Source organism: Kineosporia sp. R_H_3 (assembly GCF_002198675.1).
GTDB lineage: Bacteria > Actinomycetota > Actinomycetes > Actinomycetales > Kineosporiaceae > R-H-3.
Map to the genome: position 1 here is coordinate 1 of NZ_MWLL01000249.1, position 57671 is coordinate 57671.

General features: G+C 74.6%; 50 protein-coding genes and 1 pseudogene (1 of these 51 running past the window's edge). 36 read left to right on the forward strand and 15 right to left on the reverse strand.

Annotated elements, in window-relative coordinates; translation table 11 throughout:
• Positions 1 to 1309: pseudogene (locus ECOMGDLI_RS31605) on the reverse strand (hypothetical protein); the annotation flags it as partial.
• 55 nt (positions 1310 to 1364) lie between these two features.
• Positions 1365 to 1709: a hypothetical protein gene (locus ECOMGDLI_RS36180; protein ID WP_233153713.1), complete on the reverse strand. Its 345-nt coding sequence runs from the start codon at positions 1707 to 1709 to the stop codon at positions 1365 to 1367.
• Positions 1710 to 1943: 234 nt separating this feature from the next.
• On the opposite strand from ECOMGDLI_RS36180, the gene ECOMGDLI_RS31610 reads away from it, so the two are divergent.
• The 4 genes from ECOMGDLI_RS31610 (at position 1944) to ECOMGDLI_RS31625 (ending at position 7562) form a co-directional block, all read left to right on the forward strand.
• Complete coding sequence (locus ECOMGDLI_RS31610; RefSeq protein ID WP_088320847.1) at positions 1944 to 3551, forward strand: peptide chain release factor 3; 1608 nt, start codon at positions 1944 to 1946, stop codon at positions 3549 to 3551.
• Positions 3552 to 3631: 80 nt separating this feature from the next.
• Positions 3632 to 5314: an ABC-F family ATP-binding cassette domain-containing protein gene (locus tag ECOMGDLI_RS31615; protein ID WP_088320848.1), complete on the forward strand. Its 1683-nt coding sequence runs from the start codon at positions 3632 to 3634 to the stop codon at positions 5312 to 5314.
• Positions 5315 to 5421: 107 nt separating this feature from the next.
• The gene (locus ECOMGDLI_RS31620) at positions 5422 to 6315 is read left to right on the forward strand and encodes a homocysteine S-methyltransferase family protein (RefSeq protein ID WP_088320797.1); all 894 of its coding nucleotides are present in this window, start codon (positions 5422 to 5424) and stop codon (positions 6313 to 6315) included.
• Entirely contained in the window at positions 6312 to 7562 is a 1251-nt protein-coding gene (locus tag ECOMGDLI_RS31625) for a serpin family protein (RefSeq protein WP_088320798.1), read from the forward strand. The genes ECOMGDLI_RS31620 and ECOMGDLI_RS31625 overlap by 4 nt, the downstream gene beginning before the upstream one ends.
• Positions 7563 to 7661: 99 nt before the next feature.
• Here ECOMGDLI_RS31625 and ECOMGDLI_RS36505 read toward each other — a convergent pair whose 3' ends face one another.
• The 5 genes from ECOMGDLI_RS36505 to sthA (ECOMGDLI_RS31650) all read right to left on the reverse strand — a co-directional run bounded on the left by ECOMGDLI_RS36505 (position 7662) and on the right by sthA (ECOMGDLI_RS31650) (position 13442).
• On the reverse strand, positions 7662 to 8645 hold the full coding sequence (locus ECOMGDLI_RS36505; RefSeq protein ID WP_304441423.1) for a glycoside hydrolase family 11 protein: 984 nt from the start codon (positions 8643 to 8645) through the stop codon (positions 7662 to 7664).
• Positions 8646 to 8739: 94 nt separating this feature from the next.
• A complete protein-coding gene (locus tag ECOMGDLI_RS31635; RefSeq protein WP_088320800.1) occupies positions 8740 to 8979 on the reverse strand; it encodes a hypothetical protein in 240 nt (79 codons plus the stop codon).
• A gap of 37 nt (positions 8980 to 9016) precedes the next feature.
• Entirely contained in the window at positions 9017 to 10441 is a 1425-nt protein-coding gene (gene sthA / locus ECOMGDLI_RS31640) for a Si-specific NAD(P)(+) transhydrogenase (protein WP_088320801.1), read from the reverse strand.
• Between the two features lie 49 nt (positions 10442 to 10490).
• Entirely contained in the window at positions 10491 to 11777 is a 1287-nt protein-coding gene (locus ECOMGDLI_RS31645) for a DUF2252 domain-containing protein (RefSeq protein WP_088320849.1), read from the reverse strand.
• A gap of 96 nt (positions 11778 to 11873) precedes the next feature.
• Entirely contained in the window at positions 11874 to 13442 is a 1569-nt protein-coding gene (gene sthA / locus ECOMGDLI_RS31650; protein WP_198955362.1) for a Si-specific NAD(P)(+) transhydrogenase, read from the reverse strand.
• 325 nt (positions 13443 to 13767) lie between these two features.
• On the opposite strand from sthA (ECOMGDLI_RS31650), the gene pulA reads away from it, so the two are divergent.
• The 4 genes from pulA to glmM all read left to right on the forward strand — a co-directional run bounded on the left by pulA (position 13768) and on the right by glmM (position 22547).
• Positions 13768 to 19671: a pullulanase-type alpha-1,6-glucosidase gene (gene pulA / locus ECOMGDLI_RS31655; protein WP_088320802.1), complete on the forward strand. Its 5904-nt coding sequence runs from the start codon at positions 13768 to 13770 to the stop codon at positions 19669 to 19671.
• A 295-nt stretch (positions 19672 to 19966) separates the two neighbouring features.
• Positions 19967 to 20410, forward strand: coding sequence for a 50S ribosomal protein L13 (gene rplM / locus ECOMGDLI_RS31660; RefSeq protein ID WP_088289678.1), 444 nt, complete (start codon positions 19967 to 19969; stop codon positions 20408 to 20410).
• Positions 20411 to 20452: 42 nt separating this feature from the next.
• Complete coding sequence (gene rpsI / locus ECOMGDLI_RS31665) at positions 20453 to 20950, forward strand: 30S ribosomal protein S9 (protein WP_088320803.1); 498 nt, start codon at positions 20453 to 20455, stop codon at positions 20948 to 20950.
• Between the two features lie 250 nt (positions 20951 to 21200).
• Positions 21201 to 22547: a phosphoglucosamine mutase gene (gene glmM, locus ECOMGDLI_RS31670; RefSeq protein WP_088289680.1), complete on the forward strand. Its 1347-nt coding sequence runs from the start codon at positions 21201 to 21203 to the stop codon at positions 22545 to 22547.
• On the opposite strand, the gene ECOMGDLI_RS31675 is transcribed toward glmM, so the two are convergent.
• The 3 genes from ECOMGDLI_RS31675 to ECOMGDLI_RS31685 are packed head-to-tail and all read right to left on the reverse strand — an operon-like array spanning position 22525 to position 24770.
• Positions 22525 to 23481, reverse strand: coding sequence for a DUF389 domain-containing protein (locus ECOMGDLI_RS31675; RefSeq protein ID WP_198955364.1), 957 nt, complete (start codon positions 23479 to 23481; stop codon positions 22525 to 22527). The genes glmM and ECOMGDLI_RS31675 overlap by 23 nt on opposite strands.
• A gap of 19 nt (positions 23482 to 23500) precedes the next feature.
• The gene (coaA, locus tag ECOMGDLI_RS31680) at positions 23501 to 24532 is read right to left on the reverse strand and encodes a type I pantothenate kinase (RefSeq protein ID WP_233153704.1); all 1032 of its coding nucleotides are present in this window, start codon (positions 24530 to 24532) and stop codon (positions 23501 to 23503) included.
• Between the two features lie 55 nt (positions 24533 to 24587).
• Positions 24588 to 24770, reverse strand: a complete 183-nt coding sequence (locus ECOMGDLI_RS31685) for a hypothetical protein (RefSeq protein ID WP_088320804.1) — start codon at positions 24768 to 24770, stop codon at positions 24588 to 24590.
• A 127-nt stretch (positions 24771 to 24897) separates the two neighbouring features.
• Between ECOMGDLI_RS31685 and glmS the strand changes: the two genes are divergently transcribed.
• From glmS to ECOMGDLI_RS31745, 12 genes are all read left to right on the forward strand, one after another.
• Positions 24898 to 26757, forward strand: coding sequence for a glutamine--fructose-6-phosphate transaminase (isomerizing) (gene glmS, locus ECOMGDLI_RS31690; RefSeq protein ID WP_088320805.1), 1860 nt, complete (start codon positions 24898 to 24900; stop codon positions 26755 to 26757).
• A gap of 18 nt (positions 26758 to 26775) precedes the next feature.
• Positions 26776 to 27132, forward strand: a complete 357-nt coding sequence (locus ECOMGDLI_RS31695) for a holo-ACP synthase (protein WP_088320806.1) — start codon at positions 26776 to 26778, stop codon at positions 27130 to 27132.
• A gap of 1 nt (position 27133) precedes the next feature.
• Entirely contained in the window at positions 27134 to 28624 is a 1491-nt protein-coding gene (locus ECOMGDLI_RS31700) for a bifunctional ADP-dependent NAD(P)H-hydrate dehydratase/NAD(P)H-hydrate epimerase (RefSeq protein WP_088320807.1), read from the forward strand.
• Between the two features lie 169 nt (positions 28625 to 28793).
• Positions 28794 to 29987 (forward strand): alanine racemase, encoded by a 1194-nt coding sequence (alr, locus tag ECOMGDLI_RS31705; RefSeq protein ID WP_088320852.1) that lies wholly within the window; start codon positions 28794 to 28796, stop codon positions 29985 to 29987.
• The gene (locus ECOMGDLI_RS31710) at positions 29987 to 31255 is read left to right on the forward strand and encodes an alpha/beta fold hydrolase (protein WP_088320808.1); all 1269 of its coding nucleotides are present in this window, start codon (positions 29987 to 29989) and stop codon (positions 31253 to 31255) included. Before alr ends, ECOMGDLI_RS31710 begins: the two co-directional genes overlap by 1 nt.
• 77 nt (positions 31256 to 31332) lie before the next feature.
• On the forward strand, positions 31333 to 31914 hold the full coding sequence (tsaE, locus tag ECOMGDLI_RS31715) for a tRNA (adenosine(37)-N6)-threonylcarbamoyltransferase complex ATPase subunit type 1 TsaE (protein ID WP_233153706.1): 582 nt from the start codon (positions 31333 to 31335) through the stop codon (positions 31912 to 31914).
• A 6-nt stretch (positions 31915 to 31920) separates the two neighbouring features.
• On the forward strand, positions 31921 to 32643 hold the full coding sequence (gene tsaB / locus ECOMGDLI_RS31720; protein WP_088320809.1) for a tRNA (adenosine(37)-N6)-threonylcarbamoyltransferase complex dimerization subunit type 1 TsaB: 723 nt from the start codon (positions 31921 to 31923) through the stop codon (positions 32641 to 32643).
• Positions 32640 to 33110 (forward strand): ribosomal protein S18-alanine N-acetyltransferase, encoded by a 471-nt coding sequence (gene rimI, locus ECOMGDLI_RS31725; protein ID WP_088320810.1) that lies wholly within the window; start codon positions 32640 to 32642, stop codon positions 33108 to 33110. The genes tsaB and rimI overlap by 4 nt, the downstream gene beginning before the upstream one ends.
• Before the next feature lie 166 nt (positions 33111 to 33276).
• Complete coding sequence (locus tag ECOMGDLI_RS31730) at positions 33277 to 34263, forward strand: DUF4328 domain-containing protein (RefSeq protein WP_233153707.1); 987 nt, start codon at positions 33277 to 33279, stop codon at positions 34261 to 34263.
• Positions 34264 to 34307: 44 nt separating this feature from the next.
• The gene (locus tag ECOMGDLI_RS31735; RefSeq protein WP_088320812.1) at positions 34308 to 35138 is read left to right on the forward strand and encodes a DUF4328 domain-containing protein; all 831 of its coding nucleotides are present in this window, start codon (positions 34308 to 34310) and stop codon (positions 35136 to 35138) included.
• Positions 35139 to 35169: 31 nt separating this feature from the next.
• A complete protein-coding gene (tsaD, locus tag ECOMGDLI_RS31740; protein ID WP_088320813.1) occupies positions 35170 to 36225 on the forward strand; it encodes a tRNA (adenosine(37)-N6)-threonylcarbamoyltransferase complex transferase subunit TsaD in 1056 nt (351 codons plus the stop codon).
• A gap of 9 nt (positions 36226 to 36234) precedes the next feature.
• Positions 36235 to 37206, forward strand: coding sequence for a sodium:proton exchanger (locus tag ECOMGDLI_RS31745; RefSeq protein ID WP_088320814.1), 972 nt, complete (start codon positions 36235 to 36237; stop codon positions 37204 to 37206).
• Here the strand turns inward: ECOMGDLI_RS31745 and ECOMGDLI_RS31750 are convergent.
• On the reverse strand, positions 37193 to 37744 hold the full coding sequence (locus tag ECOMGDLI_RS31750; protein ID WP_198955365.1) for a GNAT family N-acetyltransferase: 552 nt from the start codon (positions 37742 to 37744) through the stop codon (positions 37193 to 37195). The two genes, ECOMGDLI_RS31745 and ECOMGDLI_RS31750, sit on opposite strands and share 14 nt — an antisense overlap.
• 220 nt (positions 37745 to 37964) lie before the next feature.
• Between ECOMGDLI_RS31750 and ECOMGDLI_RS31755 the strand changes: the two genes are divergently transcribed.
• Together ECOMGDLI_RS31755 and ECOMGDLI_RS31760 are read left to right on the forward strand one after the other, a co-directional pair.
• Entirely contained in the window at positions 37965 to 38153 is a 189-nt protein-coding gene (locus tag ECOMGDLI_RS31755) for a hypothetical protein (protein WP_088320816.1), read from the forward strand.
• Between the two features lie 24 nt (positions 38154 to 38177).
• A complete protein-coding gene (locus ECOMGDLI_RS31760; protein WP_088320817.1) occupies positions 38178 to 39197 on the forward strand; it encodes a nucleoside hydrolase in 1020 nt (339 codons plus the stop codon).
• Here ECOMGDLI_RS31760 and ECOMGDLI_RS36510 read toward each other — a convergent pair.
• The 3 genes from ECOMGDLI_RS36510 to ECOMGDLI_RS31775 all read right to left on the reverse strand — a co-directional run bounded on the left by ECOMGDLI_RS36510 (position 39154) and on the right by ECOMGDLI_RS31775 (position 42934).
• Positions 39154 to 40557, reverse strand: a complete 1404-nt coding sequence (locus ECOMGDLI_RS36510) for a hypothetical protein (protein ID WP_088320818.1) — start codon at positions 40555 to 40557, stop codon at positions 39154 to 39156. The genes ECOMGDLI_RS31760 and ECOMGDLI_RS36510 overlap by 44 nt on opposite strands.
• Positions 40558 to 40755: 198 nt before the next feature.
• Complete coding sequence (locus tag ECOMGDLI_RS31770; protein ID WP_088320819.1) at positions 40756 to 41643, reverse strand: polysaccharide deacetylase family protein; 888 nt, start codon at positions 41641 to 41643, stop codon at positions 40756 to 40758.
• Between the two features lie 76 nt (positions 41644 to 41719).
• Positions 41720 to 42934 carry a class I SAM-dependent methyltransferase gene (locus ECOMGDLI_RS31775; RefSeq protein WP_088320820.1) on the reverse strand — a complete coding sequence of 405 codons (1215 nt, stop codon included), beginning with the start codon at positions 42932 to 42934 and terminating at the stop codon, positions 41720 to 41722.
• A gap of 213 nt (positions 42935 to 43147) precedes the next feature.
• Between ECOMGDLI_RS31775 and groES the strand changes: the two genes are divergently transcribed.
• From groES to ECOMGDLI_RS31790, 3 genes are all read left to right on the forward strand, one after another.
• Entirely contained in the window at positions 43148 to 43447 is a 300-nt protein-coding gene (groES, locus tag ECOMGDLI_RS31780) for a co-chaperone GroES (protein WP_088320821.1), read from the forward strand.
• 117 nt (positions 43448 to 43564) lie between these two features.
• Positions 43565 to 45193: a chaperonin GroEL gene (gene groL, locus ECOMGDLI_RS31785; protein WP_088287434.1), complete on the forward strand. Its 1629-nt coding sequence runs from the start codon at positions 43565 to 43567 to the stop codon at positions 45191 to 45193.
• Positions 45194 to 45294: 101 nt separating this feature from the next.
• Positions 45295 to 45582 carry a Dabb family protein gene (locus tag ECOMGDLI_RS31790; RefSeq protein WP_088320822.1) on the forward strand — a complete coding sequence of 96 codons (288 nt, stop codon included), beginning with the start codon at positions 45295 to 45297 and terminating at the stop codon, positions 45580 to 45582.
• Between the two features lie 88 nt (positions 45583 to 45670).
• Here ECOMGDLI_RS31790 and ECOMGDLI_RS31795 read toward each other — a convergent pair whose 3' ends face one another.
• Positions 45671 to 45979, reverse strand: coding sequence for a WhiB family transcriptional regulator (locus ECOMGDLI_RS31795; protein ID WP_088320823.1), 309 nt, complete (start codon positions 45977 to 45979; stop codon positions 45671 to 45673).
• A 534-nt stretch (positions 45980 to 46513) separates the two neighbouring features.
• Between ECOMGDLI_RS31795 and ECOMGDLI_RS31800 the strand changes: the two genes are divergently transcribed.
• The 11 genes from ECOMGDLI_RS31800 to ECOMGDLI_RS31850 form a co-directional block, all read left to right on the forward strand.
• Complete coding sequence (locus ECOMGDLI_RS31800) at positions 46514 to 47605, forward strand: MerR family transcriptional regulator (RefSeq protein WP_088320824.1); 1092 nt, start codon at positions 46514 to 46516, stop codon at positions 47603 to 47605.
• 275 nt (positions 47606 to 47880) lie between these two features.
• Positions 47881 to 48495, forward strand: coding sequence for a response regulator transcription factor (locus tag ECOMGDLI_RS31805; RefSeq protein WP_088287459.1), 615 nt, complete (start codon positions 47881 to 47883; stop codon positions 48493 to 48495).
• 63 nt (positions 48496 to 48558) lie between these two features.
• Positions 48559 to 49146, forward strand: a complete 588-nt coding sequence (gene shbA / locus ECOMGDLI_RS31810) for an RNA polymerase sigma factor ShbA (RefSeq protein WP_088320825.1) — start codon at positions 48559 to 48561, stop codon at positions 49144 to 49146.
• Positions 49143 to 50342, forward strand: a complete 1200-nt coding sequence (locus ECOMGDLI_RS31815) for a hypothetical protein (protein ID WP_088320826.1) — start codon at positions 49143 to 49145, stop codon at positions 50340 to 50342. The genes shbA and ECOMGDLI_RS31815 overlap by 4 nt, the downstream gene beginning before the upstream one ends.
• 110 nt (positions 50343 to 50452) lie before the next feature.
• A complete protein-coding gene (guaB, locus tag ECOMGDLI_RS31820; RefSeq protein ID WP_088320854.1) occupies positions 50453 to 51928 on the forward strand; it encodes an IMP dehydrogenase in 1476 nt (491 codons plus the stop codon).
• A gap of 142 nt (positions 51929 to 52070) precedes the next feature.
• Positions 52071 to 52973: a hypothetical protein gene (locus ECOMGDLI_RS31825; RefSeq protein ID WP_088320827.1), complete on the forward strand. Its 903-nt coding sequence runs from the start codon at positions 52071 to 52073 to the stop codon at positions 52971 to 52973.
• Positions 52974 to 53033: 60 nt separating this feature from the next.
• On the forward strand, positions 53034 to 54155 hold the full coding sequence (locus tag ECOMGDLI_RS31830; RefSeq protein WP_088320828.1) for a GuaB3 family IMP dehydrogenase-related protein: 1122 nt from the start codon (positions 53034 to 53036) through the stop codon (positions 54153 to 54155).
• A 120-nt stretch (positions 54156 to 54275) separates the two neighbouring features.
• Positions 54276 to 54755, forward strand: coding sequence for a hypothetical protein (locus tag ECOMGDLI_RS31835; RefSeq protein ID WP_088320829.1), 480 nt, complete (start codon positions 54276 to 54278; stop codon positions 54753 to 54755).
• A gap of 339 nt (positions 54756 to 55094) precedes the next feature.
• On the forward strand, positions 55095 to 56753 hold the full coding sequence (locus ECOMGDLI_RS31840) for a glycerol-3-phosphate dehydrogenase/oxidase (protein ID WP_088320855.1): 1659 nt from the start codon (positions 55095 to 55097) through the stop codon (positions 56751 to 56753).
• A 95-nt stretch (positions 56754 to 56848) separates the two neighbouring features.
• Positions 56849 to 57226: a hypothetical protein gene (locus ECOMGDLI_RS31845; protein WP_088320830.1), complete on the forward strand. Its 378-nt coding sequence runs from the start codon at positions 56849 to 56851 to the stop codon at positions 57224 to 57226.
• 66 nt (positions 57227 to 57292) lie between these two features.
• A protein-coding gene (locus ECOMGDLI_RS31850) for a succinic semialdehyde dehydrogenase (protein ID WP_088320831.1) crosses the window boundary here: on the forward strand, positions 57293 to 57671 show its beginning. The gene runs 1223 nt beyond the window's last position; 379 of the gene's 1602 nt are visible here — the first part of the coding sequence; the start codon lies at positions 57293 to 57295; its stop codon lies off the right edge, out of view.

Genomic DNA, 57671 nt, shown 5'->3' on the forward strand with positions numbered 1-57671 from the left:
CGTTCGGCGGCGCGGGTGCCGGTCCGCCGCCGAACGAGGGTGCCGACGGCCAGGACGCCGCGGCGGGCGGCCCTCCTGCGGGCGCCGGCTGCCGGACCGGCGCTGGCGTTGCGACCGGTGCTACCGGCGCGACGGGAGGCGGCTGCGGGGGCAGCACGATCTCGGCCGGCGGCCGGGCGGCGAGCAGCCGGACCGCCTCCGCCCGGAAGTCGAAGCCGCACCGGCAGCCCTTGAGGGCGCCGTCCCGCTGCTGCGCGCCGCACGCCGGGCAGAAGGTCACGACGAACGCGTCGGCGCGCAGGCCCTGGCAGCGCGGGCAGACGAAGTCCGGCTGCATCCGGTTCAGCCGGAAGGCCTGCCGGAGCATCCCGGCCGGCGCGACGACGCTCACCCGGTTGACGATCTCGGTGAGGCGGCGCTGCTTCTCGGTGATCTGCCGGTACTCGTCGTTGACGAGCTTCTCCAGCCGGCAGTCGCGGCACACGAGCAGCCGCCGCTCGGGGAGGGTCTCGCGCAGCGCCGCCTGCTGCCGCAGGAAGAGCAGCGCCGGGGCGTCGGACTCCTCGAGCGTCAGCACAGGCAGCGGCAGCCCGCTGTCGAGCGCGCCCTCGACGGCCGCGGCGATCCGCTCGACGTGGGCGACGAGCGGCGGCGGCAGGTCGCCCGGCTGCGCGCCGAGCAGCGTCGCCACGTCGAGGACGCCGTCGATGTCCGTGCGGCCGAACCGTTCCGGCTCCGCGCCGGGCAGCCGGACCTCGAGGCCGACGACGCGCGCCCAGCGCTGCGGCCAGTCGTCCCGGACGCCGGAGAGCTTCCGGTCCGCGCTCGACAGCGCGGACCGCGCCCTCGCCGCGGCGGAGCCGCCGAACCGGTCGACGAGGGCCGGCGCCCCGGCACCCGGCGCCGCCGCGGCCGCCTGCGGCGCGGACCCGGCCGGGACGGCGGCCGGGCCGGACGTGCCGAGGGCCCGGTCGACGAGGGCCGTGAGCCGGCCGAAGAGGTCGGCGTACATCGCGTCGAGGCCGCGCACCTGGGCCGCGGCCGAGGGCCAGCGGTCCCAGAAGGCCACGTCGACCCGTGTGCCGTCGTCCACCGTCGCGAGCCGGACGGCGAGCCGCACCGGCAGCCGGTCGGCGGACATGGCCCCGCTCACGGTGCTCCCGCGCCCGGCCTCGACGAGCGTCGTCCGCTCGACGTCGACCGTGAACCCGTCGTCCGACACCGCGCGCAGCAGCGCCGTCCGGACCTGCCCGACGACCCCGGGAACGGTCCGGGACAGCTCGTGGCGGAAGGTCGCCCGCTCGTTCACGGGCAGGTGCCGGCGGCGGGCCGGTGCTCGGGCTTCGGCTCGGGCCGGGCCACCGTCAGCTCCAGTCGAGGTTGTTGAACGTGTCCCACTGCATCTGCGTCGCGGCGTACGCGGCGCCGTCCGCGACGATCTTGTCGTTCAGCTCGTCGCGCTCCTCGTCCGTCATCCCGTCGTCACCGTCGAGGACGTCGTCGACGAGGGTGCCGTCCGCGAGGCCGTCCCCGTCGTGGGCCGCCGCGACGACGGCCGCGGCGCCGACGGCAGCGGCCCCGGCGACCGCGGCGTCCGACGGGCGGCCGGCCTGGGTCCACTCCTGCCAGGCGTCGGCGACGCTGCGCCCGCGGGACGGCCTCGGCTCCTGCGGCGTCGGCCCCTGCGGTGGCGTGGCGGCTGCGGTCATGTCTGCTCCAACCCCCGGTGGCGGACACATCGAGGCCAGTATGCCAGCGGACGATCTAGGACGAACCGCCGATCCGGCGGGCGGGCCTCGCGGTCCGGGGACCACGTCGCGAGGTGCGGGTCGACGGCCGGGGCGGGGCGCCTCGCCCCGGTCCGGACGACCTACACTGGGGGTCCGGCCCGGGGCCCGTCGTCGCTCCCGTTCACGTCCGAGGAGCACCCCGTCGACACCGTCATCGCGCCCGACACCGTCCCCGCGCCCGGCGCCCGCGCCGTCCTCGACCAGGCGGCCCGGCGCCGCACGATCGCCGTCATCAGCCACCCGGACGCCGGCAAGTCCACGCTCACCGAGGCGCTCGCGCTGCACGCCGCCGTCATCGCGCGGGCCGGAGCGGTGCACGGCAAGGGCAGCCGGCACGGCACCGTCTCGGACTGGATGGAGATGGAGCGGGCCCGCGGCATCTCCATCACGTCGGCGGCGCTCCAGTTCGAGCACCACGGCTCGGTCGTCAACCTCGTCGACACCCCCGGTCACGCGGACTTCTCCGAGGACACCTACCGCGTGCTCGCCGCCGTCGACGCCGCGATCATGCTGCTCGACGCCGCGAAGGGCCTGGAGCCGCAGACGCTCAAGCTCTTCGAGGTCTGCCGGCACCGCAACCTGCCCGTGCTCACCGTCATCAACAAGTGGGACCGGCCGGGCCTCGACGCGCTCGCGCTCATGGACGAGATCGAGAGCACGATCGGGCTGCGGCCCACGCCGCTCACCTGGCCGGTGGGGATCGCGGGCGACTTCCGCGGGGTCCTCGACCGGCGCACCGGCGGGTACACCCGCTTCGACCGGACGGCGGGCGGCGCGACCGTCGCACCGGAGGATCACCTGACCCCCGAGCAGGCGCAGGCCCTCGAGGGCGAGGCCTGGACGACGGCGGTCGAGGAGAGCGACCTGCTCGCGGCGTCCGGCGCCGACCACGACCAGGAGACCTTCCTCGCGGCCCGGACGACGCCGGTGCTCTTCGCCTCGGCGGTGCAGAACTTCGGCGTCGGCCGGGTGCTCGACACCGTCGTCGAGGTGGGCCCGGCGCCGACGCCGCGCGAGCTCGTCACCGGCGGGGCGCGGCCGGTCGAGGCGCCGTTCAGCGCCGTCGTCTTCAAGGTGCAGGCCGGCATGGACGCCGCGCACCGCGACCGGCTCGCCTACGCCCGGGTCTGCTCCGGCGTCTTCGAGCGCGGCATGGTCGTCGTCCACGCGACGTCGGGGAGGCCGTTCCACACGAAGTACGCCCACGCCGTGTTCGGCCGCGAGCGGACGACGATCGAGACCGCCTACCCCGGGGACGTCGTGGGCCTGGTCAACGCCGGCAACCTGCGGCCCGGGGACACCCTGCACGTCGGGGCGAAGGTCGAGTTCCCGCCGATCCCCTCGTTCGCGCCGGAGCACTTCGCCGTCGTCCGGGCCCGGGACACCTCCCGGGCCAAGCAGTTCCGCCGCGGGATCGAGCAGCTCGACCAGGAGGGCGTGGTCCAGGTGCTGCGCTCGGACCTGCGCGGTGACCAGGCACCGGTGCTCGCCGCCGTCGGCCCCATGCAGTTCGAGGTCGCGACGTACCGGCTCGAGCACGAGTTCGGCGCGAAGGTCATGCTCGACCACCTCGACTACGGCCTCGCCCGGCGCACCGACGCGTCCGCCTCCGCGGCCCTGCGCGGGGTGCGCGGCGTCGAGGTGCTCACCCGCTCGGACGGCGAGGTGCTGGCCCTGTTCGTCGACCGCTGGCGGCTCGGCACGGTCGTCAAGGAGAACCCGGACCTGCTGCTCGAGCCGCTGGTCGGGGCGCGGGTCTGAGCCCCCGGCCGGCGCTGCCGTCGGCCCTCGGCGCGAAACCCCGGTGAGCCGACGGTGCCCCGGACGGCACAATGCCGGTCATGGGCCATGTCGACGTCAACGCGGTGTCCTTCACCCTCCCCGACGGCCGGCCCCTCCTGGACGAGGTGACGTTCCGGGTCGCGGACGGGACGACGACCGCGCTCATCGGGCCGAACGGCACGGGCAAGACCACGCTGCTGCGAATCGTCGCGGGTGACCTCGACGCGCACGGAGGTGCCGTGACCCGCAGCGGCGGCCTCGGCGTCATGCGCCAGTTCGTCGGCTCGGTGCGGGACTCGTCGACGGTGCGCGACCTGCTCGTGAGCGTGGCGCCGCCCCGGGTCCGCGGTGCCGCGGAGGCGCTCGACGCCGCCGAGCTCGCGATGATGGAGTCGGACGACGAGCCCACCCAGATGCGCTACGCCCAGACGCTGTCGGACTGGGCGGACGCGGGCGGCTACGAGATCGAGACCCTCTGGGACGTCGTGACGACGGCCGCGCTCGGCGTCCCGTTCGAGAGGGCGCAGTGGCGCGAGGTGCGGACCCTGTCGGGCGGCGAGCAGAAGCGGGTCGTCCTCGAGGCGCTGCTGCGCGGGCCGGACGAGGTGCTCCTGCTCGACGAGCCGGACAACTACCTCGACGTCCCCGGCAAGCGCTGGCTCGAGGAGCAGCTCGCCGCGACACCGAAGACCGTGCTGCTCGTCTCGCACGACCGCGAGCTCCTCAGCCGCGCGGCCGACCGGATCGTCACGCTCGAACCCGGTGCCGTCGGGGCGACCGCCTGGGTGCACGGGGGCGGCTTCGCGACCTACCACGACGCCCGCGCCGACCGGAACTCCCGGCTGGAGGAGCTGCGCCGCCGCTGGGACGAGGAGCACGTCAAGATCAAGACGCTCGTGCAGACGCTCAAGGTCAAGGCGAAGTACAACGACGGCATGTCCTCGCGGTACCAAGCGGCCCTGACCCGGCTGGCGAAGTTCGAGGAGGCCGGCCCGCCGCAGGAGACGCCGATCGAGCAGAAGGTGACGATGCGGCTGCGTGGCGGGCGCACCGGCAAGCGGGCCGTCGTCTGCGAGGGGCTCGAGCTCTCCGGGCTCATGAAGCCGTTCGACCTCGAGGTGTGGTTCGGCGAACGGGTCGGCGTGCTCGGCTCGAACGGGTCAGGCAAGTCGCACTTCCTCCGCCTGCTCGCGGCCGGTGGCTCCGACCCGGACATCGAGCACCGACCCGTCGACGAGCTGCCGGTGCCGCCCGTGAAGCACACCGGCCTGGCCCGGCTCGGGGCCCGGGTACGGCCGGGCTGGTTCGCCCAGACCCACGACCACCCCGAGCTCATGGGGCGGACCCTGCTGGAGATCCTGCACCGGGGCACCGACCACCGCGACGGTCTGCCCCGCGAGCCCGCGAGCCGGGCGCTCGACCGGTACGAGCTCGCGGCGGCCGCCGAGCAGACCTTCGACGTGCTCTCCGGCGGGCAGCAGGCGCGCTTCCAGATCCTCCTGCTGGAGCTGTCCGGGGCGACGATGCTGCTGCTCGACGAGCCGACGGACAACCTCGACCTGCACTCGGCCGAGGCGCTCGAGACCGGCCTGGCGGCCTTCGAGGGGACCGTGCTCGCGGTGACGCACGACCGGTGGTTCGCGCGGTCCTTCGACCGGTTCCTCGTGTTCGGCTCGGACGGGCGGGTCTACGAGAGCGACGGGCCGGTCTGGGACGAGACGCGCGTCGTCCGGGAGCGCTGACCGGGGTGACCGACCTGCCCGACGCCGGGCGGTCCGGGGGGCGGGTAGCGCATCTCACGCAGCGGACGGAACGACAACCCGCCGACCGGCCACCTACCGTTGATTGCATGGCGACCCTTGGTGACCTGCTGGCGGAGAACGGTGTGCTCGTCCTCGACGGGGCGATGGGCACCATGCTCCAGTCCGCGGGGCTCGACGACGGCGGTGCGCCGGAGCTGTGGAACGTCGAGCGGCCGGACGCCGTGCGCTCGATCCACGAGGCGTACCTCAAGGCCGGGGCCCGGGTCGTCACGACGAACACCTTCGGCGGCACCCGCCCGCGCCTGGACATGCACGGCCTCGGCGACCGCGTCGTCGAGCTCAACGCCGCCGCGGCCCGGCTCGCCCGCGAGGCCGCGGAGCCGTACGGGGCGCTCGTCGCCGGTGACCTCGGCCCGCTCGGCGAGCTCCTCGAGCCGCTCGGTGCCCTGAGCCCCGACGACGCGCAGGCCCTCTTCGCCGAGCAGGTCCGTGGGCTCGTCGAGGGCGGCATCGACCTCGTGCTCGTCGAGACGATGAGCGACCTCGGCGAGGTGGAGACCGCGGTGAAGGCGGCGCAGCAGGTCGCCGCGGAGACCGGCCGCGACCTGCCGGTCGTCGTCACGCTCTCGTTCGACACCAAGGGCCGCACCATGTTCGGGGTCACACCGGCCGCCGCGGTGACGACGCTCGCCGCGCTCGGGGTCACCGGCGTCGGCGGCAACTGCGGCCGCGGCCCGGAGGAGATGGAGGCGGTCGCGGAAGCGATGGCCGCCGTCCGGCCGGAAGGGCTGCTCCTCGTCGCCCAGTCGAACGCGGGCCTGCCGGTGCTCGTCGGCGACCGCTTCGAGTACACCGCGGGGCCCGAGGTCATGGCGGACCACGCCCTGCGGCTGCGCGCCCTCGGCATCGACCTCGTCGGTGCCTGCTGCGGTTCGACGCCCGACCACGTGCGCGCCATGAGCGAGGCGCTCCGCGCGTGACGACGGACGGGCCGCGCGCGGTGCGCGAGGCGGTCGCCCGGTACGCGGAGCGGTTCCACGCGGCGGCGCCGGCCGGGACGCACGTCGTCTCGCCGCTCGGCGCGTGGGTGCTCCTGGGGCTGCTCGCGCCGGCCGCCGAAGGCGTCGTCCGGGAACGGGTCGAGGACGCGCTGGGGCTCGACGCCCGCGCGGCGGCGGACGCCGTCCGGCGGCTGCTCGACCGGCCGCACCCCGCGGTCGCGTCGGCGCTCGGGCTCTGGACGGCGGCCGGGCTCGACCGGCCGCGGTACGAGCAGTGGGCGGCCGGGCTGCCCGCGGCGCTGACCCGCGGCCCGGTCCCGGAGCAGGCCGGGCTCGACGCCTGGGCCCGCGAGCACACGCTCGGGCTCGTCGAACGCTTCCCGGTCACGCTCGAGCCGGACACGGTGTCGGTGCTCGCGTCGGCGCTCGCGACGCGGGTGCGGTGGAGCAGCCCGTTCGACGTCGTGCCGTCCGAGCGGCTCGGCGGGCCGTGGGCGGGCGCCGTCGAGCGGGTGCTCAGCACACCGGGACACGGGCACCGGGTCGCCGTGGTCCGGGCCGCGCCCGGGCCCGTCGGCGCGCACGTCGCGGTGAGCGAGGACGGCAGCCTCGTCGTCCTCTCCGCCGTCGCGGACGCAGCGGTCCCGCGCGACGACGTCCTGCGGGTCGCGCACACGCTCGCCGTCCGTGCGGCGACGGCGGAGGCGGGTGACCTGCTGCCGGACGCCGTCGACGCGTTCGACCTGCCGCTCGGCGCGGGGCACTCGTGGACCGTCTCCGAGGGGCGCGAGCTCATCGTCGGCGGGGGAGACCGGACCGCCCGGACGACCGGGCTGCTGCCGGCCTGGGAGGCCTCGACCGAGCTCGACCTCACCGTCGACGAACGGCTCGGGATGCGTTCTGCCGCAGACACTCTCGTCGACCTGCTGCGCCCGCTGCCGGCGCCGTCGGTCGAGGCCCGGCAGGTCGCGGTCGCCCGGTGCACGGCGGCGGGCTTCGAGGCGGCGGCGGTGACGGCGATGGCCGTCGCGGCCGGGGCGATGATGCCGCGGGAGGGGCTGCTGCGCCGCGTCGAGGTGCGGTTCGCCCGGCCCTACGCGGTCGTCGCGGTCGCCCGGGACGTCGACGTCGCCGGCGCCGGTGCGTGGCACGGTGTCCCGGTGTTCAGCGCCTGGGTCGAGGAGCCCGCCGAGGCGTTCGCGCCGGAGCACGAGGCGTGGGGGTAGCGCCGGCCGCCCGAGCCCGCCGACCGGCACCGCGGTGGCCGGGACGCCCTGCTGCGACCAGCAGCGCGTCCCGGCCTCGAGGTGATGCCTGGACGTCGATCAGGCCGCCGCGCTGCAGCGGACGACGGCCGGCGCACCGGTCCCGGCGGTCAGCGTGAGGCCGACCTGACGGCTCGCGCCCGGTGCCAGAGGGCTGTCCGTCGACAGGCTGTACAGGCTGACCGTGCGCCCGCCGCCGGACCGGGTCGCGCCCGTGACGGCCGTGACCCACTGACCTCTGGGGACGGCGAGCCGCACCTTCCAGCGCGATGCCGGCACGGAGCCGGTGCTGGTCACGGTGACCGTGGCGGACGTGCTCGTCGCCGTCCGGCCGGTGACCGTGACCGTCGCAGTGCAGGCGGAGCGCTGCCCCGTGGGGGTGACGGTCGGCGTCGGTGTCACCGCCCCCTCGGACACCGTGAGGTCCGACGAGCCGCTGCTGTGGTAGCCCTCCGTCGCGAGCACCATGTAGTCGTGGGTGCCCAGGGGCATCCCCTTCGCAGCCCACGCGTCGAAGTGGTTGCCGACGGTGATCGTGCCGCCCACCCGCTTGGTCTGCCGCACGCTCCAGTACTGCGTGAAGGTCTTGGTGCCCTCGATCGACGGCGCGTTCGTGCGGATCGCGGTGTAGATGTCGTACGTGCCGCCGTCCGAGGTCACCGTGCCCTTGAAGGTGCCGGTCGGGCGGTAGGTGCCCCAGCTGTCGACGACGTAGTACTCCACCAGCGGGTTGTGGGCCCAGCCGTAGAGCGCGAGGTAGGCGTTCCCGTTGGGGGTGAAGGTGCCGGTGTACGACACGGTCCGGCGCGAGCCCGTCCGCCAGCCCTTGCCGCCGACCCAGTTGCCCTGGCCGCTCCAGGACGAGCTGTAGCGCCCGCCCTCGCCGAGCTCCATCGACGCCGGGCCGCCACCGTCGGTCCAGAACGTGTAGTAGAACCCGCCCTGCGTGCCGGTCGAGCTCGACGTGAGGGCAGCGTCCGCGTGGGACGTCCCGAGCAGGACCACAGGTACCGCGAGCAGCGGCAGGAGGAGGAGGCGTCGCAACCGTCGGAGCATGTCGGGTCCCTGCAGTCCGGGCGGGCCGGTCCCGCCGACAGTGCTGTGTGTCGCCCGGCGGCCCCGATGGTTGCCCGACCGGCTAGACGAGGTCGGCGAGAGCGGCGTCCGGGCCGAGCGTCTGCAGGCCGAGGTCGAGCTCCTCACGGACGTCGTCCACGGTGTCGTCGTGCCCGAGCACCTCGGGGACGTCGTTGCTCACCTCGAGCTGCTCGAGCAGGTCGTAGGCCTCGCCGAGCGTCGACGCGCCCAGGGACTGCGCCCAGCGCAACGTGTTGCGGGCGCTCGTCGACGGGTCGAACTCGTCCCAGGGATCGCTCACCCGGCCATCCAACCAGGGGCCCTGCCCCGCGGGGCGCTCAGAGCCCGAACCGTGCCACCGCGCGCATCTTGTTCACGGCGTCCAGCGCCGCGACCTTGTACGCCTCGGAGAGCGTCGGGTAGTTGAAGACGGTGTCGACGAGCTGGTCGACCGTCCCGTCGCAGGTCATGATCGCCTGGCCGAGGTGGACGAGCTCGGTGGCGTGCGAGCCGAAGACGTGGACGCCGAGCAGCCGCCGGGAGTTCGTCGAGACGAGCAGCTTGAGCATCCCGTAGGAGTCGCCGATGATCTGGCCGCGCGCGAGCTCGCGGTACCTCGAGATGCCGACCTCGTACGGCACCGACGTGCTCGTCAGCTCGTCCTCGGTCTGCCCGCAGTAGGAGATCTCGGGGATCGTGTAGATCCCGATCGGCTGCAGCGCCACCAAGGAGTTCGCCGGCTCCCCGCACGCGTGGTACGCCGCGAGCCGGCCCTGCTCCATCGACGTCGCGGCGAGCGCCGGGAAGCCGATGACGTCGCCGACGGCGTAGATGTGCGGCACCGAGGTCTGGAACGACGGGCCGACCTGGATCCGGCCGCGCTTGTCGGCCGTGAGCCCCGCCTTCTCCAGGTCGAGCTCGTCGGTGGCGCCCTGCCGGCCGGCCGAGTACATGACGGCGTCCGCGGGGATCCGCTTGCCGCTCGCCAGCGTCGTCACCGTGCCGCGGTCGTTGGCGACGACGCTCTCGACGGTCTCCCCGAACCGGAAGGTCACCGACAGGTCGCGCAGGTGGAACTTCAGCGCCTCCGTCACCTCGGAGTCGCAGAAGTCGAGCATCCGGTCCCGCTGCTCGACGACGGTGACCCGGCAGCCGAGGGCGGCGAACATCGACGCGTACTCGATGCCGATGACCCCCGCGCCGACGACGACGAGCGAGCGCGGGATCTCGTCGAGGTGGAGGATCCCGTCGCTGTCGAGGATCCGCCGGTCGTCGAACTGGATCGTCGGCGGGTGCGCCGGGCTCGTGCCGGTCGCGATGACGATCCGGTCGGCGCTCACGAGCCGCTCGCCGTCGTGCTCGGCGCGGACGGCGACCGTGTGCGGGTCGACGAAGCGGCCCGTGCCGTGCACGAGGTCGACCCCGTTGCGGAAGAGCTGGGACCGGACGACCTCGATCTCCCGGCCGATGACGTGCTGGGTGCGCGCCGTGAGGTCGCCGATCGCGATGTCGTCCTTGACCCGGTAGTTCTGCCCGTACATCTCCCGCTGGTTGAGGCCGGTGAGGTACAGCACCGCCTCGCGCAGGGTCTTGCTCGGGATCGTGCCCGTGTTGATGCAGACCCCGCCGACCATGGACCGGCGCTCGACGACCGCCGCCCGCCGTCCGAGCTTGGCGGCGGCGATGGCCGCCTTCTGCCCGCCGGGCCCGGACCCGAGCACGAGGAGGTCGTAGTCGTACGGGGACGAGGGCTGTGCTGGCATCGCGACTCCCCGGGCAGGCGTGACGGCTGCGCCGATCGTACGCGCGGGGTCAGCCGGCGGGCGGTGCGCTCGAGGTCGGCGTCACGGCGTCGAACGCCCCGCCGCGGAACGCGTCGACGAACAGGCGGTGGTCGCGCCGCGCCCGGTCCGCGTAGAGCCGGCCGAACTCGACGAGCTCGGCGACGAACGTGTCGCCGCGGTCGCCGACCCCTTCCGCGACGGCGTGCTCGACGCTGAAGTCGACGATCTCCGAGTCGCTGTCGACGTCCGAGACGCAGTGGATCTTCGCGGTCGCGCGGCCGAGCTGCTCGACGACGGCGGCCACCTCGTCGGGCTCGGTGATGTCGTCCCACGCGAGGTCCTGCTCGTAGGGGGAGTACTCGGAGACGACGAACCCGACCGGCCCGGCACCGCGGACGTCGAGCTCGGTCCACCCGAGGAAGCGGTCTGCGTGCGCCTGGAGCGCGCGCTGCGAGAGCGCCGTCCGGTGCCCGTGGTGGTGGAAGCGGTGGTCCTCCCGGGCGGCCTGCGGGACGGCGAGCACCGGGGCCGCGACGTTGCCCTGCTTCATCGTGAGGATCACGTCGTTGTCGAGCGCCTGGGTGAAGCCCTCGATGAGGAACGAGTACGCGGGCAGCCCCGCGCTGCCGATCCCGAGCCCGCTCTTGCCGACGACGTCGAGCACGTCGAAGACGACGTCGTCGCGGCGGCCGTGGTCGGGCAGCGTCGCGCGGTAGGCGTCGAAGGCCGCACAGGCCGCCTCGCGCTCGCCGTCCTCGAGCCGCCGCACCCCGCGGCGCTCGGTGAAGCGCCGCCGGTAGCCGTCGACGACGGTCTCGGCGTCGAGCAGGCCGACCCGGGTACGCAGCTTGGCCCGGTGCAGCGCGTCGAGGACGGCACCCTGCGCCGTGCCGAGGGTCAGCGCCCACTCGGTGTCGTCCTCGACCTGCGTGTAGTGCCGCACCTGGTCGAGGTAGCCGCGTGCGTACCGCGCCGTGAGGTCGGCGATCGCGTCGTCGGGGAGCGCCTTGCGCAGCCCGAGCAGGGCCAGGCTGGCGGCGAACCGCTGCAGGTCCCACGTCCAGTGCCCGAGGTAGGCCTCGTCGAAGTCGTTGACGTCGAAGACGAGCCGGCCCCCGGAGTCGAGGTAGGTCCCGAAGTTCTCCGCGTGCAGGTCGCCCTGGATCCAGACCCGCGCCCCCTGCTCGGTGACCCACGGGTCGTCGGTGTCTGCGAGGTCCGCGTAGAACACCGTCGCGCTGCCGCGGTAGAAGGCGAACGGGTCGGCCGCCATCTTGCGGAACTTCACCCGGAACGCGTCCGGGTCGGCGTGCATGAGGTCCTCGAAGGCCGTCGTGAGGACGGTGACGAGGTGCTCGGTCCGGCTGTCGTCGTCCGTGCTGGTTGCTGCGTCCGGGATCACCCGGTGACGTTAACCACGGACCTTGCGGGGTGCACGGGCGGACGGCGCGGTGCTCCTCGCCGAGCGGGGCGCGGGCACACGTGGCGTCGCGGCCACGGCGTCGGAGGGCGCGGCGGACGGTGCGGCGGACGGTGCGGCGGACGGTGCGACGGCCTTCGGTGTGACCGGCACGTCGAGCTGGGCGACGGCGCGCAGCTTGTTCACGGCGTCCAGCGCCGCGACCTTGTACGCCTCGGAGAGCGTCGGGTAGTTGAAGACGGTGTCGACGAGCTGGTCGACGGTGCCCCCGCAGGTCATGATCGCCTGCCCGAGGTGGACGAGCTCGGTGGCGTGCGAGCCGAAGACGTGGACGCCGAGCAGGTGCCGGGTGTGCGACGAGACGAGCAGCTTGAGCATGCCGTAGGAGTCGCCGATGATCTGGCCCCGGGCGAGCTCGCGGTACCGGGAGATGCCCACCTCGTAGGGCACGCGGCTGCCCGTGAGCTGCTCCTCGGTCTGCCCGCAGTAGGAGATCTCGGGGATCGTGTAGATCCCGATCGGCTGCAGCGCGACGAGCGAGTTCACCGGTTCGCCGCACGCGTGGTAGGCCGCGAGCCGGCCCTGCTCCATCGACGTCGACGCGAGCGCCGGGAAGCCGATGACGTCGCCGACGGCGTAGATGTGCGGCACCGAGGTCTGGTACGTCGGGCCGACCTCGATCCGGCCGCGCCGGTCGGCGGTGAGCCCGGCCTTCGCCAGATCGAGCGCCTCGGTCGCGCCCTGCCGGCCGGCCGAGTACATGACCGCCTCGGCGGGGATGCGCTTGCCGCTCGCCAGCGTCGTCACGGTGCCCCGCGGGCTCGCCTCGACGCTCTCGACGCTCTCGCCGAACCGGAAGGTCACCGACAGGTCGCGCAGGTGGAACTTCAGCGACTCGGTGACCTCGGAGTCGCAGAAGTCGAGCATCCGGTCCCGCTGCTCGACGACGGTCACCTTGGTGCCGAGCGCGGCGAACATCGACGCGTACTCGATGCCGATGACCCCGGCGCCGACGACGACCATCGACCGGGGGAGGACGTCGAGATGGAGGATCCCGTCGCTGTCGAGGATCCGCGGGTCGTCGAAGTCGATGTTCGCGGGCCGGGCGGGGCGGGTGCCGGTCGCGATGACGATGCGCTCGCCGCTCACCTGGCGGTGGGTGCCGTCGCCGGCGTCCACGAGCACGGTGTGCGGGTCGACGAACCGGGCGGAGCCGGGGACGAGGTCGACCCCGTTGCGGAAGAGCTGGGACCGGACGACCTCGATCTCGCGGCCGATGACGTGCTGCGTGCGGCCGAGCAGGTCGTCGACGGCGATGTCGTCCTTGACCCGGTAGTTCTGGCCGTAGAGCTCACGCATGTTGAGGCCCGTGAGGTAGAGCACCGCCTCGCGCAGGGTCTTGCTGGGGATCGTGCCGGTGTTGATGCACACCCCGCCGACCATGGAGCGGCGCTCGACGACGGCGGCCCGGCGGCCGAGCTTGGCCGCCGCGATGGCGGCCTTCTGCCCGCCCGGCCCGGAGCCGAGCACGAGCAGGTCGTAGTCGTGGTCGTGGTCCACGGTGCGGTTCCCTCCTGCGCCCGGGCGGGCGCCCGGTCCGTCCTTGTCATCGGCGCCCCGGTGGCCGGACCTGACCTCGGAGTGCCGTGTCGTCGCGGGACCGGGCCGGGATGCTGGAGAGGTCAACTACCTTGCATCGTTCTTGCGCGAAAAATTGCACTGCAAACGCTTCCGCTTGCTCACCCGTTCGGGCTAACGTCATCGCCACACTGGGTGTCGATGTCGGACACACCACTCAGATCAGACGATCAAGGGTGATCGGACTGTCGCTCCCGGTAATGGCCCTGCCGCCATAGTTCCGCCTCTGCGTACCGGGAGTCATCGCATGAGTGTGTTGTCACGCCATTTCTTGCGCGGCCGAGGCCGCCTCTCATTCATCGCCCTGGGGGTGTCGGCGGCGCTCGGCGTCACGCTGGCGCAGGCCGGGCCGGCGGCGGGACTGGGGAGCCCCGCCGCGGCGTCCGTGGCCGTCCCCCGCGCCGCCCTGGCCGCCGCCCCGACGAGCGTGACGCTCGTCGGCAGCCTCCAGAGCGAGCTCGGCTGCCCCGACGACTGGGCGCCGCCGTGCGAGGCGACGATGCTCGCCCCGGTCGCCGGCACGTCGACGTGGGAGCGGACCTTCACCGTCCCCGCCGGCACGTACGAGTACAAGGTCGCGATCAACGGCGGCTGGGACGAGAACTACGGCACCGGCGGGGTCTCGAACGGGCCGAACTACCCGTTCGTGCTCGCCGGGCCGACGAAGGTCCGGTTCCGCTACGACGCCGAGAGCCACCTCGTGACGCTCGCGCTGCCCGACCTGCCGGGCACGAGCGTCACCGCCGCCGACCGGGCGCTCGCCGGCCGCTCGCTGCGCGACGACCTCACCCGTGAGCGCTTCTACTTCGTCATGACCGACCGCTTCGCCAACGGCTCGACCGCCAACGACCTGGGCGGCTACCCGGACGCGAAGACCGCGGGCCTCGACCCGACGCACAAGGGCTACTACCACGGCGGCGACCTGGCCGGCCTGACGTCGAAGCTCGACTACATCAAGGGCCTCGGGACGACGTCCATCTGGCTCACGCCGTCCTTCAAGAACAAGCCCGTGCAGGACAACAACGGTTTCCCGAGCGCCGGCTACCACGGCTACTGGATCACCGACTTCACCCAGATCGACCCGCACATGGGGACGAACGCGGAGCTGAAGACGCTCATCGACCGGGCGCACGCCAAGGGGATGAAGGTCTTCTTCGACATCATCACCAACCACACCGCGGACGTCATCGACTACACCGAGAAGAAGTACGACTACGTCGACAAGGCGACCTCGCCGTACCAGGACGCGAGCGGGAAGGTGTTCGACGACAAGGCCTTCGCGGGCAAGGACACCTTCCCCGCGATGGACGCCGCGACGTCCTTCCCGTACACGCCGGTCTTCCCGACCGAGGCGGACAAGACCGTCAAGGTCCCGGCCTGGCTCAACGACCCGACGCTCTACCACAACCGCGGCAACAGCACCTTCGCCGGTGAGAGCAGCGAGTACGGCGACTTCTTCGGCCTCGACGACCTGTTCACCGAGAACCACACCGTCGTCAAGGGCATGGAGGACATCTACAACGCCTGGGTCGACTTCGGGGTCGACGGCTTCCGGATCGACACGACGAAGCACGTGAACATGGAGTTCTGGCAGGACTTCATCCCCTCGATCCGCAAGGAGGCCGCGAACGTCGGCAACCCCGACTTCTTCGCCTTCGGCGAGGTCTTCGACGCCGACCCGCGGTTCACGTCCCGGTACTCGACGCAGGGCACGCTCCAGGCGACCCTCGACTTCCCGTTCCAGGCCAAGGCACAGGCGTTCGCCACGGGCAAGGAGACGACCGGGCTGCGGGACGTCTTCGCGGCCGACGACTGGCACATCGACGCCGACGGCAACAACTACGCGGCGCCGACGTTCCTCGGCAACCACGACATGGGCCGGATCGGCAACTTCATCTCCACGGGCGTCCCCGGCATCACCGCCGACGAGACGCTGAAGCGGGACATGCTCGCGAACTCGCTCATGTTCACCAGCCGCGGCCAGCCCGTCGTCTACTACGGCGACGAGCAGGGCTTCGTCGGTGACGGCGGCGACCAGGACGCACGCCAGGACATGTTCCCGAGCAAGGTCGCCACGTACAACGACGACGACCTCATCGGCACCGACGCGACGACCGCGCAGGACAACTTCGACACCAGGCACCCGCTCTACCGCTGGATCTCGGGCCTGGCGAAGCTCCGGGCGCAGCACCCCGCGCTCGCCGACGGCGCGCAGATCCACCGGTACTCCTCGGACGCCGCGGGGGTCTACGCGTTCAGCCGCGTGGACCGGGCGACCGGCCGGGAGTACGTCGTCGCCCTCAACAGCGCGACGACGGCGAGGACGGCGTCCTTCGCGACGTACGGCAAGGGCGGCGCGCAGTTCGACGGTCTCTTCGGTGGCGCCAAGCGGCTCGTCGCCGACCGGGAGGGCCGGGTCACCGTGACCGTCCCGCCGCTCACCGCCCTGGTGTGGAAGGCCGAGGCCGGGCTGCCGCGGCGCGCCGCCGCGCCGTCCGCGACCTGGGTCAGCCCCGCCCCCGGCGGCACGCTGTCGCCGGCCCCCGCCGCGAACCCGGCCGCCGGCCGCGTCGAGCTGCGGGTCGCGGTGCCGGAGAACGCCTTCAGCGAGGTGACCTACGCCTGGCGGGTCGCCGGCACCCAGGACTGGACGAAGCTCGGCACGGACGACAACGCGCCGTACCGGGTCATGCCCGACGCGAGCGGTCTCGCCAAGGGCACGGTCGTCGAGACCCGGGCCGTCGTCCGGGACGCGAGCGGCAACCTCTCGGCGTCGTCCTCGTTCGGCGTCGTCGGCGAGCCGTCCGGTGGGAGCACCGGTGGCGGCGGGCCGATCGACCCGGTCGTGCAGCCGGCCAACGTCAGCGTGCCCGGTGACCACAACAGCGAGATGGGCTGCGCCGCCGACTGGGCGCCGGACTGCGACCAGGCCCAGCTGACCCGCGACCCCAAGGACGACGTCTGGAAGGGGACCTACACGATCCCCGCGGGCGCCTACGCCTACAAGGCCGCGGTGAACAAGTCCTGGGACGAGAACTACGGGGTCGGTGCCGTCCCGAACGGCGGCAACATCTCCTACACGAACCCCGGCACCGTGAGCTTCTACTACGACCACGGCACGCACTGGGTGACGAGCGACGCGCAGGGCCCGATCATCACCGCGCCCGGCTCGTTCCAGTCCGAGCTCGGCTGCCCGGCCGACTGGTCGCCGGACTGCATGCGCTCGTGGCTGCAGGACCCGGACGGCGACGGCACCTTCACCTTCCGGACCGACCGGATCCCGGCCGGCTCCTACGAGATGAAGGCCGCGCACGGCCTCGCGTGGACCGAGAACTACGGTGCCGGCGGGGTGAAGGACGGCGGGAACATCCCGTTCGCCGTCCCGGCCGACGGCACGATCATGACGTTCTCGTACGTGCTGTCGACGCACGTCCTCACCGTCACGGCCTCCAAGGCCGGCTCGGCGGCGGACCTGTCGAAGGCCAAGGCGCACTGGGTCGCCCGTGACCTCGTCGCGTGGCCGGCCGACCAGGTGCCGGACGTCGACCCGGGCACCCTCGGCTGGCGGCTGCACTGGTCGAAGGACGGCGGCCTCGGGCTCGACGCCGAGGCCGTCACCGGCGGCGAGTCCGCGGCGCTCACGTGGGACCCGAAGGGGCTGCCCGCGGCCGTCGTCGCGAAGTACCCGGCGCTCGAGGGGTACCTGGCGCTGCGGCTGCCCGACCGGGTCGCGCGGCAGGCGCCGTCGATCCTCACCGGGCAGGTCGCGGTCGGGCTCTACGACGACCTCGGCGCCCTGCTCGACGCGTCGGGCGTCCAGGTGCCCGGGGTGCTCGACGACCTCTACGCCGGCAGGGCGACCGGTCAGCGGCTCGGCGTGACCTTCGACGGGGCGGGGACGCCGTCCGCGGCCCCCACGTTCCGGCTGTGGGCGCCGACGGCGCAGGCCGCGACGCTCCTCGTCTGGCCCGCGGGCCGGGCGCTGAGCGCGGCACCGGTGCGGGTCCGGCCGGAGCTGTCGGCGGCCTCCGGCGTGTGGACCGCCGAGGGCGGGAAGGGCTGGCGCAACGCGCGGTACCTCTGGGAGGTCACCGTCTGGGCGCCGTCCGCGAAGAAGGTCGTGACGAACCGGGTCACCGACCCGTACTCGACGGGGCTGACGACCGGGTCGACGCACTCGGTCGCCGTCGACCTCGCGGACCCGGCCTTCCGGCCGGGGCCGTGGCGGACGGCGAAGGCACCGGCGCTGAAGCGGTCCGTGGACCAGACGATCTACGAGCTGCACGTGCGGGACTACTCGGTCGACGACGCGACGGTGCCGGCCGCGCACCGCGGCACGTACCTCGCGTTCGCCGACGAGGGCCTGGGCCGCAAGCACCTGCGCGAGCTCGCGAAGTCCGGGCTCACGACGGTGCACCTGCTCCCGACGTTCGACATCGCGACGATCGAGGAGGACCGCGCGAAGCAGGCCGCCCCGGACTGCGACCTGCCGTCGCTGCCCGCCGACTCCGACGCGCAGCAGGCCTGCGTGGGCGCCGTCGCCGGCAAGGACGGCTACAACTGGGGCTACGACCCGTACCACTGGTCGGTGCCCGAGGGCTCGTACGCGACCGACCCGGACGGCGGCGCCCGCGTCGCCGAGTTCCGCACCATGGTCGGCGCGCTGCACTCCGACGGGCTCCACGTCGTCCTCGACCAGGTGTTCAACCACACCGCCGAGGCCGGGCAGGGCGACCGCTCGGTCCTCGACAAGGTCGTGCCCGGCTACTACCACCGGCTCAACCCGAAGACCGGTGCGGTGGAGACCTCGACCTGCTGCCAGAACGTCGCGACCGAGCACGCCCTCGCGCAGAAGATGATGGTGGACTCCGTCGTCCGCTGGGCGCGGGACTACAAGGTCGACGGCTTCCGGTTCGACCTCATGGGTCACGCGTCGAAGGCGAACATGCTCGCCGTCCGCTCCGCGCTCGACGCCCTGACGCCGGCGAAGGACGGCGTCGACGGGCGGAAGGTCTACGTCTACGGCGAGGGCTGGAACTTCGGCGAGGTCGCGAACGACGCGCTCTTCGTCCAGGCCCGGCAGGGCAACCTCGGCGGGACCGGGATCGGGACCTTCTCCGACCGGCTGCGGGACGGCGTCCGCGGCGGCGGGCCCTTCGACGAGGACCCGCGCAAGCAGGGCTTCGGCTCGGGGCTGTTCACCGACCCGAACGCCTCGCCGGCGAACGGCACCGCCGACGAGCAGAAGGCGACGCTCCTGCACGACCAGGACCTCGTGAAGCTCGGGATGGCCGGCAACCTGCGGGCGTTCACCTTCACCGACGCGACCGGGAAGACCGTGCGCGGCGACCAGGTGGACTACAACGGCTCGCCGGCCGGGTACGCCGACCAGCCCGACGAGGTCGTCACGTACGTCGACGCGCACGACAACGAGACCCTCTGGGACGCGCTGACGTACAAGCTGCCGCCCGCGACGCCGATGGCCGACCGGGTGCGGATGAACACCGTGTCCATGGCGACCGTCGCGCTCGCCCAGACCCCGGCGTTCTTCCACGCGGGCTCGGACCTGCTCCGGAGCAAGTCGCTCGACCGGAACTCGTACGACTCGGGCGACTGGTTCAACCACCTCGGCTGGCCGGGCGGCGCGTCCGTCGACAACGGCTTCGGCCGCGGGCTGCCGCCCAAGGCGGACAACGAGTCGAAGTGGCCGTACGCGAAGCCGCTGCTCGGTGACCCGGCGCTGAAGCCGTCGGCGGCCGACGTCGCGACGGCGACGGCGGGTGCGCAGGACCTCCTGCGGCTGCGGTTCTCGAGCCCGCTGTTCCGGCTCGGGTCGGCGGACGAGATCACGAAGCGGGTGAGTTTCCCGCTCGGCGGCCCGGACCAGACCCCCGGCGTCGTCGTCATGCGGATCTCCGACACCGTGGGGACGGACCTCGACCCCACGGCGAAGAGCCTGCTCGTCGTCCTCAACGCCTCCCCGAAGGCGACGACCCAGACCGTGACCGACCTCGTGGGGGCGTCGCTGGCCCTCTCGCCGGTCCAGACGGCCGGGGCCGACCCGGTGGTCCGGACGACGTCCTGGGACGCCGCCGAGGGCGCGGTGACGGTGCCGGCCCGCACCGTCGCCGTCCTCGTCGAGCAGCAGTGACGGCGGCGGCGGGCAGGGTCCCGGCCGGAATGGTCAGGAGCACTGCAGTTCATCGGCGAGAATAGGTGCCGAACGGGTGCCGGGGTGCCGTCGGAGGGCGCGTTTTGACCCCCCGTCGGCGCCCCGGTAACCTCATAGGTCGTTGTGCTCCTGCGTGGACGCCCGCACTCGCGGTGCCGCCCGCTCGAGGGCCCTCGACCCGGCCACATGAACCCGGCAGGCCCCGTGAGAACGGGGTCCGCAGGCCTGTGACCGGCTCGTGAATGTCATCCGGATGAGGACGAAGGCTACGACTGTGCGCACGTACACCCCCAAGGCCGCCGACGTCGAGCGGCGCTGGCACGTCATCGACGCGACCGACGTCGTGCTCGGCCGTCTCGCCTCGCAGGTCGCGATCCTGCTGCGTGGCAAGCACAAGCCGACCTTCGCCGCTCACCTCGACACCGGTGACTTCGTCGTGATCATCAACGCGGACAAGGTCGCCCTGACGGGCAACAAGCGCGAGCAGAAGAAGGCGTACCGCCACTCGGGCTACCCGGGCGGCCTGCGGGCCACCGGCTACACCGAGCTGCTCGAGAAGAACCCGGAGCGCGCCGTCGAGAAGGCCGTCCGCGGCATGATCCCGAAGAACACCCTGGGTCGCGCTCAGCTGAGCAAGCTCAAGGTCTACCGCGGTTCCGAGCACCCCCACCAGGCGCAGAAGCCGCAGCCGTACGAGATCTCGCAGGTCGCGCAGTAAGCCACGCGCCCCGCACGTCGAACCACCGAATCAAGGAGAACCGTGGCTGAGACCACTGCCGAGATCGAGGACGTCGTCCTCGACGGCGAGGACGCACCGAGCAGCTACACCACCTCGACGCCGCAGACCCGTGGCGGCGGCTCGAGCATCACGGCCCCTGGCGCCGCCACCGGCCGCCGCAAGGAGGCCATCGCGCGCGTCCGCCTCGTGCCGGGCAGCGGGCAGTGGAAGATCAACGGGCGCACGCTCGAGGACTACTTCCCGAACAAGGTCCACCAGCAGCTCGTCAACGACCCCTTCAAGGTCACCGAGACCGAGGGTCGCTTCGACGTCATCGCGCGGATCCACGGCGGCGGCTCGTCCGGCCAGGCCGGCGCGCTGCGTCTCGGCGTGGCCCGTGCCCTCAACGGCATCGACCTCGAGGCGAACCGCCCGACGCTGAAGAAGTCCGGGTTCCTCACCCGCGACGCGCGGGTCAAGGAGCGCAAGAAGGCCGGTCTCAAGAAGGCCCGCAAGGCGCCTCAGTACAGCAAGCGCTGACCTGCGGCCACCCGCCGACGGTCCACGTGCGGCCCCGGAACGCCTCGTGCGGTCCGGGGCCGTCGTGCGTCCGCGTGCCGGGTGAACGACGGTGCGCCCGCGCCTGAACAGCGGACGGCCCTGCACGATGTGATGATCTGTACGACTCTGTCCGGATACGCAGCGCGATCCGGATCCGTAGTGTGTGCTGACCGGACGCGATGCTGCCCGTGGCAGCCGTGCCGATGGCGGCAGTGACAGGAGGACCGGCGTGGGACGACTCTTCGGGACCGACGGCGTCCGCGGGACGGCGAACCGTGACGTGACGGCCGAGCTCGCGCTCGACCTCGCCGTGGCGGCCGCGCACGTGCTCGCCGAGGTCGGGGAGTTCGCCGGGCACCGCCCGCGCGCCGTCGTCGGCCGCGACCCGCGCGCCTCCGGGGAGTTCCTCGCCGCCGCGACCGTCGCCGGGCTCGCCAGCGCGGGCGTCGACGTCGACGACGCGGGCGTGCTGCCGACCCCGGCCGTCGCCGGCCTCGTCGCGGACACCGGGGCCGACCTGGGCGTCGTCCTGTCGGCGTCGCACAACGCCATGCCGGACAACGGCATCAAGTTCTTCGCCCGGGGCGGGCACAAGCTGCCCGACGACGTCGAGGACGCCATCGAGAAGCGGCTCGGCGAGACCTGGGAGCGCCCCGTCGGCGCCGCCGTCGGCCGGGTCCGGGCGTTCCCGGACGCCGCGGACCGCTACGTCGAGCGGCTGCTCGCGACGCTGCCGAACCGGCTCGACGGGCTGCGCGTCGTCGTCGACTGCGCCCACGGGGCCGCGAGCGCCGTCGGCCCGCGGGCGCTGCGCGCGGCGGGTGCGCACGTCGTCGTCATCGGGGCCGAGCCCGACGGGCTCAACATCAACGACGGCTACGGCTCGACGCACCTCGACAAGCTCCGCGACGCCGTCGTCACGCACGACGCGCAGGCCGGCATCGCGTTCGACGGGGACGCCGACCGCTGCCTCGCGATCGACCACCTCGGCCGCGAGGTCGACGGCGACCAGATCATGGCCGTCCTCGCGCTCGCGTTCCGGGAGCGCGGCGCGCTCGCCGACGACACGCTCGTGACGACGGTCATGAGCAACCTCGGGCTGCTGCGCGCCATGGAGGCGGAGGGCGTCAAGACGATCCAGACCGGCGTCGGGGACCGCTACGTCCTCGAGGAGATGCGCCGCGGCGGGTACACCCTCGGCGGGGAGCAGTCCGGGCACGTCGTCATGCTCGAGCACTCGACGACCGGCGACGGCCTGCTCACCGGGCTGCACCTGCTCGCCCGGATGGCCCAGACCGGCCGCACGCTCGCCGACCTCGCCGGCGTCATGCAGCGCTTCCCGCAGGTGCTCGTCAACGTCAAGGGCGTCGACAAGGCCCGCGCCGCGACCGACGAGGGCGTCGTCGCCGCCGTCGCCGCGGCCGAGGCCCGGCTCGGCGCGAGCGGCCGCGTGCTGCTGCGCCCGTCGGGCACCGAACCGCTCGTCCGCGTCATGGTCGAGGCCGCCGAGGGCGACCAGGCCCGCTCCGTCGCCGACTCGCTCGCCGTCGTCGTCAGGGAGCGGCTCGCGCTGTAGCCGGCTGCGGGCGTGCCGCCGTCCGCCGGGTCAGTGCCCGCTGGACGGCGAGCAGCAGCGTCCCCGCGGCCGTGAGCCCGACGAGGTTCACCGCGAGCTGGAGCGCCGAGCCGCCGATCTCCTCGGGCACCCAGAGCGCGACCGCGAGCGCGAGGTTGCCCGCGGCGGGCACGGTCGTCACCGAGATGAAGACGCCGACGAGGGCGTTCGAGCGGCCCGCTGTCAGGGACAGGACGCCGGCGAACCCCGCGAGGAGCGCGACGACGACCGACCACTCGTCGGGCCGCCAGATGAAGGCCGTGAGCGGCCTGGGGGCGGCGAGGTCGGCGGGCTCGACCCAGCCGGCCGCCCGGACGACGAGCGCGGCGACCGCGGTGACGGCGATCGCGGCGGCGAACCCGAGGCCGAGGAGCGAGAGCGCGTCCCGGACGAGGCGGGCGCGGCGCATGACGATCCCGTACGCGAGGGCGACGACCGGCCCGAACTCCGGGCCGACGACCATCGCGCCGACGACGAGCACCGGGGAGTCGGTGACGACGGCCACCGAGGCGATCATCGTCGCGAGGCAGAGGAAGGCGTAGAACGACCAGGAGGAGCGGGCGTCGGCCTCGGCGCGCTCGGCGACGAGGTCCCAGACGATGCCGTCGTCCGGGGAGCCGGGCGCCGCGGCCTCGGCCGCGACCGCGTGCACCGACGGGGCGGCGTCCACCGTCTCCATCGCGACCGCGCCGCGGTCGTCGAGGCCGAGGTCGCGCAGGTGCTCCAGGACGTCCGTCACCGCCTCCCGGGCGACGTCGACGAGCACGAGGTCGCCGTCCGGCTGCACACCGGCGTCCGGGATGACGACGACATGGGTCACCCGCGGGTCGGCCCGCAGGAAGGCGACGACGGCGGCCCGGACGGCGCGGGGCACGATGAGCCTGAGGTGGATCACGGCCCTATCGAACCAGGCGTCAGAGCTTGCGCAGGCGGATCCGGCCGACGGCGTGGTCCGCCCCCTTGCGGAGCACGAGGGTGGCCCGGCCACGGGTCGGCAGGACGTTCTCGACGAGGTTGCGCTCGTTGATGTCGTGCCAGATCTGCTCGGCGCGGGCCACGGCCTGCTCGTCGGTGAGGGCCGCGTAGCGGTGGAAGTAGGACTCCGGGCGGCTGAACGCGGTCTGCCGCAGCCGCAGGAAGCGCTCGACGTACCAGCGCCGGACGTCCTCGGTCTTCGCGTCGACGTAGATGGAGAAGTCGAAGAAGTCGCTGATCGCGACGCCCTGGCGGCCGTCGGCGCGCGGCCGGGCGGGCTGCAGGACGTTGAGTCCCTCGACGATGAGGACGTCGGGGGAGCGGACGACGACCTCCTCGCCCGGGACGATGTCGTACGTGAGGTGGCTGTAGACCGGTGCCCTGACCTCGGGCATCCCGGACTTCACGTCGGTGACGAACCGGAGCAGCCGGCGCCGGTCGTAGGACTCCGGGAAGCCCTTGCGCTGCATGATCCCGCGCCGGGTCAGCTCGTCGTTCGGCAGCAGGAAGCCGTCCGTCGTCACGAGCTCGACGCGCGGCGTGCCCGGCCAGCGGGCGAGCAGCTCGCGCAGGATGCGGGCCGTCGTCGACTTGCCGACGGCGACCGAGCCGGCGACGCCGATGACGAACGGGGTGCGCTCGGGGGACTCCCCGAGGAAGGTCCGCGTCGCGGCGTGCAGGGCCTCGTTGCCCGCGACGTAGAGCGTGAGCAGCCGGGACAGCGGCAGGAAGACCTCCTCGACCTCCGCGAGGTCGATCCGGTCGCCGAGGCCTCGCAGGTCGCGCAGGTCCTGCTCGGTGAGGGTCAGCGGTGTCGAGGACCGCAGCTTCGACCAGGCCCGGCGGTCCAGCTCGACGAAGGGCGACCCGACGAGGCGGGCCGCGTGGTGCGCGCTGTGGCCCTCGCCGCGCGGGTCGCCGCGGCGGCGCCCGGGCGGGACGTCTCCGGAGGGCATCGTCGCGCTCGGCACCGTCGCATTGTGCCCGCCCCGTGCACCGGCCCGTCACCCGCGGGTGTCGTCCCGGTCACATCCGGACGGCGTTCGCGACCGCCGTCCGCAGCACGCCGGCCTCGTCGAGGGTGTCCGTGGAGGAGGCGAGCAGCCCCGCGCAGGCCATCGCGCCCAGCGCGCCGAGCACCCGCCGGGCGGCCGGGACGACGCGCGAGGCGCCGGGTGCCGGCCTCAGGTGGAACGTCGTCGTCGTCATGCCTCCAGCGTGCGCCGCCGCGGCCGTGAGGGCATCCGCCCGTGGCTGTGGATCGGCTGTGGACGCCGTCCGACCGTGGGGTGACGGCCCCACAGCGGGATCCCTCCCGCGGGCTACGCTGGCCGCCATGTGCGGAATCGTGGGGTACGCGGGCACGCCCGCCGCCGGGCTCGACGCCCTCGAGGTGGTCCTCGAAGGGCTCCGGCGGCTCGAGTACCGGGGGTACGACTCGGCCGGGGTTGCGCTGCAGTCCGACGGCGGCATCGTCATGGTCAAGCGCTCCGGCAAGCTCGCCCGGCTCGAGGAGGCGCTCGCCGAGCACCGCCCCCCGGTGACGACGACGGGCATCGGCCACACCCGCTGGGCGACGCACGGCGGGCCGACCGACGAGAACGCCCACCCGCACCTCGGCGGTTCGGGCCGGGTCGCGGTGATCCACAACGGGATCATCGAGAACTTCGCCGGACTCAAGGCCGCGCTCACCGCCGAGGGCGTCGAGTTCGCGAGCCAGACCGACACCGAGGTCGCCGCCCACCTGCTCGCCGCCGCCTACGACCGCACCGGCGACCTCACGGCCGCGATGCAGGACGTCGCCTGCCGGCTCGAGGGCGCCTTCACCCTGCTCGCCGTCGCCGCGGACGCCCCCGGCGTCGTCGTCGGCGCGCGCCGCAACTCCCCGCTCGTCGTCGGGGTCGGCGAGGGCGCCAACTACCTCGGCTCCGACGTCGCCGCGTTCATCGGGCACACCCGGGAGGCGATCGAGCTCGGCCAGGACGAGATCGTCACGATCACCGCGGACTCGGTGGCGATCACCGACTTCGCCGGCAACCCGGTGCAGGGGCGCCGGTTCAGCGTCGACTGGGACGCCGCCGCCGCCGAGAAGGCCGGCTACCCGTCGTTCATGGCCAAGGAGATCAACGAGCAGCCGCACGCGGTCGCCGACACCCTCCTCGGCCGCACCGACGCCGCGGGCCGGCTCACCCTCGACGAGCTCCACATCGACGAGGTCGTGCTGCGGCGCATCGACAAGATCGTCGTCGTCGCCTGCGGGACGGCCGCCTACGCCGGGCAGGTCGCGAAGTACGCGATCGAGCACTGGTGCCGGATCCCCGTCGAGGTCGAGCTCGCGCACGAGTTCCGCTACCGCGACCCGGTCGTCAACGAGAAGACCCTCGTCGTCGCGATCTCGCAGTCCGGCGAGACGATGGACACGATCATGGCCGTCCGGCACGCGCGCGAGCAGGGCGCCCGGGTCATCGCGGTCTGCAACACCCGCGGCTCGACGATCCCGCGCGAGTCCGACGCCGCGCTCTACACCCACGCCGGGCCGGAGATCGCGGTCGCCTCGACGAAGGCGTTCCTCGCCCAGATCACCGCCTGCTACCTGCTCGGGCTCTACCTCGCCCAGCTGCGCGGCAACAAGTTCGCCGACGAGATCGGCGAGATCCTCGGCCAGCTCAAGGCCATGCCCGACAAGATCGCCAAGGTTCTCGACAACCTCGACCAGGTGCGCCAGATGGCGCGCTGGATGGCGGACACCCGGTCGGTGCTCTTCCTCGGCCGGCACGTCGGCTACCCGGTCGCGATGGAGGGTGCGCTCAAGCTCAAGGAGCTCGCGTACATCCACGCCGAGGGCTTCGCGGCCGGTGAGCTCAAGCACGGCCCGATCGCGCTCATCGAGGCCGGGCAGCCGGTCTTCGTCATCGTGCCGTCGCCGCGCGGGCGGGACTCGCTGCACAGCAAGGTCGTCTCGAACATCCAGGAGATCAACGCCCGGGGGGCGCGCACGATCGTCATCGCCGAGGAGGGCGACGACGAGGTGCTCCAGTTCGCCTCCGAGGTGATCCGGGTGCCGCAGACGCCGACGCTGCTCGCGCCGCTCGTCACCGTCGTCCCGCTGCAGGTCTTCGCGTGCGAGCTCGCGACGGCCAAGGGCCTCGACGTCGACCAGCCGCGCAACCTCGCGAAGTCCGTCACGGTCGAGTGACGGCATACGGGTGAGCACGTGATCGTCGGCGTCGGCATCGACGTCGTGGACGTCGCCCGCTTCGGCCAGGAGCTCGAGCGCACGCCCCGGCTGCGCGAGCGGCTCTTCACGCCCGCCGAGCGCGGGCTGCCGCTGGCCAGCCTCGCGGCCCGGTTCGCGGCCAAGGAGGCGATCGCGAAGTCGCTCGGCGCCCCGCCCGGGATGAGCTGGCTCGACGCCTGGGTCGTCAAGGACCCGCACGGGGCGCCCGCGATGGAGGTGACCGGCACGGTCGCCGCCCGCGCGCAGGTGCTCGGGGTGACCCGGTTCCACGTGTCGATGTCGCACGACGCGGGCATCGCGAGCGCGGTCGTCGTCGCGGAGCGGGACGGCTGACGTGCTGCGGGCGTGGCGGGTCGCGGACGTCCGGGCGGCCGAGGCGGTGCGGCTGGACCAGGTGCCGGACGGCGCGCTCATGCAGCGGGCCGCGGCGGGGCTCGCCGCGGTCTGCGCCGGGGTGCTCCGGGACGCCGCGGGCGGGGTGAGCGGACGCCGGGTCGCGCTGCTCGTCGGCGCCGGCAACAACGGCGGCGACGCGCTGTGGGCGGGGGAGCGGCTCGCCCGGCGCGGGGCGCGGGTCGACGCCGTGCTCTGCGCCGAGGCCGTCCACGCCGAGGGGCTCGCGGCGCTGCGGGCCGCCGGCGGCACCGCGGTCGACGCGCGCGACCCCGCGACCCGGGCGGCCGCCGTCCGGCTGCTCGACCGGGCGCACCTCGTCGTCGACGGCCTCGTCGGGCTCGGCGGTTCGCCGGGCCTGCGGGAGCCGGCCGCCGGGCTCGTCGCCGGTCTGCGCCCGGTCGCGGACGGCGGCCCGGCCGTCGTCGCGGTCGACCTGCCGAGCGGCGTCGACCCGGACGGCGGCGGGACCCCCGCCCCGCACGTGCGCGCCGACGTCACGGTGACCTTCGGCGCCGCCAAGCCGTGCCTGCTCCTGCCGCCGGCGTCCCGGGCGGCGGGGCGGGTCGTCGAGGTCGACATCGGGCTCGGCCCGCTGCTGCCGCCGTCCGCGGCCGTCGAACGGCTCCACGGTGCGGACGCCGCGGCGCTCTGGCCGGTGCCCGGCGCCGGGACGGACAAGTACCGCCGCGGCGTCGTCGGCGTCGTCGCCGGGTCCGCCGCCTACACCGGTGCGGCGGTGCTCGCCGTCGCCGGGGCGCTGCGGGCCGGCGCGGGGATGGTCCGCTACGTCGGGCCCGAGCACGCCGCCGAGCACGTCCGGCTGCACCACCCGGAGGCCGTCGTCGGCGAGGGCCGGGTGCAGGCCTGGGTGCTCGGCCCGGGGGTGGACGCCGACGCGGGCGACGGCCAGCGGGCCGCCGCCGAGCTGGCCCTGGGATCGGGCGAGCCGTGCGTCGTCGACGCCGGTGCGCTCGCGCTCGTGCCCGCGATGCCCGGCGCCCTCGGGCCGCACGTGCTGCTCACCCCGCACGCCGGCGAGCTCGCCCGGCTGCTCGGAGCCCTCGGTGAGCCCGTGCCGAGCCGGGAGGACGTCGAGCAGCGGGCGGCCGCCCACGTCGTCCGGGCCGCCGCGCTGACCGGCGCGACGGTCCTGCTCAAGGGTTCGACGACCCTCGTAGCGACCCCGGAGGGCCGGCTGCGCAGCCAGGCCGACGCCCCGGGCTGGCTCGCGACGGCCGGCGCGGGCGACGTCCTCGCCGGGATCGCCGGGACCCTGCTCGCCGCCGGCCTCGACGCGTTCGACGCCGGCCCGGTCGCCGCCCTGGTCCACGGCCGGGCCGCCGCGCGCGCGGGCGGAGGGGGCCCGGTCACCGCCGGTGCGGTCGCCGAGGCGGTTCCCGCGACGGTCGCGGCGCTGCTCGACCGGTGAGGCCGGTCGCACCGGGGACGCCTGGCCCGTCGGGTGTCGGCTCCCGGTGAGAGACTGATCGGCGATGACGAGCACGCCTCTCGCGCCCGCCGCCGCGGCCACGGTCCCTGCGACCGGTCCCGGCGGGGCCTTCGCGACCGCCGACCCCGCCGACCTGCTGCCGGCGGGGATGCCCGCGTGCGCGGTCGTCGACCTCGACGCGATCGCCGCGAACGTCGCCGCGCTCGACGTCCGGGCGGGTGCCGCCGGGGTGATGGCGGTCGTCAAGGCCGACGCCTACGGCCACGGCCTCGTGCCCGCGGCCCGGGCCGCGGTCGCCGGCGGGGCCGCCTGGCTCGGGGTCGCCCAGCTCTCCGAGGGGCTCGCGCTGCGCGCGGCCGGGGTGACGGCACCGCTGCTCGCCTGGCTCACCGTGCCCGGGGACGCCTTCGCGGACGCCGTCCGGGCCGGCATCGACATCGGCGTCACCGCGGCCTGGGTGCTCGACGAGGTCGTCGCCGCCGCCCGTGCGACCGGCACGACGGCCCGGGTCCACCTCAAGGTCGACACCGGGCTGTCCCGCAACGGCGTCACCCCCGCCGACCTTCCCGACCTGCTCGACGCCGTGCTCCGCGCCGAGGCCGAGGGCGCCGTCCGGCTCGTCGGGCTCATGAGCCACTACGCCTGGGCCGACGCCCCCGAGCACCCGACGGTGCGCGCCCAGACCGAGATCTTCACCGACGCCGTCGCGCTCGCCGAGCGCCGCGGTGCCCGGCTCGAGGTGCGCCACCTCGCGAACTCCGCGGCGACCGTGACGAACCCGCAGGCCGCGTTCGACCTCGTGCGGCCGGGGGTGGCCGTCTACGGGCTGTCGCCGGTGCCCGACCTGGCCTCGCCCGCCGACCTCGGGCTGCGCCCCGCGATGGCCCTGCTCGGCCGGGTCGCGCTCGTCAAGGCGGTGCCGGCCGGCTCGGGGGTCTCCTACGGCCACGAGTACACGACGGACGCCGACACGACCGTCGCGCTCGTCCCGCTCGGGTACGCGGACGGCGTCCCGCGGCACGCCGGGTCCCGCGGGCCCGTGCTCCTGCGCGGCACCCGGCAGACGATCGCCGGCCGCGTCTGCATGGACCAGGTCGTCCTCGACCTGCACGACGCCGCGAACTCCGCGGGCGTCGCGCCCGGCGACGTCGCGGTGCTCTTCGGGGACCCCGCGCTCGGCGCCGCCCCGGGCGGCCCGGCCGCGCCGACCGCCCAGGACTGGGCGGACGCCGCGGGCACGATCTCGTACGAGATCATCACCCGGCTCGGGCCACGGGTGCCGAAGGTCCACATCGGCACCGCCGGCACGGTGGGGCCCGGCACGGCGGGAGCGCCGTCCTGATGGCCGAGGAGCCGCGGGCGGCCCGGGTCGGCCTGCTGTCGCTCGGGGTGGGCCTGGCCGCCGCCGGGGTCGGGGCCGCGCTGGGGCTGGCCGCCGAGCGGGTCGCCGTCGGCCGGCCGCTGCTGCCGCGCCGCGAGGACGACGACACCGAGGACTACGGCGGGCTGCACCACGGGGCCCGCGTCGTCCGGGCGAACGACGGGACAGCCCTGCACGTCGAGGTCGACGAGGTCGACGACTTCCGCCGTCCGGCCGCCGCCGACGACACCTCGCCGGCCGCCGCCAAGGCCGCCCGCCGGGGGCGGGACGACCGCACCGCCGCCGACGCGACCGGCCCGGGCGGCGGCGAGCCGCTCACCGTCGTGCTCAGCCACGGCTACGCTCTCTCGCTCGACTCCTGGCACTTCCAGCGCAAGGCGCTGCGCGGCCTGCACCGGCTCGTCCTGTGGGACCAGCGCGGCCACGGCCGCTCCGGCAGCGGTCCGGAGGGCTCCGCGACGATCGACCAGGTCGGGCGCGACCTCGAGGCGGTGCTCGAGGCGGTCGCGCCGACCGGGCCGCTCGTCCTCGTCGGGCACTCGATGGGCGGCATGACCGTCATGAGCCTCGCCGAGAAGCGGCCCGACCTCTTCCGCGACCGGGTGCTCGGCGTCGCCCTCGTCTCGACGAGCGCGGGCGGGCTCGGCGCGGTCGACTTCGGGCTGCCCGGCTTCGGCCGGCTCGTCCAGCGGGTCGCCCCCGGTGCGATCAAGACCCTGACCCGGACGCCGCGGCTCGTCGAGCGCGGCCGCCGGCTCGGCAGCGACCTCGAGGCCGTGCTCGTGCGGCGCTACTCCTACGCCTCACCGGTGAGCGACGCGCTCGTCCGGTTCACCGCGCACATGATCGCCTCGACCCGGCTCGAGGTCATCAGCGACTACCTGCCGACGTTCTCCACCCACGACAAGCGGACGGCGCTCGCGACCCTCGACGGGCTCGAGGTGCTCGTCATCGTCGGCGACTCCGACCTGCTCACACCCGCCGAGCACAGCGAGGAGATCGTGCGCCACGTCCCCGGCGCCGAGCACGTCGTCGTCAAGGACTCCGGCCACCTGCTCATGCTCGAGCACCCGCAGATCGTCAACGGGCACCTCGCCGAGCTCGTCGACCGGGCGCTGCGGGCGCACGCCGGGCTGCCCGGAAGGCGGTACGGTACGCGGGCGCGTCGCACGGTCATGCCGTTGCGCCGACGCCGCAGACGGCGGGACGCCGGGGGGCTCTCCGCGTGACCCGAGAGCCGACACCCGGGCAGGACGCGACGGCGCGTCCGCCCGGCGAGCAGTCCGTGACGCACGAGGGAGAAGCAGTGAGCGGCGCCCACCGGGCCGATACGTCCACCCGTGAGGAGACGGCCGTCGGCTCCTCCCGCGCCGAGGTGCCCTCCGCGGAGACGATGCGCGACCTGGGCCGCGCGCTCGCCGAGCTGCTGCGCCCGGGCGACCTCGTCGTCCTCTCCGGCGATCTCGGGGCGGGCAAGACGACGCTCACCCAGGGGATCGGCCGGGGGCTCAAGGTCCGCGGCGACGTCACGAGCCCGACGTTCGTCATCGCGCGCGTGCACCCCTCCCTCGTCGACGGCCCGTCGCTCGTGCACGTCGACGCCTACCGGCTCGCCTCGCTCGAGGAGGTCGACGACCTCGACCTCGACGCGACGCTCGGGGAGTCGGTCACCGTCGTCGAGTGGGGCGAGGGTCTCGTCGAGGAGCTCGCCGCCGACCGGCTCGAGGTGCGCCTGCTGCGCCGGCGCGGGGACGAGGCGGGCGGCCTCGCCGACGCCGACCCCGACCTCGCCGCCGACCGGGCGCCGTCCGACGGGGACGAGCCGCGGCTCGTCGAGATCGTCGGCCACGGCAGCCGCTGGCGCGACGTCGTCCTCCCGGCGGGCTGACCGCCCGTGCTCGTCCTCGCGCTCGACACGTCCGGCGCCGCGGTGACGGCGGCGGTGCACGACGGCACGGCCGTCCGGGCCGAGCGCTCCGAGCCCGGGGCCCGCGGGCACGCCGAGCACCTCGCCCCTCTCGTCGAGGCGGTGCTCGCCGACGCGGACGCCGACCGGCGTGACCTGACGACCGTCGCGGTCGGCGTCGGCCCCGGCCCGTTCACCGGCCTGCGGGTCGGGCTCGTCACCGCGCGGGTGCTCGGGCACGCGCTCGGCATCGACGTCGTCGGCGTCTGCTCGCTCGACGCGCTCGCGTTCGAGGCCGCGATGCTCGGCGACACGGAGGGCGGTCTGCTCGCCGTCACCGACGCCCGGCGGCGCGAGGTGCACTGGGCGGCCTACGACACGCAGCGCATCGACCGCGGGGCGGGGGCGCACACCTGGCAGGTCGTCCGGCTCGACGGGCCGCACGTCGGCCCCGCGACCGCCGTCGAGGTCGCCGGCCGCCGGGTCGTCGGTCGCGGTGCGGCGCTCTACCCCGACGCCCTGCCGGGCGGCACCGGGCCGCTCGACGTCGCGGCGGGTGCGCTCGCGACGCTCGCCGTCCGAGGGCTCGCGGCCGACGCCGACCCGGCCGACCGCGCCGTGCTCGTCGCTCCGGAGCCGCTCTACCTGCGCCGGCCGGACGCGGTCGCCCCCGGCGTCCGCAAGCGCGTGCTGCCGGCGGGCGGACGATGAGCGAGGACGTCCGGCTGCGGCCGATGCGCTGGTGGGACGTCGCCGACGTGCACGCCCTCGAGCAGACCCTCTTCGGCGCCACGGCCTGGACCGCCGAGGCGTTCTGGTCCGAGCTCGCGCACCCGGACACCCGGACGTACCTCGTCGCCGAGGGGTCGGACGGGGCTCTGCTCGGCTACGCGGGGGTCATGACCGTCTCGGCGGACGCCGACGTCCAGACCATCGCCGTCGCACCCGCCGCACAGGGCCGCGGACTCGGCGGCACGCTGCTCGAGGCGCTCGTCGAGCGGGCCCGCGAGGCCGGGGCGACGTCCCTGCTCCTCGAGGTCCGGGCCGACAACGCGCCGGCGATCGCGCTCTACGAGCGGCACGGTTTCGACCGGATCGCCGTCCGCCGCCGCTACTACCAGCCCGGCGACATCGACGCCTGGGTCATGCGGCTGCGGCCGCTGCTGCCGCTCGTCTGACGCGGCGTCGCCGGGCGGTCCGCCGTCCGGGTGAACGAGTGGCCCTCGTGGGTGACCCTGCGTGCGCAGCCGGGTGACCGGCACCCGCATCCGGGCTCCCGGGCGGCCGGGCCGGGCACGCTGGGTGAACGCGGCCGTCGTCCCGGTCGCGACCGGAGGGATGACCATGCCGCGCCCGTGGGGGAGCGAACCGTACGACGTGCCGCTGGCGGCCGCGCCGGGCACCCAGGCCTGGGCGCCGCCCGCCGGTCGGCCCGCCGAGGTGCCGCTGCCGCCCGGGCAGACGTTCGAGCCGACGGCGCAGCCGCTGCCCGGCCCGCAGTTCGGCGGACCTGCGCCGTTCGTCTGGGCCGCCCCCGTGCCGCCGCGGGCGGCGCTCGCCGGGCTGGCGCCGTACGCGGCGTACGAGCCGGTCGCGCGCTCGGTCGTCCCGGGGGCGCCGGTCGCGGTGCCCGGCCACCTCGTGGCGGCCTTCGCACGCGCCCACCCGGTGCCGCGGCTGGCCGGCCCGGCCCGCTGGGCGGCGCTCGGGTCGCTCGGGCTCGTCGTCCTCCACGGCCTGCTGCTCGGTCTCGACGCGGTCGTCCGCGGCCGGTACTCGTGGACCGGCGCGACCCCGGGCGCCTGGTCGTACGCCGCGGCGCTGGGCCTGCTGCTCCTGTTCGCGCTGCTCATGCCGGCGGTCTGGGTGGCGACCTCGCTGTGGCTGCACCGCGCCCTCGCGGCGGCGCGCACCGTCGACGTCTCGGCGGTGCCGTACCCGGTGTGGCTGGCCTGGGGCACCTGGGTGCTGCCGATCGTCTCGATCGTCCTGCCGCCCGGCCTCGTCAAGGACGTCTGGGCGGTCGGGGCGCGCGGCCGGGCCCGGTACATGCAGCCGAAGGTGCGCGCCTGGTGGACCCTCGTCCTCGTCGCCGCCGTGCTGCGGACGGCGACCGGGGCCGTCGGGACGCTCGGCCCGGGGCTCGGCTGGTGGTGGGCCGGGCTCGCCCTCGCCTCGTTCGTCGTCCTCTGCTACGCGCTGCGGGCCTGGTTCGGGGTGCTCGAGGGCCTCACCCGGGCCTGGGAGCGGCCGCGCGACGAGTGGACGCCGGACCGGCCGGTCGAGGCCGCCCGGATCGGGGTGTACACGGGGCCGGGCCGACCGGCATGATCCGCTGACCGTCGACCGGGTCGGCGGGTCCCCCGGGAGGTCGCATGAGCCAGGAACCGCCGCAGTGGGCCGCGCCGTGGGGCGAGCCGGGGGGCGCGCCCGCCGGTGAGCCCGGCCGGCCCGAGGCTCCGCCGCCGGGGGCCGCGACAGCGGGAGCGCCGTCCGGTGCGCCCGTCGACCCGCCGCCGGGGCCGGAAAGCGGCTTCCTGCCGCGGCCGGTGAACGGGCTCGCCGCCGCCCTGCTCGCGGTGTCCGGGCTCTACGGGCTCACCGTGTGGGCGGCCGCGATCGTGGCCTTCGCGGCCCAGGCCGAGTTCGAGGACGGGGCCCTCGGCGCCGCGACCGTGGCGATCGGTGCCGTCACGCTCGTGCAGACCCTCGCCCAGCTGGTGGCGTACGGGTTCGCGTCGATGTGGCTCATGCGGGTCTACCAGACCGCGTCCGCCGTGGCGCCCCGCCTCATGCGGCGCAGCATCGCGTGGACCTGGCTGGCCTGGTGGGTCCCGTTCGTGAGCCTGTGGTTCCCCAAGCAGATCGTCGACGACGTGTGGCGGGTCGCCGCCTCGCAGCCCGGGCGCTCCCCGGTGCGTGCCACCGGGGGTTGGTGGTTCTGGTGGATCGCGGCGTCGGTGACCTCCTCGCTCACGTCGTTCGCGAGCCGTTCCTCGTCCGGGACGACCTCCGAGGTGTCCGGGTTCGCGCCCGGGTGGCGGGTGTTCGCGGCGCTGTTCCTCACCGGCGCGTTCGTCATGTGGGTGCGCGTCGTCCGCGGGGTCTCCGCGGCGCACGACGCCGGCCCGTGGACCCCGTACTTCCGGGCGCTCCCCGCACCGGTGTCGCGTGCCGACGGGGTGTCGGGCTCCCAGGGCCGATGAGGTGCCGGGGACGGCGCACTAGCCTTCAGGAGTGACCGCCCGTACCGACCGCCCGCTCGTCCTCGGCATCGAGACCTCGTGCGACGAGACCGGCGTCGGGATCGTCCGCGGCGGTGACCTCCTCGTCGACGCGGTCGCGACGTCCGTCGACGAGCACGCCCGGTTCGGCGGGGTCGTCCCCGAGGTCGCGAGCCGGGCCCACCTCGAGGCGATGGTGCCGACCCTCGAGCGGGCGTGCGCGCAGGCCGGGGTGCGCCTCGCCGACCTCGACGCCGTCGCGGTGACGTCCGGGCCCGGGCTCGCGGGGGCGCTCACGGTCGGGGTCGCCGCGGCGAAGGCGCTCGCGCTCGCCCTCGGCGTCCCGCTGTACGGCGTCAACCACCTCGCCGCGCACGTCGCCGTGGACACCCTCGAGCACGGCCCGCTGCCGTCGCCGTCGATGGCGCTGCTCGTCTCCGGCGGGCACTCGTCGCTGCTGCTCGTCCCCGACGTGACCGGTGACGTCCGGCCGCTCGGCCAGACGATCGACGACGCGGCGGGGGAGGCCTTCGACAAGGTCGCGCGGCTGCTCGGGCTGCCGTTCCCCGGCGGCCCGCACGTCGACCGGGTCGCCCGGGACGGCGGACCCGCGACGATCGCGTTCCCGCGCGGGCTCACCGCGGCGCACGACATGGCCGAGCACCGCTACGACTTCTCGTTCTCCGGGCTCAAGACCGCGGTGGCGCGGTGGGTCGAGCGGCGCGAGGCGAGCGGCGAGCCGGTCCCGGTGGCGGACGTCGCGGCGAGCTTCCAGGAGGCCGTCGTCGACGTGCTCACCCGCAAGGCGGTGCTCGCCTGCCGGGAGAACGGCGTCGACACCCTGCTCGTCGGCGGCGGGGTCGCGGCGAACTCACGGCTGCGGGCGATGGCCGCGCAGCGCTGCGCGGACGCCGGGATCACGCTGCGCGTGCCACGGCCCGGGCTGTGCACCGACAACGGGGCGATGGTCGCCGCGCTCGGCTCGCTCATGGTCGCCGCCGGCCGGGCGCCGTCCGCGCTCGACCTGCCGGCCGACTCGTCGATGCCCGTCACGCTCGTCCAGGCCTGACCGGCCGCCGTGACCCTGGCCCTGGGCGTCCTGCTCCTGGCGGGCGCGGCCGTCGCCCTCGTCGTCGGCGCGGAGCTCTTCGTCGAGAACGTCGCCCGGGCCGCGCGCAGGCTCGGCCTGACGATCGTCGCGGTGGGGATCCTGCTCGCGGGCGCCGAGCCGGAGGAGGCGCTGACCGGCGTCCTCGCGAGCGCCGCCGGGCGGCCGGGGCTGGCCGCCGGGGACGCCATCGGCGCGAACGTCACGATGCTCACGGCCGCGCTCGGGCTCGCGGCGCTGGCCCGCCCGCTGCCGGTCGGACGGCGGGTGCGCGAGTACGCGGCCGGCGCGGCGGTCGCCGGGCTGCTCGCCGTCGCGGTGCTCGCGGACGGCGTCGTCGGGCGGGTCGAGGGCGGCCTCCTGCTGCTCGCGTACGTGGCGCTCGTCGCGCTCGTCTGGTGGCGCGAGCGCGAGCCGCCGGCGATCGGCGAGCTCGCGGAGGTGGACGACGACGATGACGACGACGATGACGACGAGGGCCACGACGGCGACCACGCCGGGCGCCGGGCCGACGTCCGCGGGCTGCTGCTCGCCCTCGTCGGCCTGCTCGTCATGACCGGCGGCGGGGCGCTCGCCGTCGCGGGCGCCGAGCGGGTCGTCGCGGGCCTGGGCGTCACCGACGACGCGGTCGGCCTCACCGCGCTGGCGCTCGCGACGACCGCGGAGCTCTTCGCGCTCGTCGCCGCGGGCGTGCGCCGCGACCTGCCGGAGGTCGCCGTCGCGGGCGTCGTCGGCTCGGTCGCCTACAACGCGACGGTCTCGCTCGGCCTGGCGGCCGTCGTCCGGCCGCTCGCCGTCGAGCGTGTCCTCGGGCCGGCGCTGCTCGCCGTGGTGCTGGCCGTGGCGCTCCCGCTCCTCGCCCGCGGCGGGCGGCTCGGGCGCCCCGCCGGTGCCGTGCTCGCCGCCGGCTACGTGGGGTTCGTCGTCCTCACGCTCGCCTGACCGGGACGAGGCGCTCCCAGACGACCGCGACGCCGTCCGACACGACCCCGGTGTCCACGTAGCCGCACGCCGCGGCGACCCGCTCGCTCGCGACGTTGCCGGCGTCGATCCGCAGCACGAGCCGGGTCACGCCGAGGTCGCGGACGACGGCCGCGCCGAGCAGGCGCAGCGCCCGGGTCGCGAGGCCCTGCCCGCGATGGGCCGGGCCCACGACGTAGCCGAGCTCGAGCGTGGTGCCGGCGTCGGGCGCGTCGGCCGCGCCGTGCCGCGGGGCGAACGCGAGCACCTCGCCGAGCGGGGCCCCGCCGTCGAGCGTGATCGCGAGGTGGACCGCCTGACCGGCCTGCGTCTGGCCGGCGGCGCGGTCGAGGTAGCGCTGCGCCGCGGCGGCGTCGAACGGGGACTCGATCGGCGTGTACCGGGCGACGTCCGGGTCGTCGTAGAGCGCGGGCAGGGCGGCGGCGTCGGTCGCCGCGAGCGGGCGCAGCACCAGGCCGTCCCCGGTGACCGGCAGCGGCAGCAGCGTCGGGTTCGGCACCGGCCCAGGATGGCGCACCGGCCGCGGCGGTGCGACGCGGCTCACGTGCCGCCGGGCGCAGCGTGGCCGGCCGGAAACGCGGAGGACATCCCGGGCGGGTACATCAGAAGGAGCACCCCGCTCCTCTCAAGGAGGAGTGCCGGGCACCCGCCCGGCGCAGGGGCCGTCGACGGGGCCGTGCCATCGGGTGGTGCCGTCGGCGAGAGCAGCGAGGTACGACATGGACCCGTCGAACGAGTGGTGGAGACGTCCGGGGGAGAGCGACGACGTCGAGCTGTGCGCCTGCCCGGAGTGCGGGCTGCCGGCGGAGGTGCTCCGGCGCGGACCCACGTCGGCCGGTGAGCTCGTCGGTGTCCGGTGCGTCGGGCGGCACTGGTTCCTGGGGCTGCGGGACCGGCTCGTCGCCTGAGGTGCCCGGCTAAGGTGCGGTCCCATGCCCGACCCGAAGCCGATCCCGATCGTCCTCGACGTCGACACCGGGGTGGACGACGCGTGCGCCCTCCTGCTCGGCGCCCGGCACCCGGGGCTCGACCTGCGCGCGGTGACCTGCGTCGCGGGGAACGCCTCGCTCGACCAGGTCGTCGCGAACACGCTGCTCGTGCTGGAGACGGCGGGCCGCACCGACGTCCCCGTCGCCGGCGGTGCGCGCCGTCCGCTCCTCGAGCCGGCCCGGGAGGCGCGGCACGTCCACGGCGACGACGGGATGGGCGACCTCGGGCTGCCGCCGTCGACCCGGGCCGCCGACCCACGGCACGCCGTCGAGCTGCTCCACGCCGTCCTCACCGGGGCCGCCGAGCGCGGCGAGCCGGTGACGCTCGTGCCGCTCGCGCCGATGACGAACATCGCGCTGCTGCTGCGGATGTACCCGGACGCCGCGCGCGGCCTCGCCCGGATCGTCTTCATGGGCGGGGCCGCCCTCGTCGGCAACGCGACCGCGGCCGCCGAGTTCAACGTGTGGCACGACCCGGAGGCGGCCGCGGTCGTCCTCGACGCGGCCGCCGAGCTCGGCATCCCGGTGACGATGTACGGCCTCGACGTCTTCTACGACGTCCGCGTCACCCGGGCCGAGGCGGCCGCGCTCGCCGCCTCGGCCGACCCCGTCGCACGCCTCGCGGGCGGGCTGGTCCTCTTCCAGTGCGAGCGCTTCGGCGCCGACGACGCGACCGTCGGCGACGCCGGTGCGGTCTGCGCGGTGCTCCTCCCGGACGGGCTGCGCACCCAGCAGCTGCCCGTCCGGGTCGAGCTCGCGGGCTCGTGGACCCGGGGCCAGACCGTCGTCGACCAGCGCGCCGACCGCAGCGGCGGCAGCCTCGACCACGCCCACGACCCGCACGGGCTCGCCCCGGCGCTCGTCGACGTCGCGCTCGCCGTCGACGCGAAGGCCTACGCCGAGCTGTGGCTCGGGACGGTCAGCGCAGGATCTTCCGCGTCGTCGTCGCCTTCGCGCTCTTGAGCTGGACGATGCACACGACCTGGCTGGTCGTCGTGCTCCCCGGCAGCGAGACCTCGAAGTCTGAGTACCGCGTCGGGTAGACCGAGAACGCCGAGAGCTTGCTGATCCCGACCGCACCGGTGAGCGGCACCGCGTTGAACTTCGGGTCGCAGATCGAGTTCGCGCGCTTCTTCATCCACTTCCGGTAGGCGGCCTGGGTGGGCAGCGGCTTCTTCGGGTTGGCCTTCTTCCAGTCCTTGATGCCGACGTTGCGCACGAAGAGCACCTCGGTGTTGTGCGCCTTCTTGCACGACACCTCCTTCGCGACGCCCGTGGTGGCGTCGTTCTGCCAGCAGTCGCCCTTGGCCGCGTACGGCACCGACACAGAGTCGCCGGGCAGGCAGTCCATGACCTCGCCGGACGCCGCGACCGCGACGACCGGGGACGACTTGCCGGTCCACACCTTCGTGCCGCCCGCCTTCGCCTTGCGCGCGGCGATCCAGGCCATGACGTCCGTGCGCATCGTGGAGACCTGCGGCGTCTCGCTCGGCGTCACGGCGAAGAAGACCTGCGCGTCGCAGGAGTCCGCGAGGTCGGGGGTGGCGAACGCGTCGAGGGTCTCGCTGTAGCCGCCGGCCTCGACGCCCTCGCCGTCGGTGCGGCCGGACGTCGTGTCGGCCGGGTCGTAGTCGACGGCCAGCCGGAACGAGTACAGGCTCGCGGTCGCCGTCCCCTCGCAGGGGATCGGACCCGCGGCAACGGTGAGGCTGCCGTCGGCGCCGAGCTTCGACTTCTTGCGCATCGCCGACGCGAGGTCCTTCGCCGCGCACGGCGCCGCGGCGACCGACGGGGTCGCGGACGGCGACACCCCGGCGACGCCCGCGGCCTGGCCGCTCGCCGTCGGGCCGGCCTCCGGGGTGTCGTCGCCCCGGCCGGCCGCGACGAGCGCGACGACCACGACGAGCACGAGGACGAGCCCGGCCGCGACCATGCCGAGGACCGCCGCGAGCGGCAGCCCGCGCCGCTTCGGTGCCGGCACGCCGGGGACCCCGGGCGCGCCGGGCGGCTGCTGCCACGCACCGGCGGCGGGCGGGTACTGCGCCTGCCCGTACTGCGGCCCCGCCGGTGGCGGGGCGTACGGCCGGCCCGCGGGCGGCGGGGCGTACGGCTGGCCCGTAGGTGGCCGGCCGTACTGGGGCGGCCCGGCCGGCGGCGCACCGTAGGGCTGCCCGGCCGGGGGAGCGAACGCCGGCGGCGCCCCGTCCTGCGGCCGCCCCTGCGGCGGCGCGGGCGGCGGGGCCGCCGCCTGCTCCGGCTCCGGCAGCGGCTGCGTCCCGCCTTGCTGGTCCTCCGGTCGTCCGTCCTGCTGCGCGCCGTCCATGGCGGTCCTCCCGAGCTCGCACCTGTTCCCCCGACGACGTCCCTGCAGGACCGCCCGGTTCCGTCGGACGGCTGCACGGTTCCCCGGCCCGGTGCGGACCGCGCCCGGTCGTCGCCGACCGGCACCCCCGTGAGAGTGATCAACACCCTAGGGGCAGGGCCGGACACACCGGCACCCCCGTCGTCCCCGCTCCGGGGATCAGGGGCGGCCGTCGAGCCGCACGAACGCGTAGCCGTGGTCGCGGTACCAGGCGACGACGAGCGGGAGGGCCGCCGCGGTGGCGGCCCGGTCGCCGCCGCCGTCGTGGAGCAGCACGACGGGGTGCCGCTCGTCGCCGACAGCCGTCGCGCGGGCCACGATCGCCCGGACCCTGGCGTCGCGGTCGGGCAGGCCCGGCGGGCGGCGCCCGTCGACGCCCTGGACCTCCCAGTCCCGGGTGTCGAGCGACCACAGCGCGACGGTCATCCGCATCCGGTGCGCCGCGGGCCGCACCGTGCCGGGGTGGTGACCGCCCGGCGGCCGGAACCAGCACAGCGGCCGGCCGGTCGCCGCGGCGACGGCCCGCGCCGTCCGGCCGAGCTGGTCGGCGAGGTACGGCGCGGTCCAGCCGCCGTCGACCTCTTGCGGGTACGCGTGGTCCCACGTGTGGTCGCCGAGCAGGTGACCCTCGTCGGCCGCCCGGCGCACGAGCCCCGGGTGCCGGGCCACCTGGCGGCCGACGACGAAGAACGTCGCGTGGACGTGCGCCGCGGCGAGCGCGTCGAGCACCGCCGGGGTGCCGGCGTCCGGGCCGTCGTCGAAGGTCAGCGCGACCGTCGGGGTGTCGCCGTCCCGCGTGTGGGTGACGACGCCGACCGCCGGGGCCGGGCAGCGGCGCTGGAGCGCCGGGACCGCGGGCAGCGGCCCGGTCGCAGGGTCGGTGGCAGCGGTCGGTTCCGTGGTCGGCCGGCCGGCGGAGGGCACAGGAGCCGCCCCGCCCGCAGCAGGGGCGACGAGGCCGAGGAGCGTCGCCGCCACGGCCAGGGCGAGCAGCCGCGGCGTGCGGCCCGTGCGGCCCGTGCGGCCCGTGCGGCCCGTGCGTGGCATCGCGTCCCCCGAACCTCCCGGTCGCAGGCAGGACGCCGGGGCGGGGCCGCGGGTTGTCCGCAGGGCCCCGGCCGGGTCAGCGCAGCGGGCGGACGAACAGCACCGACTGCCGGCCGGCGACCCGGGTGAGCACGATCGTCGCCTCGGCGTCGCCCTCGAGGCGCAGCTGGCGGCGCAGCTGCTCGGGCTCGACGGCCGTGCCGCGCTTCTTGATCGTCAACCGGCCGACGCCCCGGTCGCGCAGCGCCGTCCGCAGGCTCTTGAGCTGGAAGGGCATGACGTCCTCGACCGCGTAGGCCGTCGCGAGCGCCGTCCGGACGACCCGGTCCGACGTCACGTAGGCGATCGTCGGGTCGACGAGGCGGCCCTCGACGAGCGCCGCGACCTGGCCGACGAGCCCGGCCCGGATCACCGCGCCGTCCGGCTCGTAGAGGACCGCGCCGACGGCGCCGGCCTCCGGGTCGGGCATGCCGGCGTCCGTCACCTCGACCGGGTCGGCGGTGTCGACGCCCTCGGCGTCGTCCGGGACGCCGTCCGGCGGCAGCACGAGCGCCGCCCGCCGGACGCCCTCGCGCGCGGTGAGCCCGAACCACAGGGCGCACTCGACGACGTCCCCGCCGACGGACACCCACTGCGCCTCGGCGCCCACGGGCACGAGGTGGTGCGCGATGCCCGGCGCGGTCTTCATGCCGACGGCGGCGAGCCGGCCCGCGAGGCCGACGACGAACTCGAGCGTCGGCGAGCCCTGGCGCGGGTCGAGGACGCGCTTGCCGGACGCCGTCCGCCGGGCCGGGTCGACGAACGCGGCGCCGATGCCGGTGAGGTCGGTGGTCGTCGCGTCCTCGCAGCGGACGACGGCCTCGGGCCAGTGCCGCAGGTTCATCGTCGCGACGGCGGCGGTCAGCTCGTCGCGCTCGACGGCGAGCACCTCGCGGTCGAAGGTCGCCAGGGCCATCGAGTCCGCGCCGATCCCGCAGCCGAGGTCGGCGACCCGCTCGACGCCGGCGGACGCGAAGCGCTGGGCGTGCCGGGCGGCGACGGCGAACCGGGTCGCCTGCTCCAGGCCGGTCGGGGTGAAGAGCATGCCGTCGGCGAAGGGGCCGAACTTGGCCCGGCCGGCGGCGCGCAGCCGGGACTGGGTGAGCGCGGCGGAGACGAGGTCGGCCGGGTGACCGGCGGCGCGCAGCCGCTCGCCGAGCACCATCGCCTCGGCCTCGTCGTAGGGCGGGAGCGACTCCAGCAGCGCCCACCCCTCGGAGGTGAGCAGGGCGGAGATGCCGGACAGGTCCACGCCAGGATCCTTCCACGTCCGCCGGTCGGGCGAGTTCTGGCACTCGAGTTGACCGAGTGCTAACCACCGGCCTAGATTCAGGGCTGGCACTCTCACCCTGAGAGCGCCAACCAGGCAGAGCCCGGCCGGCACCCGCGACGACGGTCGGAACCCGCTCCGCCACCCATATTCCACGCCTTACTCCAGCGACATTCCCGAAGGGGAGGGCAGCACGTGTCGGTCTCCATCAAGCCGCTCGAGGACCGCATCGTCGTCAAGCCGCTCGACGCCGAGCAGACGACGGCCTCCGGCCTGGTCATCCCGGACACCGCGAAGGAGAAGCCCCAGGAGGGCGAGGTCCTCGCGGTCGGTCCGGGCCGTTTCGACGACGAGGGCGAGAAGCGGATCCCGCTCGACGTCAAGGTCGGCGACAAGGTCCTGTACAGCAAGTACGGCGGCACCGAGGTCAAGTACGGCGGCGAGGAGTTCCTCATCCTCTCCGCCCGCGACGTCCTCGCGGTCATCGAGAAGTGATCTCCGGCTGCCGCTGAGGCAGTCACCCACCGCCCCGACCGGCCGGCCCTGCCGGTGGGTCGGGGCGGTTCTCGTTCTGCACCCGGTTCGCCGACCCGAAGAAGGAACCAAGCACCCATGGCCAAGACCCTGGAGTTCGACGACTCCGCGCGGCGCTCCCTCGAGCGCGGCGTCGACGCCCTCGCCAACGCCGTCAAGGTGACGCTCGGCCCGCGCGGCCGCAACGTCGTCATCGACAAGAAGTGGGGCGCCCCGACCATCACGAACGACGGCGTGACCATCGCCAAGGAGATCGAGCTCGAGGACTCGTACGAGAACCTCGGTGCCCAGCTCGCCAAGGAGGTCGCCACCAAGACGAACGACGTCGCGGGTGACGGCACCACCACCGCGACCGTTCTCGCGCAGGCCATGGTCCACGAGGGCCTGCGCAACGTCGCCGCCGGCGCCGGCCCGGCCGCGCTCAAGCGCGGGATCGACGCCGCCGTCGACGCGGTGAGCGCCAAGCTCCTCGATGTCGCCCGCGAGGTCGACGGCAAGGAGGAGATCGCCCACGTCGCGACCATCTCCGCGCAGGACCGGTCGATCGGCGAGCTCATCGCCGACGCGTTCGACAAGGTCGGCAAGGACGGCGTCATCACCGTCGAGGAGTCCTCGACGACCGCCCTCGAGCTCGAGTTCTCCGAGGGCATGCAGTTCGACAAGGGCTACATCTCGCCGTACTTCGTCACCGACCCGGAGCGGATGGAGGCCGTCCTCGAGGACGCCTACATCCTCATCCACCAGAACAAGATCTCGGCGATCAGCGACCTGCTCCCGCTCCTGGAGAAGGTCCTCCAGGCCGGCAAGCCGCTCTTCATCGTCGCCGAGGACATCGAGGGCGAGGCGCTCTCCACCCTCGTCGTCAACAAGATCCGCGGCACCTTCACCGCCGTCGCCGTCAAGGCGCCGGGCTTCGGTGACCGCCGCAAGGCGATGCTCCAGGACCTCGCCACCCTCACCGGTGCGCAGGTCGTGTCGGCCGAGGTCGGCCTCAAGCTCGACCAGGTCGGCATCGAGGTGCTCGGCACCGCGCGTCGCGTCGTCGTCACCAAGGACACGACCACGGTCGTCGACGGTGCGGGCGAGGCGTCCGAGGTCGCCGGTCGCGTGCAGCAGATCAAGGCCGAGATCGAGCGGACCGACTCCGACTGGGACCGCGAGAAGCTCCAGGAGCGCCTCGCGAAGCTCGCCGGCGGCGTGTGCGTCATCAAGGTCGGCGCGCACACCGAGGTCGAGCTCAAGGAGAAGAAGCACCGCATCGAGGACGCCGTCTCGGCGACCCGCGCGGCGATCGAGGAGGGCATCGTCGCCGGCGGCGGCAGCGCTCTCGTCCACGCCGTCTCGGTCCTCGACGACTCGCTCGGCCTCACGGGCGACGAGGCGACCGGTGTCTCCATCGTCCGCAAGGCCGCTGTGGAGCCGCTGCGCTGGATCGCCGAGAACGCCGGTCTCGAGGGCTACGTCGCCGTCGAGAAGGTCCGCGCGCTCCCGGTCGGCCAGGGCCTCGACGCCTCGAAGAACGACTACGCCGACCTCATCGCCCGGGGCGTCATCGACCCGGTCAAGGTCACCCGCTCCGCGCTGCGCAACGCCGCCTCGATCGCGTCGATGGTGCTCACGACCGACACCCTCGTCGTCGAGAAGAAGGAGCCGGCCCCGGCCGACGCCGGTGGCCACGGCGGGCACGGGCACGGGCACGGTCACTGACCGAGGCACCTGCACCACTTGCAGTTCCTGAGCACGCGCACGAGGCCCGGACGGCCCGCCGTCCGGGCCTCGTCGTCCGTCACCGGTCCACGGAGGTCGCCATGATCCGCAACGTCGTCGTCGGCCGGCTCCGGGACGGCGTCCCGCTGGAGGCGCTGCGCCCCGGGCTGGCGGCGATCGCCGCGCTCGAGCCGCCGGGCCTCGTCTCCTGCCGGGTGGGCACGGACCTGCGGCTGCGCGAGCAGTCGTGGGACTTCGCGATCACCTCGGACTTCGTCGACGAGGCGGCCTACCGGGCCTACGACGCCGAGACGGAGCACAACCGGGTGCGGCGCGAGCTGTTCGACCCGCTGTGCACGCAGATCGCCCGGGTCCAGTTCGAGGTCTGAGGTCGGGACGGTCAGGACGCGCACGAGAGGCCCGGCTCCCCCAGGGGAGCCGGGCCTCTCGCGGTGGACCGGTGGACCGGTACGTGGGTCAGCTGGCCGCGGCGACCGGCGCGCGACGGCGACGCTCGGTCGAGTAGTACGCCTCGCGGTCGTCCTCGGTGAGGCCGCCCCAGACGCCGTACGGCTCGCGGACGGCGAGGGCGTGCTCGCGGCACTCCTTCATGACCGGGCACGAACCGCAGATCGACTTCGCCGCCGCGTCGCGGTTGCGGCGGGCCGGGCCGCGCTCGCCCTCGGGGTGGAAGAAGAGCGTCGGGTCGGCCTCGCGGCACGAGCCCTGCAGCTGCCACTCCCACAGGTCGGCCACGGGGCCGGGGAGCCGGGAGATCTCAGCCATGTCCAACACCCTCTTCTTCGCTGCACGCTCGCCGGCCGGGGCGGCCGGGGTCGGGCAATCGCCTGGATTCCTGACTTGTTCTTCGTGCTTGGTGCGTGAGTCCGACACTAACAACCGTTGCAGAGGTTGTTCAAGTACTTCGCGCCAGAAGTTGTTCACAGGTTGTTCGCAGGATCCGGGACGGCGTCCGGCGAGGGCCGCCGGCGACGTTGCCTGGCGTGTCCCGTTCGCTGTCACTGCAGGTCAGCGCCCTGATCGAGGGCCGATCCGCGGTGCGCGGGTGCGGGTCCGCCGATCCGGCGGGCCCGACAACCTGTTCAACGGTGCGCGCAACGCTCCGGTGCCCACGACGTACCCCTCTGCTCGCAACCTCAACCACGATTTCGTGAGTGATTGCGCGCTGACGTTCTCCCGTCACAGCGGGCGACGAGTAGCGACGTGAGGGCACTGACCGTCGCCCCGTGGTCACACGTGGTCCCTGGTCCGTTCGTGTCCGGGTGGCAGGTCGGGCCCCTGGCCTGGACAATCGGTCGCATGACGGCCGTCGGTGACTCCAGCGCGGGCCCGCAGCCCATGCTCACCGTGGCCGCTGTGGCGCGCAGGCTCGGGGTGGCGCCGTCCACCCTGCGCACGTGGGACCGCCGGTACGGGCTCGGCCCGTCGGCGCACACGGCCGGCTCGCACCGCCGGTACAGCGCCAGCGACCTGGCCCGCCTCGTCGTCATGCGCCGTCTGACCGGCGAGGGCGTCCCGCCGGCGGAGGCCGCGCAGATCGCCAAGGCCGGCGGGCCCGTCTCCGTCGTGCCGCCGATCCCGACCGAGCACGCCGACGACTGGGAGGCCGACCTCTTCCCGGCCATGTCGCAGCGTGCCGGCGCGGCCGTCACCCCGTGGGCGGACGCCGCGGTGCTCGGGATCCCCGCCGCGCGGACCGGCCCCGACGCCCCCGGCCTGTGGCCGACGCGCGCCGACCGACCGCAGCGCTCCGGCGGCGGCCGGGTCGTCTCGCTGCCCGAGGGGAGCCCGCAGGCGCGCGGCCTCGCCCGGGCCGCCATGTCCCTCGACACCGTCGAGGTGACCCGGCTCCTGCGGGACGCCATCCGCAGCTACGGCACCGTCCGCGCCTGGGACGACATGGCCATGCCGGTGCTCCACGCCATCGGCGAGCGCTGGATGCAGACCGGTGACGGCGTGGAGATCGAGCACGCGTTCTCCGAAGCGGTCGTCGGGGTCTTCCGCGGTGTCTCCGCGTCGCTGCGCCGGGCCCGGAACACCCGCCCCGTGCTCCTCGCCTGCGCCGAGGGCGACTACCACACGCTCCCGCTGCACGCCCTCGCCGCGGCCCTCGCCGAGGAGGAGGTCGGCTGCCGGCTGCTCGGCGTCGGGATGCCCGCGGACGCGCTCGTGGCCGCCGTCCGGCGCAGCGGCCCCGCCGCGGTGTTCCTCTACGCCCGGCTCGCGACCGACGACATCGCCGTCCTCGACACGGTCCCGCGCCAGCGCCCGGCGCCGCGGCTCGTCGTCGGCGGCCCCGGCTGGGTCGACGGGGACCTCCCCGCGGCCGCGGTCCGTGTCAGCTCGCTCGTCGAGGCCGTCGACGAGATCCTCGGCGCCGTCCACCTCTGACCTGCGGCTCTGATCTGCGGCCCTGATCTGCGGCCCCTGACCTGCGGCGCGGCCGGCGCACGGCCCGTTCCTGCCACGGCGGGACGACGTCCCGACGGCTCCCGGTGGAACCTCCGGTCGAACTCCTCACCGCCTTCCGCTCAGGTTCACCCCGCCCGTTGACGACATCTTCAGGAGCCGGGTCCCTTCACAGGAGGTGATCGGACACCGGGGACGCCGTCACCCGCGGCGACCCGGACCGGCGTGGCTGCGCAACAGGAAATGGGGTGTCCGGGGTGGCAACGGTCCTCGTGTGCGACGACTCGGCGCTTGTCCGAGAGACCCTCCACCGGGTCCTGGCGACGGTGCCGGGGATCACCCGGGTGGTCGACGCCTGCTCCGGCGAGGAGGCGCTCGCGCGCTGGCCCGTCGAGCGTCCGTCGCTGGTCCTCATGGACGTCCGGATGCCCGGGATCGGTGGCGTCGAGGCGACCCGGCGGCTGCTCGCGCGGCACCCGGAGGCGATCGTGGTCATGGTGACGGTCGCAGAAGACGCCGAAGGTGTCGCAAGGGCAGTGGCGAGCGGCGCCCGCGGCTATCTTGTCAAGGACGCGACGCGAGAGGAGATGGCCGCCACCGTGGTCCACGCGCTGTCGGACGCCGTCTGGCGCCGCCCCGTACCCGCCCCGCGCTCCGTCGAGGGCTCGGCCGCCGCGCCCGCTCTCACCGAGCGCGAGATGCAGGTGCTCACCGGCATGAGCCGCGGTCGCAGCAACTCCGAGATCGGCAAGGAGCTGTTCCTCTCCGAGGACACCGTCAAGACCCACGCCCGGCGACTGTTCCGCAAGCTGGGGGCGGCTGACCGCGCCCAGGCCGTCGCGGTCGGCTTCCGCTGGGGACTGGTGCGCTGAGGTCCGGTGGCGGTCGGGGGCGACGACGACGGCAGGGGTGTAACGAACCGCCCCCGTCGTGCGATGTCACGTGCGGACGACGGCACGGTCGAGCTGGGGGGGCTCGCCGCGCGAGCGGTCACGGGGGACCGGCAGGCGATGGAGCAGCTGCTCGCCGCCGTCCACACCCTGGTCCACCGCTACTGCCGGGCCCGCCTCTCGAGGTTCCCCGGCTCCGAGCACGCCGCGGACGACGTGGCGCAGGAGGTGTGCGTCGCCGTGCTGTCCGCCCTGCCGCGCTACCGGGACGACGGCAAGCCCTTCGAGGCCTTCGTCTACCGGGTGGCCGCGAACAAGGTGGCGGACGCGCAGCGCAGCGTCTTCCGGCACGCGCAGCCGCAGGCGGACATCCCCGACACGGTCGACCTGTCCGACGGTCCTGAGGAGCACGCCGTCCGCTCGTCGGACGCCGAGCAGGCGCGGGCGCTCCTCGACCAGCTCCCCGACACCCTCCGGGAGCTCCTCGTGCTCCGGGTCGCCGTCGGGCTGTCGGCGGACGAGACCGGGCGCGCCCTCGGGATGAGCGCGGGTGCCGTCCGGGTCGCGCAGCACCGCGCCGTCCAGCGGCTGCGGGCGCTCGCGACGAGCGAGCCCGTCCGGGGCACGGCGTGACCCGCGACGGGGTCCCGGCCGACCCGCGCGTCCCCGGTGGCCGGGGCGCCGAGGACGAGGTGGACCTGCGGGCCGTGGACGTCGCCGCCGTCGCCGCGACCGACGTGCTGCTCGACCGGCTCGCGGCACGTCGCCCGCTCGCGGAGGACCTGGACGACCCCGCGGCAGCGGTGCTCGCGCTCCTCGCGGCGGAGGTCGACCTCAACCCCGTCCCGGAGGACGCGCTGCGGCGCGAGCTCTTCGACCTCGGCGTGTGGCCGCTCGTGCCGTCGGGCACCCCGCCGACCTCCTTCCTGCCGCCGACCGAGGTGCTCGACCTGCGCCCCGCGTGGCGCGAGGACCCCGCCCCCGCCCGTGGCCCCGCAGGGGAGCCCGTCGGCGGCCCGGCGTGGCGCAGCGACCGGCCCGGTGCCGGGCTGCCGGGGATCCCGGCCGCGCGACGGGGGGAGGCCGACGTCCCGCGCCCGCTCCGGGTGCGCGTCCGGCTGCTCGCCGTGGCCGCCACCGTCGTCGTCGGCCTGTGCGGCGTGAGCGCCGCGGTCACCGGGGCGTGGAACCCGGTGCGCGGCGGCTCGATCATCGCCGGCACCGACGAGGGCAGCCAGATCGAGGACGTCGTCCTCGCAGGCCTCGACCTCGTCGACTCGAACGACCTGTCCGCCGCGGAGGCCCGGCTCGAGGACGCCCACCGGCGGGCGAGGAACGCCGACCTCACGTCGGCCCAGCGCAAGAAGGTCGACGCCGCGCTGCGCAAGCTCGCGACCGCGCTCGTCGAGGCCGGGTTCCCGGTGCCGCCCCAGCTGCTGCCGGACGTCATCGCGACGGCGCCCGCCGCGCCCGACGAGGCGGCCCCGAGCGCCGTCCCGACGACCGACGTGCCCTCGGCGCGGACCTCCTCGACGACGGCGACGTCCGAGCCGAGCGAGGTCGAGGAGTCGACGACGACCGACCCGCCCGCCCCGACGCAGGACGAGGAGACGTCCTCGTCGACGACGCCCCGCCCGTCGTCGACGAGCGCCTCGCGGACGACGGAGCCGGAGACATCCTCGACCTCGTCGACGCGGACGACGGGCCCGCCGAGCGACAAGGGCGGCCCGACGAGGACGAAGACCAAGACGAAGGCAAGCCGGACGGCTGACGGTCCTGCGCCGAGCGGTCGGGAGCGCCGTCCGCGGTCGGTAGAATCCTCGGGGTGAGCATCGCCGAGGACCGCGCCGTCGAACCTGCCACCGCCTCCGACGACCTCTTCGCCGAACCGGGCCTCGCGCCCGCGCCGGCCCGGGACGAGGCCTCCGTCTTCACGGGTCTGGGACTGACCTACGACGACGTCCTGCTCCTGCCGAGCGACACCGACGTGGTTCCGAGCGAGGTCGAGACGACCTCGTGGCTGACCCGCCGGATCCAGGTCCGCACGCCGATCGTCTCGGCGGCCATGGACACCGTGACCGAGGCCCGGATGGCGATCGCCATGGCCCGTCAGGGCGGCATCGGGGTGCTCCACCGCAACCTGTCGATCGAGGACCAGGCCTACCAGGTCGACCTCGTGAAGCGGACCCAGACCGGGATGATCTCCAACCCCGTCGTCATCGGCCCGCAGGCCACCCTCGAGCAGCTCGACGAGCTGTGCGGCCGCTACCGCGTCTCCGGCCTGCCGGTCGTGGACGGCGACGAGCGCCTCATCGGCATCGTCACGAACCGCGACCTGCGGTTCACCCCGGTCGGCACCTGGGCGACGACGCTCGTGCGCGACGTCATGACGCCGATGCCGCTCGTCACCGCGCCGGAGGGGATCAGCCGCGAGGACGCGACGGCCCTGCTGCGCCAGCACAAGCGCGAGCGGCTGCCCATCGTCGACGGCGACGGCCGGCTCGTCGGGCTCATCACGGTCAAGGACTTCGTGAAGTCCGAGCAGTTCCCGAACGCGAGCAAGGACGCGGACGGCCGGCTCCTCGTCGCCGCCGCGGTCGGCTACTTCGGCGACGCGTGGGAGCGGGCGACGACGCTCGTCGAGGCCGGGGTCGACGTCCTCGTGCCCGACGTCGCGAACGGCCACGCGCGGCTCATGCTCGACATGATCAAGCGGCTCAAGTCCGACCCGGCGACCCGGCACGTCCAGGTGCTCGCCGGCAACGTCGCGACCCGCGCCGGTGCGCAGGCGCTCGTCGACGCCGGTGCCGACGCGGTCAAGGTCGGCGTCGGGCCGGGCTCGATCTGCACGACGCGCGTCGTCGCCGGGGTCGGCGTCCCGCAGGTCACGGCGATCCACCAGGCGTCGCTCGCCTGCCGCCCCGCCGGGGTGCCGGTCGTCGCGGACGGCGGCCTGCAGTACTCCGGCGACATCGCCAAGGCGCTCGTCGCGGGTGCCGACACGGTGATGATCGGTTCGCTGCTCGCCGGCTGCGAGGAGAGCCCGGGCGACCTGCTCCTCGTCAACGGCAAGCAGTACAAGTCGTACCGGGGGATGGGCTCGCTCGGTGCGATGAGCTCGCGCGGCAAGAAGTCGTTCTCCAAGGACCGGTACTTCCAGGCCGACGTCCAGTCCGACGACCGGATCGTCCCCGAGGGCATCGAGGGCCAGGTGCCCTACCGCGGCACGCTGTCGGCGGTCATGCACCAGCTCGTCGGCGGCCTGCACCAGTCGATGTTCTACGTCGGCGCCCGCTCGATCCCCGAGCTGCAGGCCAAGGGCCAGTTCGTGCAGATCACCGCCGCGGGCCTCAAGGAGAGCCACCCGCACGACATCCAGATGACCGTCGAGGCGCCGAACTACACGCGGCGCTGACGCGTCGCGCCACAGCTTCGTCGTTGGTCGGCGACTCCCCGGACCAATCCCGGTGCGTCGCGGGGTAACGACGAACCTGTGGCGCGGGCACCCTGTGGACAACTTCTCCGGGGTTCGTCGTGGGTGCGCGACGATGCCGGCCATGGACGCTCACGAGGTGATCCGCCGGCTCGGAGGAACGGCTCCGTACGACGTCGTCGTGACGCACGCGACGCAGGCGTCGCTGCGCCGCGCGGTCCGGGAGGGGCGGGTGCTCCGTCTCTCGCGCGGGGTCTACGGGTTGCCCGAGCTTCCCGTCCCGGCCGCCGCCGCGGCCGCGGTCCGCGGCGTCGTCTCCCACGTCTCGGCCGCGCGGATCCACGGACTCCGGGTGCCGACCGCGCCCTCCTCGGTGCACGTCACCGTGCGACCGGGGGCGCGCCCGCCGGTGCTGCCGCAGGTCACCGTCCACTGGAGCCGGCTCGCGCCGAGCGACGTCACCGACGGCGTCACGACGGTGCTCCGAACGGTCCTGGACTGCGCACTCACGCTGCCGTTCGGGGAAGCGGTCGCGGTCGCGGACAGCGCCCTCGCCGAGCAGATGCTGGTCAAGAGCGACCTGATCGTCGCGGCGTACGCGCAGCCGCCCCGCCGACGGGGCCGCTGCGTCCGGGTCGCCGAGGCGGCCGACGGCGGCGCGGACACGATGTTCGAGTCGTTCACCCGCGCGCTGCTCGTCGACGCCGGGGTGGGCGGGTTCGTGACGCAGCTCCCGGTGCTGCTCCCGGGGTTCACGGTGCACGTCGACCTCGGGGACCCGTACCGCAGGGTCGCCGTGGAGGCCGAGGGGTTCGAGTACCACTCGGACAAGGTGGCCTTCGCCCGGGACTGCGAGCGGTACACCGAGCTGGCAGCAGCCGACTGGCTGGTCTGCCGCTTCACCTGGGCGCAGGTGCGGTTCCGGCCGGAGTGGGTCGTCGACGTCGTCCGGCGGACCCGAGGCCTGCGCGCGCCACAGCCTCGTCGACACCTCGCGACGCCCCGGGTTGCCACCGGTGTGTCGTAGGGCAACGACGACGCTGTGGCGCGGACCGGCGGGCCGGCACCACCCCGATAGCCTGGGGTCGTGAACGAGATCGAGATCGGGCGCGGGAAGCGCGGCCGCCGGGCCTACACCTTCGACGACGTCGCGATCGTCCCGAGCCGGCGCACCCGCGACCCGGAGGAGGTCTCCGTCGCCTGGCAGATCGACGCCTACCGCTTCGAGCTGCCCGTCGTGGCGGCGCCGATGGACTCGGTCATGTCGCCGTCGACCGCCGTCGCGCTGGGCCGGCTCGGCGGGCTCGGCGTGCTCGACCTCGAGGGCCTGTGGACCCGCTACGAGGACCCGGAGCCGCTGCTCGCGGAGATCGCCTCGCTCGACCCGGTCGCCGCGACCGCGCGGATGCAGGAGATCTACGCCGAGGAGGTCAAGCCCGACCTCATCGCGGCCCGGGTCAAGGAGATGCGCGACGCGGGCGTCACGGTCGCCGGCTCGCTGACTCCGCAGCGCACCCAGCAGCTCTGGAAGGCCGTCGTCGACGCCGGTGTCGACCTGTTCGTCATCCGCGGGACGACGGTCTCCGCCGAGCACGTCTCGGGCCGGGCCGAGCCGCTCAACCTCAAGCGGTTCATCTACGAGCTCGACGTGCCGGTCGTCGTCGGCGGCTGCGCGACGTACACCGCGGCGCTGCACCTCATGCGCACCGGTGCGGCCGGCGTCCTCGTCGGGTTCGGCGGCGGGGCGACCCACACGACCCGCACCGTCCTCGGCATCCATGCCCCGATGGCCACCGCGATCGCGGACGTCGCGGCGGCCCGCCGGGACTACATGGACGAGTCCGGCGGCCGGTACGTGCACGTCATCGCGGACGGCGGGATGGGGCGCTCCGGCGAGGTCGTCAAGGCCGTCGCGTGCGGCGCGGACGCGGTCATGCTCGGTGCCGCCCTCGCCCGCGCGGTCGAGGCGCCCGGCCGCGGGCACCACTGGGGCCCCGAGGCGCACCACCCCCTCGTGCCGCGCGGCGAGCGCGGGCACGTCGGCACCGTCGGGTCGCTCGAGGAGATCCTCCTCGGGCCCGGCCGGACCGCGGACGGCACGACGAACCTCATCGGCGCGCTGCGCCGCTCGATGGCGACGACGGGCTACTCCGACCTCAAGGAGTTCCAGCGCGTCGAGGTCGTGGTGTCCCAGTACCAGCCGTCCTGAACAGTCGCTGAACTGCGACGACGCCCTGGTCGCGCTCCCAGTGCTGCGGAGCGTGATCAACCGTAGCGAAAGCGCCAACAACCGTTGGCGCGTGCGGCGGCCGTGGGTACCTTGCCCGGCATGTCCATCGTGTCCGGTGCGGCGACGCAGGACCCGCGCACGCCGTCCTCGCCCCGGCGGCTCCTCCTGGCGGTCGCCGGTGTGGTCGGTGTCCTCGCGGCGGGCCTCGTCGCGCTGCAGCTGTCCGTCGGCGGGGTGCCGCTGCTCGACACGCTCGTGCCGGTGGCCGGCGACGACCTCGTCGTCGAGGACGCCCCCGCGCCGCCGCTCGACTGCGGCACCGCCGCGGCCGAGGGCAGCCTGCTGGCCCGCGACCCCGAGGACGACGGCCGGCGCGACCTCGCGGCAGCCGCCGAGGAGCAGCGGCTCGTGTCTCCCGAGGCGGACGTGCTCGTGCGGGTGAGCGCCCACCGCACGAGCGACGGCGGCGTGGCCGTCGTCTGGGACGACGCCCAGGGCCGGGCCCGGCTGGTGCTGTCCTACGTGCCCGCGCAGGACGGCTACGTGCTCGCCGCGCGGAGCGGCTGCGACGCGGGCTGACGGCACGACCCGGCTCCGCCAGGGACCGGTGGCACGGCGCACCGCCCCGGGCCGTCCTAGGGTGGAGGCATGAGCAACGGCCTGGAACCCACTGCGCCGAGCGCCTCGTCGGGCCCCTCCGCGACCACCCCGTCCGCCCCCAGGCGCACCCGCCGCGCGACCGCCGCCGCGAGCGCCCCGAAGTCCGCCGGGGGCAACGCCTCGGGCAACGCCTCGGGCAGCGCTGCGGGCAACGCAGCGGGCAACGGTGCCGGCGGCGCACCCGCGGCCCCGGACGTCGAGGCGCTGTCCCGCCGCGGCCGGCTCGGCCCCGTCGAGCGGCAGGCCGCCCTGGACGCCATGCGCTCGCAGACCTTCGACGTCCTCGTCGTCGGCGGCGGCGTCGTCGGTGCCGGCACCGCGCTGGACGCCGCGACCCGCGGCCTGTCGACGGCGCTCGTCGAGGCCCGGGACTGGGCCAGCGGCACGTCCTCGCGCAGCAGCAAGCTCATCCACGGCGGTCTGCGCTACCTCGAGATGCTCGACTTCGCGCTCGTCGCCGAGGCGCTCAAGGAGCGCGGGCTCATCCTCACCCGGCTCGCGCCGCACCTCGCGCAGCCGGTGAAGTTCCTCTACCCGCTGACCCACCGCGGCTGGGAGCGGCCGTACGTCGCTGCCGGCGTCACGCTCTACGACCTCATGGCGCGCGCGGGCGGCTACGGCGCGGGGCTGCCGTTCCACCGGCACCTGACCCGCACCCAGGCGCTGCGCGCGGCGCCCGCGCTGAAGAAGGACGCCCTCGTCGGCGCCGTCCAGTACTACGACGGCCAGCTCGACGACGCGCGGCACACGATGAACATCGTCCGGACGGCGTCCGCGTACGGCGCCCGGGTCGCGAGCCGCACCCGGGTCGTCGGGTTCCTCCGCGAGGGTGAGCGGGTCGTCGGCGTCCGGGTCCGCGACCTCGAGCACGGCGAGGAGTTCGAGGTCCACGCCCAGCAGGTCGTCAACGCGACCGGGGTCTGGACCGACGAGACCCAGGCGATGGTCGGCGAGCGCGGCCAGTTCAAGGTCCGCGCGAGCAAGGGCATCCACCTCGTCGTCCCGCGGGACCGCATCCAGTCGACGACCGGCATGATCCTGCGCACCGAGAAGTCCGTGCTCTTCGTCATCCCGTGGGGCCGGCACTGGATCGTCGGGACGACGGACACCGACTGGGACCTCGACAAGGCGCACCCGGCGGCGTCCGCGACCGACATCGACTACCTGCTCGAGCACGTGAACTCGGTGCTCGCGACGCCGCTGACCCGCGAGGACGTCGAGGGCGTCTACGCGGGGCTGCGGCCGCTGCTGTCCGGCGAGAGCGACTCGACGAGCAAGCTCTCCCGCGAGCACGTCGTCGCGCACCCGGCGCCCGGCCTCGTCGTCGTCGCCGGCGGCAAGTACACGACCTACCGGATCATGGCCAAGGACTCGATCGACGAGGTGGCCCGCGCCCTGGACTTCCGGGTGGCGGCCTGCTGCACCGACGAGGTGCCGCTGCTCGGTGCCGAGGGGTACCGCGCGGCGTGGAACGGCCGGGCCCGGACGGCGGCCCGCACCGGGCTGCACGTCGCCCGGGTCGAGCACCTGCTGCGCCGCTACGGCTCGATGGCGGACGACGTCCTCGCGCTGTGCACGTCCGACCCTGCGCTCGGCCGGCCGCTGCCCGGCGCCGACGACTACCTGTGCGGCGAGGTCGTCTACGCGGCGTCCCACGAGGGTGCCCGGCACCTCGACGACGTCCTCGCCCGGCGCACCCGGATCTCCATCGAGACCTGGGACCGCGGCGTCACGGCCGCCCCGCACGTCGCCCGGCTCATGGCCGGCGTGCTCGGCTGGTCGCCCGCGCAGCAGGAGAAGGAGGTCGCGCACTACGAGGCCCGGGTGGCCGCGGAGCGCGCGTCGCAGACCCAGACGGACGACGAGACGGCGGACGCCGTCCGGCTCGGCGCGCCGGAGATCGTGCCGCTCAGCTGAGGCCTGGTCCCCGGCGTCGACCAGGGGCGTTAAAGGGATTCACCCGTACTGCCGAAGGAGGTCGGGACACACCACCTGAACGGGGGGACATCCCGATGACGATCATCAAGGCCGCCTGCCCGACCTGCGGCGACGTGGAGCTCACGAAGGACCAGGTCCGGCTCGTGGTCCACGCGGTGCGCAGCCGGTCCTTCTACTCGTTCGACTGCACGTCGTGCGTGTCCCAGGTCAAGAAGCCCGCCGGCGACGAGGTCGTCCGGCTGCTCACCCTCGGCGGCGTCGTCGCCGAGCGGATCGAGGTGCCGGCCGAGGCGCTCGAGGTCCACGAGGGCAAGGCCCTCACCTCGGACGACCTCCTCGACTTCGCAGCCTGGATCGAGGACGCCGAGAACGTCGTCCAGGCGGCCGCCGCCGGGCTGCACGCCCGGCTCCTGACCCGCGACCAGCAGAAGCAGGCGCCCGGCCGGTCCTGATCTGCCGCCCAATCGGGGGTTACCGGTGGGTAGCCAAGGGCCGTTGACGATGTCTACGCTCCTCGCATGTCCACGGAGCGCACCGTCGCCGATCCCGAGTCGGACCCCACGGCCACCTGGGCCCTCGACCCCGGGCGGGTCCGCGGCCTGACCTCGCGCGCGGTCGTCGGTGACGACGCCGCGCACGTCACGACCGTCACGCCGTTGAGCGGGGCGCCGCTCGCGGCGCTGCCGCAGTCCACCCCCAGGGACGTCACCCGGGCCGTCGCGCAGGCCAGGGCCGCGCAGCCCGGCTGGGCCGCCCGGACGCCGCGGCACCGGGCCGCCGTCCTCCTGCGCCTGCACGACCTGCTCCTGGACCGGCAGTCGGAGATCCTCGACATCGTCCAGCTCGAGACCGGCAAGACCCGGCTCTCGGCGTACGAGGAGGTCGCCGACATCGCGC

Bases quoted from the DNA above. Each gene is read 5' to 3' on its own strand.
- ECOMGDLI_RS36180 (WP_233153713.1), bottom strand. From the start codon at position 1,709: ATGACCGCAGCCGCCACGCCACCGCAGGGGCCGACGCCGCAGGAGCCG.
- ECOMGDLI_RS31615 (WP_088320848.1), top strand. From the start codon at position 3,632: ATGGGCCATGTCGACGTCAACGCGGTGTCCTTCACCCTCCCCGACGGC.
- ECOMGDLI_RS31620 (WP_088320797.1), top strand. From the start codon at position 5,422: ATGGCGACCCTTGGTGACCTGCTGGCGGAGAACGGTGTGCTCGTCCTC.
- sthA (WP_088320801.1), bottom strand. From the start codon at position 10,441: ATGCCAGCACAGCCCTCGTCCCCGTACGACTACGACCTCCTCGTGCTC.
- ECOMGDLI_RS31645 (WP_088320849.1), bottom strand. From the start codon at position 11,777: ATGCACGCCGACCCGGACGCGTTCCGGGTGAAGTTCCGCAAGATGGCG.
- pulA (WP_088320802.1), top strand. From the start codon at position 13,768: ATGAGTGTGTTGTCACGCCATTTCTTGCGCGGCCGAGGCCGCCTCTCA.
- ECOMGDLI_RS31685 (WP_088320804.1), bottom strand. From the start codon at position 24,770: ATGACGACGACGACGTTCCACCTGAGGCCGGCACCCGGCGCCTCGCGC.
- glmS (WP_088320805.1), top strand. From the start codon at position 24,898: ATGTGCGGAATCGTGGGGTACGCGGGCACGCCCGCCGCCGGGCTCGAC.
- alr (WP_088320852.1), top strand. From the start codon at position 28,794: ATGCCCGCGTGCGCGGTCGTCGACCTCGACGCGATCGCCGCGAACGTC.
- ECOMGDLI_RS31710 (WP_088320808.1), top strand. From the start codon at position 29,987: ATGGCCGAGGAGCCGCGGGCGGCCCGGGTCGGCCTGCTGTCGCTCGGG.
- rimI (WP_088320810.1), top strand. From the start codon at position 32,640: ATGAGCGAGGACGTCCGGCTGCGGCCGATGCGCTGGTGGGACGTCGCC.
- ECOMGDLI_RS31730 (WP_233153707.1), top strand. From the start codon at position 33,277: ATGCCGCGCCCGTGGGGGAGCGAACCGTACGACGTGCCGCTGGCGGCC.
- ECOMGDLI_RS31735 (WP_088320812.1), top strand. From the start codon at position 34,308: ATGAGCCAGGAACCGCCGCAGTGGGCCGCGCCGTGGGGCGAGCCGGGG.
- ECOMGDLI_RS31755 (WP_088320816.1), top strand. From the start codon at position 37,965: ATGGACCCGTCGAACGAGTGGTGGAGACGTCCGGGGGAGAGCGACGAC.
- ECOMGDLI_RS31760 (WP_088320817.1), top strand. From the start codon at position 38,178: ATGCCCGACCCGAAGCCGATCCCGATCGTCCTCGACGTCGACACCGGG.
- ECOMGDLI_RS36510 (WP_088320818.1), bottom strand. From the start codon at position 40,557: ATGGACGGCGCGCAGCAGGACGGACGACCGGAGGACCAGCAAGGCGGG.
- ECOMGDLI_RS31770 (WP_088320819.1), bottom strand. From the start codon at position 41,643: ATGCCACGCACGGGCCGCACGGGCCGCACGGGCCGCACGGGCCGCACG.
- groL (WP_088287434.1), top strand. From the start codon at position 43,565: ATGGCCAAGACCCTGGAGTTCGACGACTCCGCGCGGCGCTCCCTCGAG.
- ECOMGDLI_RS31790 (WP_088320822.1), top strand. From the start codon at position 45,295: ATGATCCGCAACGTCGTCGTCGGCCGGCTCCGGGACGGCGTCCCGCTG.
- ECOMGDLI_RS31795 (WP_088320823.1), bottom strand. From the start codon at position 45,979: ATGGCTGAGATCTCCCGGCTCCCCGGCCCCGTGGCCGACCTGTGGGAG.
- ECOMGDLI_RS31800 (WP_088320824.1), top strand. From the start codon at position 46,514: ATGACGGCCGTCGGTGACTCCAGCGCGGGCCCGCAGCCCATGCTCACC.
- shbA (WP_088320825.1), top strand. From the start codon at position 48,559: ATGTCACGTGCGGACGACGGCACGGTCGAGCTGGGGGGGCTCGCCGCG.
- ECOMGDLI_RS31825 (WP_088320827.1), top strand. From the start codon at position 52,071: ATGGACGCTCACGAGGTGATCCGCCGGCTCGGAGGAACGGCTCCGTAC.
- ECOMGDLI_RS31835 (WP_088320829.1), top strand. From the start codon at position 54,276: ATGTCCATCGTGTCCGGTGCGGCGACGCAGGACCCGCGCACGCCGTCC.
- ECOMGDLI_RS31840 (WP_088320855.1), top strand. From the start codon at position 55,095: ATGCGCTCGCAGACCTTCGACGTCCTCGTCGTCGGCGGCGGCGTCGTC.
- ECOMGDLI_RS31845 (WP_088320830.1), top strand. From the start codon at position 56,849: ATGACGATCATCAAGGCCGCCTGCCCGACCTGCGGCGACGTGGAGCTC.